Source organism: Arthrobacter sp. CAU 1506, from assembly GCF_005047635.1.
In the GTDB taxonomy this organism is placed as follows: domain Bacteria; phylum Actinomycetota; class Actinomycetes; order Actinomycetales; family Micrococcaceae; genus Crystallibacter.
Genome location: NZ_SUKC01000005.1, coordinates 169,394 through 225,765, shown reverse-complemented (window position 1 = coordinate 225,765; position 56,372 = coordinate 169,394). Strand labels below are relative to the sequence as shown.

The 56,372-nt window shown below is 66.9% G+C and carries 55 protein-coding genes and 3 tRNA genes (2 of these 58 running past the window's edge); 22 read left to right on the top strand and 36 right to left on the bottom strand.

Annotated features, from left to right (window positions below; all coding sequences use genetic code 11):
- Positions 1–635, bottom strand: the 5' portion of a protein-coding gene (gene fbaA / locus E4J89_RS08465; RefSeq protein ID WP_136785677.1) for a class II fructose-bisphosphate aldolase. 388 nt of this gene lie to the left of the window's left edge; only the first 635 of its 1,023 coding nucleotides appear in the window; it begins with the start codon at positions 633–635; its stop codon lies off the left edge, out of view.
- Positions 636–883: 248 nt separating this feature from the next.
- On the opposite strand from fbaA, the gene E4J89_RS08460 reads away from it, so the two are divergent.
- On the top strand, positions 884–1,942 hold the full coding sequence (locus E4J89_RS08460) for an NUDIX hydrolase (RefSeq protein WP_136785676.1): 1,059 nt from the start codon (positions 884–886) through the stop codon (positions 1,940–1,942).
- Between the two features lie 30 nt (positions 1,943–1,972).
- Here E4J89_RS08460 and E4J89_RS08455 read toward each other — a convergent pair whose 3' ends face one another.
- Complete coding sequence (locus tag E4J89_RS08455) at positions 1,973–2,590, bottom strand: TrmH family RNA methyltransferase (protein ID WP_136785713.1); 618 nt, start codon at positions 2,588–2,590, stop codon at positions 1,973–1,975.
- 224 nt (positions 2,591–2,814) lie between these two features.
- On the opposite strand from E4J89_RS08455, the gene E4J89_RS08450 reads away from it, so the two are divergent.
- Positions 2,815–3,621: an HAD-IIA family hydrolase gene (locus tag E4J89_RS08450; RefSeq protein ID WP_136785675.1), complete on the top strand. Its 807-nt coding sequence runs from the start codon at positions 2,815–2,817 to the stop codon at positions 3,619–3,621.
- Positions 3,622–3,723: 102 nt separating this feature from the next.
- Here E4J89_RS08450 and E4J89_RS08445 read toward each other — a convergent pair whose 3' ends face one another.
- Both E4J89_RS08445 and pyrE read right to left on the bottom strand, forming a co-directional pair.
- Positions 3,724–4,734: a thioesterase domain-containing protein gene (locus E4J89_RS08445; RefSeq protein WP_136785674.1), complete on the bottom strand. Its 1,011-nt coding sequence runs from the start codon at positions 4,732–4,734 to the stop codon at positions 3,724–3,726.
- 25 nt (positions 4,735–4,759) lie between these two features.
- Positions 4,760–5,338 carry an orotate phosphoribosyltransferase gene (pyrE, locus tag E4J89_RS08440; protein ID WP_136785673.1) on the bottom strand — a complete coding sequence of 193 codons (579 nt, stop codon included), beginning with the start codon at positions 5,336–5,338 and terminating at the stop codon, positions 4,760–4,762.
- 167 nt (positions 5,339–5,505) lie between these two features.
- On the opposite strand from pyrE, the gene E4J89_RS08435 reads away from it, so the two are divergent.
- On the top strand, positions 5,506–6,186 hold the full coding sequence (locus E4J89_RS08435; protein WP_136785672.1) for an alpha/beta hydrolase: 681 nt from the start codon (positions 5,506–5,508) through the stop codon (positions 6,184–6,186).
- Between the two features lie 4 nt (positions 6,187–6,190).
- Here E4J89_RS08435 and E4J89_RS08430 read toward each other — a convergent pair whose 3' ends face one another.
- Positions 6,191–6,613 carry a hypothetical protein gene (locus E4J89_RS08430; protein ID WP_136785671.1) on the bottom strand — a complete coding sequence of 141 codons (423 nt, stop codon included), beginning with the start codon at positions 6,611–6,613 and terminating at the stop codon, positions 6,191–6,193.
- 115 nt (positions 6,614–6,728) lie between these two features.
- Positions 6,729–7,925, bottom strand: coding sequence for an ROK family transcriptional regulator (locus E4J89_RS08425; RefSeq protein WP_205754442.1), 1,197 nt, complete (start codon positions 7,923–7,925; stop codon positions 6,729–6,731).
- Positions 7,926–8,044: 119 nt separating this feature from the next.
- Here E4J89_RS08425 and E4J89_RS08420 point away from each other — a divergent pair, with 119 nt between their 5' ends.
- The 8 genes from E4J89_RS08420 (at position 8,045) to nadE (ending at position 17,295) form a co-directional block, all read left to right on the top strand.
- Positions 8,045–9,655, top strand: coding sequence for a sugar ABC transporter ATP-binding protein (locus E4J89_RS08420; RefSeq protein ID WP_240691798.1), 1,611 nt, complete (start codon positions 8,045–8,047; stop codon positions 9,653–9,655).
- Positions 9,652–10,701, top strand: a complete 1,050-nt coding sequence (locus tag E4J89_RS08415; protein ID WP_136785670.1) for an ABC transporter permease — start codon at positions 9,652–9,654, stop codon at positions 10,699–10,701. Before E4J89_RS08420 ends, E4J89_RS08415 begins: the two co-directional genes overlap by 4 nt.
- On the top strand, positions 10,698–11,807 hold the full coding sequence (locus tag E4J89_RS08410; protein WP_136785669.1) for an ABC transporter permease: 1,110 nt from the start codon (positions 10,698–10,700) through the stop codon (positions 11,805–11,807). The genes E4J89_RS08415 and E4J89_RS08410 overlap by 4 nt, the downstream gene beginning before the upstream one ends.
- 1 nt (position 11,808) lies before the next feature.
- On the top strand, positions 11,809–13,035 hold the full coding sequence (locus E4J89_RS08405; protein ID WP_136785668.1) for a substrate-binding domain-containing protein: 1,227 nt from the start codon (positions 11,809–11,811) through the stop codon (positions 13,033–13,035).
- Between the two features lie 123 nt (positions 13,036–13,158).
- Positions 13,159–14,007, top strand: coding sequence for a sugar phosphate isomerase/epimerase family protein (locus E4J89_RS08400; RefSeq protein ID WP_136785667.1), 849 nt, complete (start codon positions 13,159–13,161; stop codon positions 14,005–14,007).
- Positions 14,008–14,095: 88 nt separating this feature from the next.
- On the top strand, positions 14,096–15,295 hold the full coding sequence (locus E4J89_RS08395; protein ID WP_136785666.1) for a Gfo/Idh/MocA family oxidoreductase: 1,200 nt from the start codon (positions 14,096–14,098) through the stop codon (positions 15,293–15,295).
- On the top strand, positions 15,285–16,280 hold the full coding sequence (locus E4J89_RS08390; RefSeq protein WP_136785665.1) for a sugar phosphate isomerase/epimerase family protein: 996 nt from the start codon (positions 15,285–15,287) through the stop codon (positions 16,278–16,280). The genes E4J89_RS08395 and E4J89_RS08390 overlap by 11 nt, the downstream gene beginning before the upstream one ends.
- Before the next feature lie 190 nt (positions 16,281–16,470).
- Complete coding sequence (gene nadE / locus E4J89_RS08385; RefSeq protein WP_136785664.1) at positions 16,471–17,295, top strand: ammonia-dependent NAD(+) synthetase; 825 nt, start codon at positions 16,471–16,473, stop codon at positions 17,293–17,295.
- Positions 17,296–17,322: 27 nt separating this feature from the next.
- On the opposite strand, the gene E4J89_RS08380 is transcribed toward nadE, so the two are convergent.
- Entirely contained in the window at positions 17,323–17,925 is a 603-nt protein-coding gene (locus E4J89_RS08380; RefSeq protein ID WP_136785663.1) for a uracil-DNA glycosylase, read from the bottom strand.
- A gap of 112 nt (positions 17,926–18,037) precedes the next feature.
- Between E4J89_RS08380 and E4J89_RS08375 the strand changes: the two genes are divergently transcribed.
- Both E4J89_RS08375 and E4J89_RS08370 read left to right on the top strand, forming a co-directional pair.
- On the top strand, positions 18,038–18,841 hold the full coding sequence (locus E4J89_RS08375) for an exodeoxyribonuclease III (RefSeq protein ID WP_136785662.1): 804 nt from the start codon (positions 18,038–18,040) through the stop codon (positions 18,839–18,841).
- A 1-nt stretch (position 18,842) separates the two neighbouring features.
- Entirely contained in the window at positions 18,843–19,667 is an 825-nt protein-coding gene (locus E4J89_RS08370; protein WP_136785661.1) for a hypothetical protein, read from the top strand.
- Positions 19,668–19,774: 107 nt separating this feature from the next.
- Here E4J89_RS08370 and E4J89_RS08365 read toward each other — a convergent pair whose 3' ends face one another.
- The 5 genes from E4J89_RS08365 to E4J89_RS08345 all read right to left on the bottom strand — a co-directional run bounded on the left by E4J89_RS08365 (position 19,775) and on the right by E4J89_RS08345 (position 27,528).
- Positions 19,775–22,684 (bottom strand): Pls/PosA family non-ribosomal peptide synthetase, encoded by a 2,910-nt coding sequence (locus tag E4J89_RS08365; protein WP_136785660.1) that lies wholly within the window; start codon positions 22,682–22,684, stop codon positions 19,775–19,777.
- A 462-nt stretch (positions 22,685–23,146) separates the two neighbouring features.
- Entirely contained in the window at positions 23,147–24,157 is a 1,011-nt protein-coding gene (locus E4J89_RS08360; protein ID WP_136785659.1) for a LacI family DNA-binding transcriptional regulator, read from the bottom strand.
- Between the two features lie 7 nt (positions 24,158–24,164).
- On the bottom strand, positions 24,165–25,121 hold the full coding sequence (locus tag E4J89_RS08355; protein WP_136785658.1) for a carbohydrate ABC transporter permease: 957 nt from the start codon (positions 25,119–25,121) through the stop codon (positions 24,165–24,167).
- Positions 25,118–26,083: a sugar ABC transporter permease gene (locus E4J89_RS08350; protein ID WP_136785657.1), complete on the bottom strand. Its 966-nt coding sequence runs from the start codon at positions 26,081–26,083 to the stop codon at positions 25,118–25,120. The genes E4J89_RS08355 and E4J89_RS08350 overlap by 4 nt, the downstream gene beginning before the upstream one ends.
- Before the next feature lie 95 nt (positions 26,084–26,178).
- Entirely contained in the window at positions 26,179–27,528 is a 1,350-nt protein-coding gene (locus E4J89_RS08345; RefSeq protein WP_136785656.1) for an ABC transporter substrate-binding protein, read from the bottom strand.
- Between the two features lie 254 nt (positions 27,529–27,782).
- On the opposite strand from E4J89_RS08345, the gene E4J89_RS08340 reads away from it, so the two are divergent.
- A complete protein-coding gene (locus E4J89_RS08340; protein ID WP_240691797.1) occupies positions 27,783–29,651 on the top strand; it encodes an alpha-amylase family glycosyl hydrolase in 1,869 nt (622 codons plus the stop codon).
- Positions 29,652–29,671: 20 nt separating this feature from the next.
- On the opposite strand, the gene E4J89_RS08335 is transcribed toward E4J89_RS08340, so the two are convergent.
- From E4J89_RS08335 to E4J89_RS08300, 8 genes are all read right to left on the bottom strand, one after another.
- The gene (locus E4J89_RS08335; protein WP_136785655.1) at positions 29,672–30,283 is read right to left on the bottom strand and encodes a hypothetical protein; all 612 of its coding nucleotides are present in this window, start codon (positions 30,281–30,283) and stop codon (positions 29,672–29,674) included.
- The gene (locus E4J89_RS08330; RefSeq protein ID WP_136785654.1) at positions 30,280–30,894 is read right to left on the bottom strand and encodes a hypothetical protein; all 615 of its coding nucleotides are present in this window, start codon (positions 30,892–30,894) and stop codon (positions 30,280–30,282) included. The genes E4J89_RS08335 and E4J89_RS08330 overlap by 4 nt, the downstream gene beginning before the upstream one ends.
- Entirely contained in the window at positions 30,891–31,271 is a 381-nt protein-coding gene (locus E4J89_RS08325) for a hypothetical protein (RefSeq protein ID WP_136785709.1), read from the bottom strand. Before E4J89_RS08325 ends, E4J89_RS08330 begins: the two co-directional genes overlap by 4 nt.
- An 80-nt stretch (positions 31,272–31,351) precedes the next feature.
- Positions 31,352–31,543 carry a DUF2273 domain-containing protein gene (locus E4J89_RS08320; protein WP_136785653.1) on the bottom strand — a complete coding sequence of 64 codons (192 nt, stop codon included), beginning with the start codon at positions 31,541–31,543 and terminating at the stop codon, positions 31,352–31,354.
- A 31-nt stretch (positions 31,544–31,574) separates the two neighbouring features.
- On the bottom strand, positions 31,575–32,135 hold the full coding sequence (locus tag E4J89_RS08315; RefSeq protein WP_136785652.1) for an Asp23/Gls24 family envelope stress response protein: 561 nt from the start codon (positions 32,133–32,135) through the stop codon (positions 31,575–31,577).
- Positions 32,136–32,181: 46 nt separating this feature from the next.
- Positions 32,182–32,748, bottom strand: a complete 567-nt coding sequence (locus tag E4J89_RS08310; protein ID WP_136785651.1) for a hypothetical protein — start codon at positions 32,746–32,748, stop codon at positions 32,182–32,184.
- 155 nt (positions 32,749–32,903) lie between these two features.
- Positions 32,904–33,677 (bottom strand): alpha/beta hydrolase, encoded by a 774-nt coding sequence (locus E4J89_RS08305; protein WP_136785650.1) that lies wholly within the window; start codon positions 33,675–33,677, stop codon positions 32,904–32,906.
- A 116-nt stretch (positions 33,678–33,793) separates the two neighbouring features.
- The gene (locus tag E4J89_RS08300; RefSeq protein ID WP_136785649.1) at positions 33,794–34,564 is read right to left on the bottom strand and encodes an MBL fold metallo-hydrolase; all 771 of its coding nucleotides are present in this window, start codon (positions 34,562–34,564) and stop codon (positions 33,794–33,796) included.
- Between the two features lie 224 nt (positions 34,565–34,788).
- On the opposite strand from E4J89_RS08300, the gene E4J89_RS08295 reads away from it, so the two are divergent.
- The gene (locus E4J89_RS08295) at positions 34,789–34,998 is read left to right on the top strand and encodes a hypothetical protein (RefSeq protein ID WP_136785648.1); all 210 of its coding nucleotides are present in this window, start codon (positions 34,789–34,791) and stop codon (positions 34,996–34,998) included.
- A 65-nt stretch (positions 34,999–35,063) separates the two neighbouring features.
- Here the strand turns inward: E4J89_RS08295 and E4J89_RS08290 are convergent.
- The 3 genes from E4J89_RS08290 to E4J89_RS08280 form a co-directional block, all read right to left on the bottom strand.
- Positions 35,064–35,139, bottom strand: a tRNA-Phe gene (locus tag E4J89_RS08290).
- 57 nt (positions 35,140–35,196) lie between these two features.
- Positions 35,197–35,270: transfer RNA gene (locus tag E4J89_RS08285), tRNA-Asp, on the bottom strand.
- Between the two features lie 84 nt (positions 35,271–35,354).
- A tRNA-Glu gene (locus tag E4J89_RS08280) sits at positions 35,355–35,427 on the bottom strand.
- A 143-nt stretch (positions 35,428–35,570) separates the two neighbouring features.
- Here E4J89_RS08280 and E4J89_RS08275 point away from each other — a divergent pair.
- Together E4J89_RS08275 and E4J89_RS08270 are read left to right on the top strand one after the other, a co-directional pair.
- Positions 35,571–35,942, top strand: a complete 372-nt coding sequence (locus tag E4J89_RS08275) for a metallopeptidase family protein (protein ID WP_240691796.1) — start codon at positions 35,571–35,573, stop codon at positions 35,940–35,942.
- Positions 35,943–36,476: 534 nt separating this feature from the next.
- The gene (locus tag E4J89_RS08270; RefSeq protein WP_136785647.1) at positions 36,477–38,024 is read left to right on the top strand and encodes a C40 family peptidase; all 1,548 of its coding nucleotides are present in this window, start codon (positions 36,477–36,479) and stop codon (positions 38,022–38,024) included.
- A gap of 68 nt (positions 38,025–38,092) precedes the next feature.
- Here E4J89_RS08270 and E4J89_RS08265 read toward each other — a convergent pair whose 3' ends face one another.
- Positions 38,093–39,115, bottom strand: coding sequence for a universal stress protein (locus tag E4J89_RS08265; protein WP_136785646.1), 1,023 nt, complete (start codon positions 39,113–39,115; stop codon positions 38,093–38,095).
- A 196-nt stretch (positions 39,116–39,311) separates the two neighbouring features.
- Between E4J89_RS08265 and E4J89_RS08260 the strand changes: the two genes are divergently transcribed.
- Positions 39,312–39,962, top strand: a complete 651-nt coding sequence (locus E4J89_RS08260; protein WP_136785645.1) for an FAD-dependent monooxygenase — start codon at positions 39,312–39,314, stop codon at positions 39,960–39,962.
- A gap of 105 nt (positions 39,963–40,067) precedes the next feature.
- Positions 40,068–41,537 (top strand): NCS2 family permease, encoded by a 1,470-nt coding sequence (locus E4J89_RS08255; RefSeq protein ID WP_136785644.1) that lies wholly within the window; start codon positions 40,068–40,070, stop codon positions 41,535–41,537.
- 126 nt (positions 41,538–41,663) lie between these two features.
- On the opposite strand, the gene E4J89_RS08250 is transcribed toward E4J89_RS08255, so the two are convergent.
- A complete protein-coding gene (locus E4J89_RS08250) occupies positions 41,664–43,055 on the bottom strand; it encodes an MFS transporter (protein WP_136785643.1) in 1,392 nt (463 codons plus the stop codon).
- 160 nt (positions 43,056–43,215) lie between these two features.
- Between E4J89_RS08250 and E4J89_RS08245 the strand changes: the two genes are divergently transcribed.
- Positions 43,216–44,136, top strand: a complete 921-nt coding sequence (locus E4J89_RS08245; RefSeq protein WP_240691795.1) for a LysR family transcriptional regulator — start codon at positions 43,216–43,218, stop codon at positions 44,134–44,136.
- 310 nt (positions 44,137–44,446) lie between these two features.
- Here E4J89_RS08245 and E4J89_RS08240 read toward each other — a convergent pair whose 3' ends face one another.
- Genes E4J89_RS08240 through E4J89_RS08230 form a run of 3 tightly spaced genes read right to left on the bottom strand, consistent with a single transcriptional unit; the run spans position 44,447 to position 46,341 of the window.
- Entirely contained in the window at positions 44,447–45,304 is an 858-nt protein-coding gene (locus E4J89_RS08240; RefSeq protein ID WP_136785641.1) for a fused MFS/spermidine synthase, read from the bottom strand.
- 3 nt (positions 45,305–45,307) lie between these two features.
- Positions 45,308–46,015: an O-methyltransferase gene (locus E4J89_RS08235; RefSeq protein WP_346763378.1), complete on the bottom strand. Its 708-nt coding sequence runs from the start codon at positions 46,013–46,015 to the stop codon at positions 45,308–45,310.
- Complete coding sequence (locus tag E4J89_RS08230) at positions 46,012–46,341, bottom strand: thiamine-binding protein (RefSeq protein ID WP_136785640.1); 330 nt, start codon at positions 46,339–46,341, stop codon at positions 46,012–46,014. The genes E4J89_RS08235 and E4J89_RS08230 overlap by 4 nt, the downstream gene beginning before the upstream one ends.
- Positions 46,342–46,558: 217 nt before the next feature.
- On the opposite strand from E4J89_RS08230, the gene E4J89_RS08225 reads away from it, so the two are divergent.
- Positions 46,559–47,509, top strand: coding sequence for a zinc-binding dehydrogenase (locus E4J89_RS08225; RefSeq protein ID WP_136785639.1), 951 nt, complete (start codon positions 46,559–46,561; stop codon positions 47,507–47,509).
- A 124-nt stretch (positions 47,510–47,633) separates the two neighbouring features.
- Here E4J89_RS08225 and E4J89_RS08220 read toward each other — a convergent pair whose 3' ends face one another.
- From E4J89_RS08220 to E4J89_RS08205, 4 genes are all read right to left on the bottom strand, one after another.
- Positions 47,634–47,945: an AzlD domain-containing protein gene (locus tag E4J89_RS08220; protein ID WP_136785638.1), complete on the bottom strand. Its 312-nt coding sequence runs from the start codon at positions 47,943–47,945 to the stop codon at positions 47,634–47,636.
- A complete protein-coding gene (locus E4J89_RS08215) occupies positions 47,942–48,754 on the bottom strand; it encodes an AzlC family ABC transporter permease (RefSeq protein ID WP_240691794.1) in 813 nt (270 codons plus the stop codon). The genes E4J89_RS08220 and E4J89_RS08215 overlap by 4 nt, the downstream gene beginning before the upstream one ends.
- Positions 48,755–48,846: 92 nt before the next feature.
- Positions 48,847–51,171 (bottom strand): glycoside hydrolase family 15 protein, encoded by a 2,325-nt coding sequence (locus tag E4J89_RS08210; RefSeq protein ID WP_276606339.1) that lies wholly within the window; start codon positions 51,169–51,171, stop codon positions 48,847–48,849.
- A gap of 54 nt (positions 51,172–51,225) precedes the next feature.
- A complete protein-coding gene (locus E4J89_RS08205) occupies positions 51,226–52,092 on the bottom strand; it encodes a glycerophosphodiester phosphodiesterase family protein (RefSeq protein WP_136785637.1) in 867 nt (288 codons plus the stop codon).
- Positions 52,093–52,368: 276 nt separating this feature from the next.
- On the opposite strand from E4J89_RS08205, the gene E4J89_RS08200 reads away from it, so the two are divergent.
- Positions 52,369–53,574 carry a DUF445 family protein gene (locus tag E4J89_RS08200; RefSeq protein ID WP_240691802.1) on the top strand — a complete coding sequence of 402 codons (1,206 nt, stop codon included), beginning with the start codon at positions 52,369–52,371 and terminating at the stop codon, positions 53,572–53,574.
- Positions 53,575–53,698: 124 nt separating this feature from the next.
- Here the strand turns inward: E4J89_RS08200 and E4J89_RS08195 are convergent, their stop codons facing one another.
- The 4 genes in view from E4J89_RS08195 to E4J89_RS08180 are tightly spaced (at most 2 nt apart) and all read right to left on the bottom strand, a layout consistent with a single transcriptional unit that may run on beyond the window.
- Entirely contained in the window at positions 53,699–54,547 is an 849-nt protein-coding gene (locus tag E4J89_RS08195; RefSeq protein WP_169303944.1) for a biotin-dependent carboxyltransferase family protein, read from the bottom strand.
- 2 nt (positions 54,548–54,549) lie between these two features.
- Complete coding sequence (locus E4J89_RS08190; RefSeq protein ID WP_169303943.1) at positions 54,550–55,167, bottom strand: allophanate hydrolase subunit 1; 618 nt, start codon at positions 55,165–55,167, stop codon at positions 54,550–54,552.
- 1 nt (position 55,168) lies between these two features.
- Positions 55,169–55,930, bottom strand: coding sequence for a 5-oxoprolinase subunit PxpA (locus tag E4J89_RS08185; protein WP_136785636.1), 762 nt, complete (start codon positions 55,928–55,930; stop codon positions 55,169–55,171).
- A protein-coding gene (locus tag E4J89_RS08180) for a hypothetical protein (RefSeq protein ID WP_205754439.1) crosses the window boundary here: on the bottom strand, positions 55,917–56,372 show its 3' portion. The gene runs 435 nt beyond the window's last position; 456 of the gene's 891 nt are visible here — the last part of the coding sequence; its start codon lies off the right edge, out of view; it ends in the stop codon at positions 55,917–55,919. The genes E4J89_RS08185 and E4J89_RS08180 overlap by 14 nt, the downstream gene beginning before the upstream one ends.

Here is a 56,372-nt window from a genome sequence, read left to right as displayed (position 1 = left end):
TGCACGTTGCCGAAGGTCAGCGCGGTGATGTAGCGGCCCTTCTCGCCTGCGCCCAGCGCCTCGATGGTCTTCAGCCCGTCGTCCACAGTGGTGTAGAGCTTCTCGTTGATCTCGTTTTCGACGCCGTCTTCCTCGCCGCCGACCGTGCCGATTTCCACTTCCAGGATGATCTTGGCTGCGGCGGTGCGGGCCAGCAGGTCCTCGGCCACCTTCAGGTTCTCTTCCAGCGTCTCGGCTGAACCGTCCCACATGTGCGACTGGAAGATCGGGTCTTCACCGCGCTTCACGGCAGCCTCGGACTCCGCCAGCAGCGGCAGCACAAAACTGTCCAGCTTGTCCTTCGGGCAGTGGTCGGTGTGCAGCGCCACGTTGACCGGGTACTTCTTGGCCACCTCGCGGGCGAACGCGGCGAAGCCCAGCGAACCGGCCACCATGTCCTTGACCCCGGAGCCGGACCAGTACGCGGCGCCGCCGGTGGAAACCTGGATGATGCCGTCGGAGCCGGCGTCGGCAAAGCCCTGCAGCGCTGCATTAAGGGTCTGCGAGGAAGTGACGTTGATCGCCGGGTAGGCGAAGCCGCCTGCTTTGGCGCGGTCAATCATGTCGGCATAGATCTCAGGGGTTGCAACGGGCATGCTGACTCCTTGGCTAGCGATACGGATTCGAAGGCGTTGCCTCTGGCCCCATCCTATCGATTCCCGTCCGGGGAGCGGCTTCGAGTCCCTCGGCGCACAGCTTCGACACGCCCCAAGGCCGCCGCTGTCACTGATCCGAGGCCTCAAGGCTGCCGCCACCGGCAGGATCCGGGCCGGTGTCTGTGAAGCCGGGTTACATCCGCTGCCCCGCTCCCCCGTGGCGCGGACCGCCGTGGCAAGCTGGGACCATGACTGAATTCCCGCCGCCGTTCCACGGTCCGCGCGATCCCGGCGACGCCTGGGTGGAAGGACCGGACGGTACCCGGATGTGGGGCCGCTTCGGCTCGGCAGGGCTGCTGGCGGTGGACCGCGAGCGCGGCATCCTGCTCCAGCACCGGGCGCAGTGGAGCCACTACGGCGGCACGTGGGGAATCCCGGGCGGCGCACGCCACCAGGACGAACTGGCAGTCGATGCCGCCCTGCGCGAGGCGAACGAAGAGGCCGACGTCCCGATCGACGCACTGGCGCCGCTGTTCACGTCGGTGCTGGATCTGGGCTTTTGGACCTACACCACCGCCGCGGCCAGAACCGTGCGGCCGTTCGAACCGGCCATTACCGACGCCGAGAGCCTTGCCCTCGCTTGGGTGCCGCTGCATGAGGTCGATGAACTGCCGCTGCACCCACACTTCGGGGACGCCTGGCCCCGGCTGCGCACCTTGCTGGAACACCCGCCGTTGCTGCTCGTCGACGCGGCGAACGTGGTGGGCTCCCGGCCGGACGGCTGGTGGAAGGACCGCGCCGGTGCCACCCGCCGGCTGCTGGCCGCGCTCCGCACTGCGCTGGAGCCGGGGCTCCCGGCCGACCTCCTGGCGGTGCCGGCCGGCACTGTCTGGCCGCGCACCGTCGTCGTGCTGGAGGGTGCCGCGAAGGAAGCCGCCGCGGAAGGGCCCTATAAGCACGACGGCGGGGCGGTACCTGCCCGAGGCGACGGCACCGTGGGTCCGGTGCCGGAGGACGACGGCGAAGACGCGCCCGCCCCCAATGGCGGCACCTCGCGTCCGGTGCCAGAGGACGACGGCGGGGCCGGCCATACGTCGGCAGCGCACCGCCGCGGCGTGCAACTGGAGGTGGCGCACGCAGCCGGGTCGGGCGACGACGAACTTGTGGCCCAGGTGGAGAAGGTGTTCGGCGCCGACTCCGAGGCGTCGGTGACCGTGGTGACGTCGGACCGCGAGCTGCGCGAACGAATCGAGTCGCTCGGCGCCCGGGCAGTCGGCGCGGGAACCCTGCTGGAACTGCTCGGCTGACCGCGGCGGTCGCGCCGGCCCCGCCCCACCCTACGGCCCGGGCGTTCCCACCGGCTGGGCGAAGACGTGGCGGCGGATCCACGCGTGCATCGCGATGGCCGCGGCGGCGGAGGCGTTGATCGAGCGGGTGGAGCCAAACTGCGCAATGGACAGCGTGGCATCGGCGGCTGCGTGCACCTCCGGCGTCAGCCCGGGCCCTTCCTGCCCGAACACCAGCACGGCGTTCTCGGGCAGGTCATAGGTTTCCAACGGCACCGAATCGGGGAAGTTATCGATCCCGATGATCCGCAGCCCCTCGCCCTGCGCCCAGGCCACGAAGTCCTCCACGGTGGGGTGGTGCCGCACGTGTTGGTAGCGGTCGGTGACCATCGCCCCGCGCCGGTTCCACCGCCGTCGTCCGATGATGTGCACTTCCTTGGCCAGAAAGGCATTGGCACAGCGTACGACAGAGCCGATGTTCAGGTCATGCTGCCAGTTCTCGATGGCCACGTGAAAATTGTGCCGGCGCGAGTCCAGGTCCGCGACGATCGCGTCGTGCTTCCAGTAGCGGTACTGATCCGTCACGTTGCGGCGGTCGCCGTCGGCCAGCAGTTGCGGATCCCAATGGTCGCCCTCCGGCAGAGGGCCTTCCCACGGCCCGACGCCGATGCTCGCCTCAGCGGCGCCGGTTCCGGGAGCGTCGCGGTCGGCCCCGGAAACTCCCGATCCGAGTTCCCGGCCGTCGGTCAGCGGCCGTTCGGCCTCGGCTTCACCTGCGTTTTTTTCCACCCCACAAGCCTAGGTGACAGACTGGGGCCGGAAGCGCCCGCTCACGCCACCGCAACCCCTCACGCCACCGCATCCGCATCCGCATCCACGCACGAAAGGGAACCATGCACCAGCAGAAGACCCGCACGCCCGCCGACATCGAGTGCTGGCTCACCGACATGGACGGCGTGCTGGTGCATGAGAGCACCGCTATCCCGGGCGCCGCTGAACTGATCCAGCGCTGGGTGGACACCTCTAAACGGTTCCTCGTGCTGACCAACAACTCCATCTACACGCCCCGGGACATGGCCGCACGGCTTCATCAGGCCGGACTGGAGGTGCCCGAGGAGAACATCTGGACGTCGGCGCTGGCCACCGCCCAGTTCCTTCGCAACCAGACTCCCTTGTCGGAGGGGCACGGCCGCGCATACGTGATCGGCGAGGCCGGGCTGACGACGGCTCTGCACGAGGCCGGCTTCATCCTGACCGACCGGGACCCGCAGTACGTGGTGCTGGGCGAAACGAGGACCTACTCGTTCGAAGCCATCACCAAGGCCATCCGGCTCATCCTGGCCGGTTCGCGCTTCATCGCCACCAATCCGGATGCCACCGGCCCGTCCACGGAGGGCGTGCTGCCGGCGACCGGAGCCATCGCGGCGCTGATCAGCAAGGCCACCAACCGCACGCCGTACATCGTGGGCAAGCCCAATCCGATGATGTTCCGCTCGGCCATGAACCAGATCGATGCGCACTCCGAGACCACGGCAATGATCGGCGACCGGATGGACACGGACATCGTCGCGGGCATGGAAGCCGGGCTGCACACCGTGCTGGTCTACACCGGCATCACCCAGCCCGACGACGTCTCCCGCTTCCCCTTCCGGCCGAACCAATCCTTCGACTCGGTGGCAGACCTGATTCCGCACCTCTAGGCGGCGGCCTGGTCCTGAGCGGAAGCCCGCCCTGATCGGCGGCAGTCCGACGGTGGTGGCCTCACCGAAGCGGCGGCCCTCCCCTCAGCCGCCACTCCGGAACTAGAAGAACTGCGCCCGGAAGCCGCCTACCGGCAGCGGGAGGAATGTGTCCTCGACCTGCTGGATGATCGGCACGTAGATCGCCGAATTCCACTGCGGACTGGCGTGGGCCGGCCGGGCGCCCTCGGTGACCAGGTTGTTGGTCAGGAAGTTCGCCTCGTAATTCACCAGCCAGCTGCGCCGGGCGGTGGTGTAGTTGATCGTTTGATCCCCCGGATTTCCCATCCACACCATCTTGGTCTCGCCGATGCTGTGGCTGAACCGATGCGCGTCGAAGTGGTAAATGTACGAGGACTGCGACTGGATCAGCGTGCTGGAGACAGCCAGCGGGGACAACTGCTCCATGGTCTGCTCCACGATTTGCCGCCAGCTGCGTTCGTTTTTGTGCACAATGCGTTCACCCAGCTCGTAGCCTCCGCGCAGATAGCTCGGGACCCGGTAGCCGGCCTCATACAGGAACACCACGCCTTCGAACATGGTCTTGTCCAGCACGTCGAACCGGCTGTACGGGGACGAATCCATCAGGATCAGTTCCACCGGGAAGCCCTTGGCGCGCAGCCGCGCGGTCATCTCCACCGCCACCATGCCGCCGAAGCTGTGCCCGTAGAAGTAGAGCCTCTCCAGCCGGTTGTCCTGGATGTGCTTTTGCAGCACCTCGGTCAGTTCAGCCAGATCCAGTCCGCGGTTCGAGTAGCCCGCCACCGCCAGCCGTCCGCGCTCCGCCAAGCCGGGACGCAGCGAGTTCAGGATCCACAGCCCTTCCTCCCAGCTGGTCTTGTATCCCGGGAACAGCACCCAACTGGAGCGCGGGAAGCGCCGGTCGGCGTGCTCGTCCGCCAGCGTGAGGATCTGAGGTTCGTTGCGCATCTCCTGGATGGACCGGGTGGCCGCCAGATCCGCGGCGGTGCCCAGGCCGAAGGCCGCAGCGATCAGGAACGAGCGCCGCGAGACCCGGTGCAGGTCGCTGGCCAGGCGCAGTTGGCGGGCGGCCTTGTTCCTGCGTACATCCATGAGTTTGGTGGGCTGCCTGCCGCGGCTAGTCCAGTCCCAGCTCGTCCTTGCCGAAGGCGAACAGATACGGCACGCCGGCTTCGGCCTCGATGCGCTCTTTGGCACCGGTGTCGCGATCGACGATGACGGCCACGGCCTTGATCAGGCCACCGGCGTTGCGCACGCCTTCCACCGCGGTCAGGGCGGAGCCGCCGGTCGTGGAGGTGTCCTCCAGTACGATGACGGAGCGATCCTTGACGTCGGGACCCTCCACTTGGCGGCCCATTCCGTAGGACTTCTGCGCCTTGCGCACCACGAAAGCGTCCACGGCACGGCCGGCGTCTGCAGACGCGTGCATCAGCGCGGTGCCCACCGGGTCGGCACCCATCGTCAGGCCTCCGGCCGACTGGAACTCGATACCGGCCTCGTCCAGCATGGCCAGCATGACCCTGCCGACCAAACGGGAGGCCTCATGGTGCAGGGTGACCCGGCGCAGGTCAATGTAGTAGTCAGCCTCGGCACCGCTGGACAGCGTGACCTTGCCGCGCACCACGGCCATTTCTTTAATCAGTTCGAGCAGGCGGGCGCGGTCGGCCGCTGGATCGGCCGCAGAAGTCTGGGTCATAATCCCCAGTCTAAGTGGTTGCTCGATTGTCCTTCCCCATCGGTGACGCGGGAACGCCCAGCGCAGAGTTTCCGGACTTCCGCGCCCCCTCCGCCTCCGGACCAGTGACCATCCAGCCCGGGGCTGTCATACTCAGGGCCACGCGAGCTAGGGGAGGTTTGCACACAATGGCCACCTTTGTGTTGATTCACGGGGCCGGGGATGTCGGGTGGTACTGGCATTTGGTGGAGGCCCAACTGCGGGCCCGAGGGCATGACGTGGTCGCCCCCGATCTGCCCAGCGAGGACGAGGCCAAAGGGCTGGACGAGACGGCAGACGCGGTAGTCCGTGAGATCGGCGACCGGCAGGATTTGGTGGTCGTTGGCCAATCCTTTGGTGGCTTCACCGCCCCGCTGATCGCCGCCCGGCTGCCGGTCAAGGTGCTGGTCTACCTTGCCGGAATGGTCCCGGCGCCCGGTGAGTGTCCTGCGGACTGGTGGGCCAACACCGGGTACAGCGAAGCCGCCGAGGCGCAGGCGGCGGTGGACGGCGGATTGACCGGCAATCCGGATCCGTTCATCTGCTTCTACAACGGCGTCCCGCAGGAGCTGGCCGAGGAAGCACTGAGTTACGAGCGAGGCCAGTCAGAAGCGTCCCAGGCAGAGTCCTGGCCGCTGGACGCGCACCCGGACGTACCGACGAAGTTCATCCTGTGCAAGGACGACCGCTTCTTCCCCGCCGATTTGTTCCGCCGCATTGTGCCCGAGCGGTTGGGCATCGTCCCGGATGAGATCCCCGGCTGCCACTGCGTGGCGCTCAGCCACCCCCAGGAGTTGGCAGACCAGCTGGAGAGTTACTTGGGCGAATAACCGCCTAAAGCCCCCAGACCAACAGGTTCGGGTGCAACTGCTCCCACTCGGCTGCAAGTTCTTTGCTCGCGTCGTATCTGTCCTGAATCAGTTTGGCCTTCACCCCGGAGACGCCAAGTTCAAGCGGTTCCGGCCCGACTTGGCCGCACCCGGCCGATGCCTCATCAGCTTCCAGGTCCACGATGACCAAACAGACGCCATGCTTGGCAAAGTTGTCGGCGAGGGCAACGTAGAAGGCGCGATCTTCCTTTTCCATCAACAGCCGCGTGCTGTCTGGCAAGACGTTCACGTTCCCCAGTCCGGCGTCCAGCTTGTCACCTGGGCGGGCCGGGGTTTCCAGTGCCCCGATCCCGGTCGGTGATCCGCTACAGCCGGCCAGAGCCAGCAGCAGGGCAGCACCGGCTGCCCCCTTGACCAGTGCGCGCATGGCTCCCCTTCCGCCATTGGACGACTATTTGTCTCACGCTAGCCGCGTAACAGGAGGCATGGGAGCTCGACGAGGTTGCGAAACGATAACTTCAGGACTATTCGGAGCGCGGCAGTCAGGCTGATGCCGCGGCCTCGATCGACTCGGGCGACAGCACGTGCCCGATCGCCAGCGATACTGCACCCAGCACTCCCGCCCGCTGACCGGCCACGGACGGAGCGATCAGCAGGTGCTCGGTTGCCAGCGGCAGCGAGCGCCGGTAGACCACTTCCCGGATACCGGCTAGCAGGTGCTCACCCGCCTGGGCCAGTCGGCCGCCGATCACGATCACCGACGGGTTGACCAGGTTCACGCAGGTGGCCAGCACGTCGCCGATGTCCCGGCCGGCCTGCCGCACGGCCTGGATCGCCTGCAAATCGCCCGAGCGCACCAGGTCAATCACATCCTGGCTGCTGTTGGCCTGCTTCCCCTCGGCGGACAACACCGCAGCCAGCGCCGGCCCGCCTGCCAGCGCCTCCAGGCAGCCGGTGTTCCCGCAGCGGCATGCCACGCCGTCGCCGCGCGGCACCCGGACGTGCCCCAGGTCCCCAGCTGTGCCTTGCGCCCCGCGTTGCAGCTGACCGGAGGAAATGATGCCGGCACCAATTCCGGTGGCCACCTTGATCAACATCAGGTCAGCGGTGTCCGGCCAGGCCGTGGCCTGCTCGCCCAGCGCCATGATGTTGACGTCGTTGTCCACCAAGACCGGCACGTCGAAGTGTTGCTGCACCAGCGCGGGAACGTCCACGCGGTCCCAGCCCGGCATGATCGGCGGATTGATCGGCCGACCGGTGTCATGCTCCACCGGGCCGGGCAGCCCGATGCCGATCGCGCCAAGGTCCGCGGCGCTCCGGCCGGCTTCCTTCAGCAGCCTCGCCACCGCCTCGCACAGCCAGCCCAGCACGCTGTCGGGGCCGCTGGCGATGCTCAGCTCGGCGCGCTCTTCGGCCAGCACCGTGCCGGAAAGGTCGGCCACGACCACCAGCGCGTGGGTGGCACCGAGGTCCGCCCCAACCACCAACCGCGCGGCCGGATTGAGCGCAAACAACGACGGCGGCCTGCCGCCGGTCGAGGTCGCCCCGCCGACCGGGGCAATCAGCCCCACCCGCATCAGTGCATCCACGCGGGCGGTCACCGTGGACCGGGCCAGGCCGGTCAGCTGCGCCAACTCCGCGCGGGTGCGCGGCTGGCCATCCCGGAGCAGCTGGAATACCTCACTGGCTCCTGCGGCTGGCTGCGCGGCCAGCCGCTGCTGGGCGACATCGGAGTTCAACACACTTTCAGTAGAGCATGCCGCGCTTCTGTTTGTCTCTACGACTACTATGAAAAGACTTCAAACAACTTTTGTTTGCCTATCGACAAAAGTATGTGAGGCATGCCACAGTAGGGTGCGTGGAGGGTATTGTCAGCAGCGATGCGGCCGAAAACGGCCAAAAACGGGATCAACCTGTGCTCGAAGTGCGCGGGCTGACGAAGAGTTTCTTTGGCAACCCGGTGCTGCAGGATGCGTCGCTGACGCTGCACCCGGGCGAGGTCCACGGCGTCGTCGGGGAGAACGGCGCCGGAAAGTCCACCTTGATGAAAATCCTGGCCGGGGTGTACCAGCGGGACTCCGGAACCGTGCTGCTGCGGGGGCAGAGCGTGCAGTTCAGCCACCCCACCCAGGCCCATGAGGCAGGCCTGTCCACCGTGTTCCAGGAGTTCAACCTGCTGCCGGACCGCACGGTGGCCGAGAACATCTATCTGGGCCGCGAGCCGCGCAAGGGTCTGCTGGTCAGCCGGGCAAAGATGAACGCCGCCACCGCGGACCTGCTGGAATCCCTCGGCATCGGATCCATCCGTCCCACAGCGCTGGCACGGTCGTTGTCCGTGGCCGAGCAACAAATCGTGGAGATCGCCAAGGCCGTCAGCTACGACGCCCGGATCATCTCCATGGACGAGCCGACCGCCGCTTTGTCCGGTCCGGAAGTCTCCCTGCTGTACGGCATCGTGCAGCGGCTGTCAGAGCGAGGCACCGGAATCCTTTACGTCTCGCACCGGCTGCGCGAAATCTTCGACCTCTGCCAGACCATCACCGTGCTCAAGGACGGGCGGATCGTGGGCACCAAACCGGCCGCCGAACTCGACGACGCATCCCTGGTGCGGATGATGGTGGGCCGCCCCATCTCCGCCTACTTCCCGGACAAGCTCCCGGCCGCGACTGCGGCGGAAAGCCCGGCGGCAGCGGCCGGCGAAACCGCTGCACCCACCCCATTGCTGGAACTGGAGGGTGCCGGCAACGATCAACTGGACGGCATCGGCCTGCGGCTGATGCCCGGCGAGATCGTCGGCGTCGCCGGACTCCAGGGCTCCGGCCGGACAGAATTGCTGCACGCCGTCTTCGGCGCCGCGCCGTTCAATCGGGGCAGCATGCAGATGGACGGCAGGTCGGCCCGGCCACATTCTCCGCGGCAGGCAGTGCGGCAGGGCATCGCGCTGATCACCGAAGACCGCAAGGCGCAGGGCCTGAGCCTGAACCAGTCGCTGCTGGACAACGCGCTGGGCGTGGTCCGCGCCGTGTTCCCCGGCCGCACCTCATCCGTCCGTCGCGAGGTCGCCGGTTCGTTCAGCAGCTTGGAGGTCGTCGCCAGGGACCTGGACCAAGAGGTGCAGTACCTCTCCGGCGGCAACCAGCAGAAGATCGTGCTGGCCAAGTGGCTGGCAGTCTCCCCGCGCGTGGTGCTGCTGGACGAACCAACCCGGGGCATCGACGTCGGCGCCAAGGTGGCGGTGTACCGGCTGATGCGCCAGCTGGCCGCCGAGGGGAAGGGCGTACTGATGGTTTCGAGTGAACTGCCGGAGGTGATCGGCATGTCCGACCGGATCCTGGTGATGCGCGACGGGCGACTCGCCGGGGAACTCCCCGCGGGATCCACCGAAGAGGAAATCCTGCGACTGGCCACCGGCGCCAGGGTGCCCGGCGCGGCGCCGGAGGACGGCAGCACGACCGGAGGGACGGCATGACGACGACGCGCTCGGCAGCCCGGGCCACGCCAACGGCACAGGCCGGCGGGTTTTTCGCCAGGCTGAGCTCAACCCAGATCGTCTATCTGGTGGCCCTGCTGGTCATGATCGCCGGCAGCATCCTGGTGGCCACCACCGGCCGCAACTTTTTCAGTCCGGGCAATATCTCTGCCATCCTGACCGGCACCAGCGTCCTGGGCTTCATCGCCATTGGCCAGACACTGGTGATCCTGGTCGGCAGCCTCGACCTCTCGGTCTCCTATGTGACCAGCCTGGCCAGCCTGATCGGCGCCGGCGTGATGGCCAACCGGAGCGAGAACGTGCTGTCCGCCGTGGCCTTGGCCCTGGGGATCTCGGCGGTGATCGGCCTGGCCAACGGCCTGATAGTCGCAGGCCTCAAAGTGCACGGCTTCATCGCCACGCTGGGCATGGGATTGATCATCAGCGGCTACCTGGCCACCAACTACAAGGGCAGTTTCGGCCAGACACCGTTTTCCTTCCGGCTGATCGGAGCCACCGGGCTCGGGCCGGTACCGATCTCCACCCTGATCATGCTCGGCTGCGCCACACTGGTGATCCTGATGCTGCACCGAACCCGGATCGGCCACCACATCTATGCCGTGGGCGGCGACCGGGACGTGGCCCGCATGTCCGGCGTCCGCGTCCCAGGGGCGGTGATCACCGCACACGTGATCTGCTCGGTTCTCGCGGGCATGGCGGGCCTGCTGCTGGCCAGCCGGCTGGGCGTCGGCAGCCCAACGGTCGGTTCGCAGGGCGGCTACGACCTGCTCTCGATCGCCGCCGTCGTGCTGGGCGGAACGCTGCTGGCGGGCGGCAAGGGCTCGGTGGTCGGCACGCTCGGCGGCGTGCTGATCTTCGCGATGCTGGACAACATCATGTCCGTGCTGCAGATCAACCCGTTCCTGAAGGACGTGGTGCGCGGCGTGGTGATCGTGGTCGCCGTGGCCGTCTATGCCCGCCGCACCGTCATCACCCGCCCACCGCGCTTCGGGCACGGCGGACACCAGCAGGAGCTACAGCCATGAGCACCATCCTGGACCCAGCAGCCGGCCGCGAGGTCCTGCAGCACAACCGTGCAGGCCGCGGCGAGCGCTTCCTGCGCGGCCTGCGGACTCCGGGCGGCGGAGTCTTCATCCTGCTGCTCGCCCTGCTGGTTGCCATCATCGTCATTAACCCCTCGTTCGGCGAGCCCGAATCCCTGATCCGCTTCATTGGCCGCACCGCCCCGATCGCCATCGCCGCCATCGGCCAGTACTTCGTGATTGTCTCCGGCGAATTCGATCTGTCCATGGGGTCGGTCGTCGCCATGCAAGTGATCGTGGCCGGCAACCTGATCGGCGACGACGACTCCAAGGTCATTCCGGTGCTGGCGCTGATGTTCGTCCTCGGCGCCGTGATCGGCCTGATCAACGGCCTGATCACCACCTTGCTGAAGGTGCCCAGCTTCATCGTCACGCTGGGCATGATGCTGGCGCTGCTGGGCCTGGTGCTCTTCTGGACCGGAGGCGCCGCCCAAGGCAACCCGGCGGACAGCTTCCGGCAGATCGGCCGCGGCGGCATCGAGGACGTACCGGTGCTCGGGATCATCCCCTACCCGGTGATCATCCTGACCGCGGTGGCAGTGCTGGCCTTCTGGCTGATGCGCCGCCCGTACGGACGCACGCTGATGGCCGTGGGCGACAACGACGTCGCCGCCGCACTGACCGGCGCCCGCGTCTGGTGGGTGCGCACCCGCGCCTTCATGCTCTCCTCGCTCGCCGCCACCGTCGCGGGAATTCTGCTGGTCGGCTACGCCGGAGTCCACCCCTCGGTAGGTCGAGGGTACGAGTTCACGGCGATCACCGCCGTCGTGCTCGGAGGGGTGGTGCTGGGCGGCGGACGCGGCTGGGTGCTTTCCGCCGCCGCCGGGGCCTTCGCCCTGGAAGCGCTGTTCACGCTGCTGAACTTCATGGGCGTGGCGTCCACTTGGCGCCCCACTGTGCAGGGCGTCATCATCATCGTCGCCGTGGCTGCCGCCGCGCAGTCTTGGCAACGCAAGCGCCGCGGAGGCTCTGCGGCCGCGCAATCCGAACAACAACGCATCACTGCGGCACCAGAGCCCACTGAGGGCACCGACAAGGGAGGGAACTGACATGACGAGGAAACGTCTAAGTACCGCGGTCGCGCTCACAGCGGCCGGCTCGTTACTGGCCATGACGGCATGCACCACCGATCAGTCGATTTCGGAGGACGGCGGCAGCCCCGCCGCGTCCGCTCCGGCGCAGACCGAGGAGGCCACCACGGAGTGGTTCGACCAGGCGCTCTATGACGAACAGTTCGAACAGCGCACCGCCGACTTCGAGGGCGATCCGGAACAGCCGTGGCTGCAGTACATTGCCGGCGACATGACCGACACCGCTGACTTCGCCGCCGAAGGCGCCAAGAAGGTCTGCTTCGCCAATGCGTCCATCTCCAACCCGTGGCGCCAGACCGGCTGGATCACCATGAACCAGCAGCTCAAGGTGCTGCAGGACGAAGGCGTGATCTCCGAGATGGAGACCCGCGACGCGCAGGACGATTCCAATACCCAGATTGCCGACATCGACTACTTCATCAGCGAAGGAAACTGCGATGCCTTTGTGATCTCGCCGAACGCGACGGCGGCGCTGACGCCGGCCGTGGAGCGTGCCTGCGAGACCGGCAAGCCGGTGGTGGTCTTCGACCGCGGCGTGGAAACCGACTGCGCCACCACCTTCATCCACCCGATCGGCGGATTCGCCTGGGGCATCGACACCGCCAACTTCCTCTCCGAACGGCTGCAGCAGGGCGACAAGGTAGTGGCGCTGCGCATCCTGCCCGGCGTGGACGTGCTGGAGCAGCGCTGGGCCGCGGCAGAGAAGATCTTCGAGGAAAAGGGCATCGAAGCCACCGACTACTTCACCGGCGCCGACCCGACCGAAATCAAGAAGATCATCTCCGACGAGCTGGCCACCGGCGATGTACAGGGTGTCTGGATGGATGCCGGCGACGGCGCCGTCGCAGCGATCGAGGCGTTCGAAGACGCCGGCAAGGACCTCCCGGTGATGACCGGCGAGGACGAGCTGAGCTTCCTGCGCAAGTGGAAGGACACCGGCATCGACGCTCTGGCCCCGGTCTACTCCAACTTCCAGTGGCGCACCCCGCTGCTGGCGGTTCAGAAGATCTTCGCCGGCGAAGAAATTCCGGCCGAGTGGGTGCTGCCGCAGACGCCGATCCCGGCCGAGGAGCTGGACGACTGGCTGAAGCGCAATGAAGGCATGCCGGACGGCCACTACGCGAAGTTCGGCGGCGAGGACCTGCCGGGCTACCCGGAGGTCTGGCAGCAGCGCCAGATTCCGTAAAGCAGGCGTGTCCGGCCGGGTGTGGGGGCCCGGCCGGACACGTTCTTCCCGTCCGGACGCGTGGTCGGACGGATCACGCACGGCACCGTGCACGGTAGCAGCGGCAGTTGAGGGAGGTACACGATGGAACGGCTGATCGGGATCAACACCTGGGTGTGGCAGTCCCCGCTGACCGACGCCGTGCTGCCGCAACTGCTGGCGAAAATCGCCGGGATGGGGTTCGACGCGGTGGAACTGCCGCTGGAAAACTCCGGCGACTTTACCGCCGGCATTGCCCGGGACGTCCTCGCGGCTACCGGCCTGAAGCCCTATCTGGTGGGCGCCATGGCACCGGGCCGCGAATTGGTCCTGGCCGACGCCGGGTCGGTGCGGGCCACCCAGGACTATCTGGCGGCCTGCATCGATCTGGCGCACGACCTCGGCGCCTCCGCCGTGTGTGGGCCGTTCTACTCGGGCACCGGCCGGGTCTGGCGGATCGACGCCGAGGACCGGAATGAGGCGTACCGCCAGTTGCGCGCCAATTTGGCGCCGCTGGCCGCCCGAGCCGAAGCGGCCGGCGTCGTGCTGGGAATTGAACCGCTCAACCGGTACGAGACTTCGCTGATCAACACCGTGGAGCAGGCGCTCGAAGCGCTGGAACCGCTGCTCGGCCACGGTGTAGGGCTGGCGTTGGACAGCTACCACCTGAACATCGAAGAACGTTCCAGCTCGGCGGCCATCCGCGCCGCCGGCGAACACCTGGTCCACCTGCAGGTCTGCGGCAACGACCGCGGAGCCCCGGGCGGCGACCAGACCGACTGGCCGGCGCTGCTGAAAGCGCTGGACGACGTGGGCTATGCCGGTCCGCTGAACATTGAGAGCTTCACTGCGGACAACGCCGCAATCGCCACGGCCGCCTCCATCTGGCGGCCACTGGCACCGAGCCAAGACCGGCTGGCCGAGGACGGGCTGGCGTTCCTGCGCAGCCTCTGACCCCGGCCGCTGGCTTCCAGCCGCCGATGGTTCGAGCGCACCACAGGCCGAGCGACAGCACAGACAGACGAGCACCAAGGAGAAGACGATGACCGCCAATCCGGACGGGCCGCCGCTGGGCGTGGCGGTATTGGGGCACGCCTTCATGGGCAAGGCGCACTCCAATGCCTGGCGCAATGTCTCCGCCTTCTATCCCGGCGGACCGGCGGTGGCGCAGCGGGTCCTGGCCGGCCGCGATCCGCACAGCGTGGCCGTTGATGCCGGCCGGTATGGCTGGGCCGAGGGCTCCACGGATTGGCGCGCTGTCCTGGAGCGCGACGACGTGCAGATCGTGGACATCTGCACCCCCGGCCACCTGCACGCCGAACTGGCGGTGGCCGCGCTGGAGGCCGGCAAGCACGTGATCGTGGAGAAGCCGCTGGCCAATTCGGTGGCCGAGGCCGAGATGATGGCGGCCGCGGCCCGAACCGCCCGCGCCTCCGGCGTGCAGGCCATGGTCGGCTTCAACTACCGCCGGGTTCCCGCCCTGGCCTTGGCCCGGCAACTGATCGCCGAGGGCAGGATCGGCACCGTCCGGCAGGTGCGGATCGCCTACCTGCAGGACTGGCTGGCCGACGATGCCGCACCGATGACCTGGCGGCTGCGCCAAGAGACCGCGGGCTCCGGGGCGCTCGGCGATTTGGCCTCACACGCGGTGGACCAGATCCACTTCCTGCTCGGCGCGCGCGTCACCTCTGTGTCCGCCACGCTCAACACGTTCGTGGACACCCGGCAGGGCCCGGACGGGCCGGAACCGGTGACCGTGGACGACGCCGCGTGGGCCACGCTGCGGCTGGACTCCGGCGCGGTGGCCAGCCTGGAGGTCACCCGGATGGCCACCGGCCGCAAGAACGCGCTGCGGATAGAGGTGTACGGATCGGGCGGGAACCTCAGCTTCGACCTGGAGCGGTTGAATGAGCTCCACTATTACGACGCCGGTGCCCCGCCAGGGCTGGCAGGTGCGGCGAGGATCCTGGTCACCGAGCAGTCGCACCCGTACCTGCAGGCCTGGTGGCCGCCCGGGCATGTGCTCGGCTGGGACCACACCTTCACCAGCCAGGCCGCGGATTTCCTGGCCGCGGTGGCTGCCGGCTCGGCGCCCAGTCCCGGTTTTGAGGACGGCCTGGCGGTGCAAAAGGTGCTGGACGCGATGGTGCGCAGCGCCGCCCAGGAGGGCACCGCCGTCGTCCTCGCCGGAGCCGACACCCGGCACGACCTTTCAGCGACAGGAGCAACCGATGCCTCGTAACTTCACTCTGTTCACCGGCCAGTGGGCTGACCTGCCCTTCGAGAAGGTGGCGGAACTCGCTGCCGGCTGGGGCTACGACGGCCTGGAAATCGCGGTGTCCGGCGACCATCTGGACGCGTGGCGCTGGGACGACGACGACTACATCGCCGGCCGGCTGGACATCCTGGAGCGCCACGGGCTGAAGGTATGGGCCATCTCCAACCACTTGAAGGGCCAGGCGGTCTGCGACGACCCGATCGACTTCCGGCACCAGTCGATCGTCGGCGAGCGCGTGTGGGGCGACGGCGATCCGGAAGGCGTCCGGACGCGGGCGGCCGAAGAGATGATGCACACGGCGCGGCTGGCGCAGCGGCTCGGGGTGAAGACTGTGGTGGGGTTCACCGGGTCATCGATCTGGCAGTACGTGGCGATGTTCCCGCCGGTGCCGGCCCACGTGATCGACGACGGCTACCGGGACTTCGCCGACCGGTGGAACCCCATCCTGGACGTGTTCGACGAATGCGGCGTGCGGTTCGCGCACGAGATCCACCCGTCCGAGATCGCCTACGACTACTGGTCCACGGTGCGGGCACTGGAGGCCGTGGGGCACCGCGAGGCGTTCGGGATCAACTGGGATCCCAGCCACATGATGTGGCAGGACATCGACCCGGTCTCGCTGATCTGGGACTTCAAGGACCGGATCTACCATGTGGACTGCAAGGACACGAAGCTGCGGATCACCGGACGCAACACCCGGCTGGGATCGCATCTGCCCTGGGGCGACCCGCGGCGCGGCTGGGACTTCGTCTCCACCGGACGCGGAGACGTGCCGTGGGAGGCCAGCTTCCGGGCACTGGCAGCGATCGGGTACGACGGGCCGATCTCGGTGGAGTGGGAGGACGCCGGGATGGACCGGCTGCAGGGGGCGCCGGAAGCGCTGGAGTTCCTGAAGCGGTTCGACTTCGACCCGCCGGAGACCTCGTTCGACGCCGCGTTCCAGCAGTAGCGGGACGGGGTCGCGCGGTTCGCACCGGGGTCCGCGGCCGGGCCACCGGCGGGTTCCCCCGCCAGAACTGTCCAGGTTCAGCCATAACTGTCCACACTTTTGACGCGGCGTGAGCCTCTGACCTGCGGCGATGCTCAGGTGCCCGCCAAAACTTGGACACCCGGCCGGAGTCCTCCAGTAGGCTGAGGTCATGCGTGAACTCCAAGCCACGATCATTGACGAAATGGGCGTCCAGCCCTCCATCGACCCCGCGCAGGAAGTCGCACGGCGCGTCGGATTCCTCAAGGACTACCTCAAGGCCACCGGCACCAAGGGCTTTGTGCTGGGCATCAGCGGTGGCGTCGACTCCAGCCTTGCCGGCAAGCTCGCGCAACTGGCAGTGGACGAGCTCAAGGCCGAGGGCGTAGAAGCCACCTTCGTGGCCGTGCGCCTGCCTTACGGGGTTCAGCATGACGAAGACGACGCCCAGGCAGCGATGGACTTCATCAAGCCGACGGCGTCATGGACGTTCAACATCAAGTCAGCGGTTGACGGTTTCCAGTCCGAGTTCACGGAGACCACCGGCGAAGAGATCACGGACTTCAACAAGGGCAACATCAAAGCCCGCGCTCGAATGATGGCCCAGTACGCGCTGGCCGGACAGCACAACTACCTGGTGCTGGGCACGGATCACGGCGCAGAGTCGGTGACCGGTTTCTTCACCAAGTTCGGCGACGGTGCGGCCGACGTGCTCCCCCTCTTTGGGCTGAACAAGCGGCAGAACCGCCAGCTCCTGGAACACCTCGGTGCCAGTGACCAAGTGGCGCACAAGGTTCCGACGGCGGACCTGCTGGACAACAAGCCGGGCCGCACCGACGAAGACGAACTGGGCATCAGCTACGACCACATCGACGAGTACCTCGAGGGCGGCGCGGTTCCGGATGAGGTCGCCGAGAAGATCGAGCAGCGCTACCTGATGACCAGGCACAAGCGCGCCACCCCGGTGTCCATCCTGGACAAGTGGTGGCGCAGCTAGCTGTACTGAGCCCGGACCAGCTGGCGCTCAGCCGACCAGGCGCTTAGCCCGCCGCACGGCCTGACGGAAGTCTTCCTGGTTCTTCTTGCTGATCATCCCGCGGCTGCCGGGACTGGGCGCCTTGATGACGGTCGGCCTGCTGAACGCACCCATGTGCTTCGCCCACTGGTTCTTGGTGAAGGTCCCGCACAGCACGACCACTTCCAGGCGAGGCAGCAGCCCCAGCACCGACTTGAGCGCTTTGACTCCGGCGATGGTCTGAACCGGTGTGGGCTCGGCACCGTCCAGGAAAAAGGGCACCGTGTTCCACAGCAGGATTCCATCATGGAGCTCCGCATCGTTGCGTTCGGTCCAGCACCGCTCGGCGGCCTGGTCCGGGTTGTCTACGGAGACGAATCCCGGCCCCTCGGCCGAGACTGTCTCGGCTCCGGGGCTGTCGAGCAAGAAAAGCACCCGCGCTGCGGAACCGGCATCCGCCGGGTCGAAATGCGGCACGGGCTCTGTTCGTGTCTTGGCGAATTCTTCCCGCCATTCTTCAAGTTCTTGAATGGCCGGCGCGCTGTGCAGCATGGCTTTCCTCTGCTGCTGTTCGTTCGGATCTGCAAGTGACTGCGGCTTATCGGCGAACATGTCCCCAACATACCCTTGGACCAACGGAGTCGTCAGGGTCATTCGCCGCCGCGCGGTCCGATTAGCCGAAGACGGGAAGCGCAGCCTGTGCCGTTTGGGTAACGTAGCTGTTGTGAAGATTGCTACCTGGAATGTGAACTCGATCCGTGCCCGCGCCGACCGTGTTGAGGCCTGGCTGCAGCGCTCCGACGTGGATGTCCTGGCCATCCAGGAGACCAAGGCTAAGGATGAGAACTTCCCGTGGGACCTGTTCGAGAAGAACGGCTACGAGGTGGCGCACTTCGGCCTGAACCAGTGGAACGGCGTCGCCATCGCCTCCCGGGTTGGCCTGGATGACGTGGAACGGACCTTTCCCGGCCAGCCGCATTTCGGCAAGACCGAGGAGATCACCGCGGCCGAGGCCCGCGCCATCGGGGCAACCTGTGGTGGCGTGCGGGTGTGGAGCCTGTACGTTCCCAACGGCCGCGCGGTCAACGACCCCCACATGCCCTACAAGCTGAACTGGCTGAAGGTCCTCAAGGAAGAAGCCGCCAGCTGGGTCCAGGCCGACCCCACCCTGAACCTTGCCCTGATGGGTGACTGGAACATCGCCCCCACCGACGACGACGTCTGGGACATCGAATGGTTCCGCGCCCAGAACGCCACGCACATCACCGAGCCGGAGCGCGCTGCCTTCCGCGCCTTCGAAGAGGCCGGATTCGTGGACGTGGTCCGGCCGCACACCCCCGGCCCCGGCGTCTACACCTACTGGGACTACACCCAGCTGCGCTTCCCCAAGAAGGAAGGCATGCGCATCGACTTCATTCTTGCCTCCCCGGCGCTGGCCGCCCGCGTCAGCGGCGCGCGGATTGACCGTGAGGAGCGCAAGGGCAAGGGCGCCTCGGACCACGCACCGGTTATAGCGGAGCTGGACTGAGATGAAGTTTCCGTACGTCTCCTACCTGCGGGTCTTCGAACCACTGGATGTGTTCGACGACGAGCAGCAGCTGCTCATCATGAGCCAGCGCGGCCGCGGTCGGGACGTGACGGAGAACCTGGACCGCGGTGACTCGCTGCGCCGGATCACCCGCACGGTGTCCGATCCGTTCCCGCATTCCAGCGAGGACCTGATCCGCGTATTGCATTACCCGACGTCGGATGGCATCACCGCCCCGAGGTATTGCCCCAACCAGCTGGCCGTCCGCAGCACCCTGGCCGCCGAATCGCTCTCCAGCAGCCTGCGCGACCCGCTGCTGGGCCTGCTGGTGCCGGAAGCTGCGCGCGACGCCCAGCAGTCGCGGCTGGATCCGGACAATTTTGTGGAATCGCTGGCCAAGCTGCACACACGCAGCTCCACGTGGGGGATCCCGTTCGGCTGGTTCGTGCTGTTCCGCGAGGACGACCACACCGAAAGGGTGGAGACGGACCACACGCTGCAGACCGTCCGGTTGGCCGCCCCGGTTCCACAGTGCATTGACCGGGCCCGTTATGCGGCGGCATCGCTGGCCGTGGCCGCCCCGGGACTGGATCTGCTGGAAGAGCTGACCGAGCTGATCGAGTGGTTGGAGACCTTCACGGCCGATGCCATTGTGGAGCTGGATTACGGTCGCGTGGCCGAGCTCGTCTACCCGGACGAATCGCCGTCGGACGTGCACGCCGGCATTGAATCGCTGGCCGACGGCGACATGACCGGCGCCGCTGCCGCCTACCGTCGCCTGGCCGGTCGCTGGATCAAGATCCGCCAACTGGCCCGCGCCTCCTGACCGCCTTACCCGGCGCTGCGGCGCCCGCGCCTCGCGGTTTCGTCGAACGTCCCGGCTCCCTTACCGGTCCTTCGCCGGCGACAGTGCAGCCAACTGCTTCAAGGACCTCAGGCAAAAGGCCTTTCGAGAGCGGCGGTGGTGGATCCGGTGGCGGCACGTGCCTCTTGAGCCGGGTTGCCAGCCCACAGGGATCCTTGGGAAAGCGTTGATCCCTTCATCACGAAGGAGTCGGCGGCGGCGACGACGCGGTCTTCGATGGTTACCCCGTAATGGACCAGAGCGCCGACGCCGAGCGTGACGTCTTGGCCAATGACGTCGTAGTCGGATTTGAACATCCCGTCCTCTTGGGAGTGGGACTGGATCATGGTGCCGTTGTTCAGTGTGCAGCGGGAGCCGATGGTCACCAGTGTCCGCTCGGGGATCGCACAGCCGTCGTCGAACACCCGGGATCCAATCCGCACGCCCAACAGACGCCAGACCAGCGGCTTGAAGGGGGTCCCGTTGAGGATCGACATGTATCGGCTGTTGGCCTGCAGCTTCCAGTACCGCTCGTGCCACCAAAAGTAGGGGTGGTAGATAGAGCAGAGCTGAGGCTTCAGCCGCCGGGTCCCGAGCACGAGGTGCTGGATGCCGATGGGGGCCAGCAAGCCAACGACGAGCATTACGACGAAGGATCCGCTGAGGGCCAGGAAACCAAACTGATCCGACAGTTCGAGGCCGGCAAACGACACCAGTACTCCAAGCGACGCGAGAACCCAGCGGACAAGCATCAAGAGGGCCATCGAACGCAGGTTGTGTCTGTTTTTGGCCGCGAGGTCCCGACGGAATGTGGCCCGGTCCGCATGCTCCACCGCGTCCCGCAGGACCGAGCGTGGGATCTCGAACGGTGGTGAACCGAGCAGGCCCACGTCGTGGCGGACCGGTCCGTCGATGGGAACCATGACCTTGGTCGCCAGCAGGCAGTTCTCCCCGGTCCTGGCTTCGGCCGGGTAGAGCACGAAGTTGCCCAGAAAGTTGCGCGCGCCGACCGACGTCCGGCTGAGCTGGAAAGAAGTCGCGGAATAGTCGGTGTTCATGAACGACAATCCATCGGCGATCATGGTTCCGGTGCCGATCTCCGACAGGAAAGGATTGTCGTGTTTGAACATCGTGCCCAGATTCGATCCGGTCTGCTGGACCGTTCCCTGCTTGTAGCCGAGGGCCCGCACGTAGTTCACGACGTATGAGCTATCGCCGAACAACGACGGAAACAAGCGACTGTTGGTCATCCTCGCCACCGCCCGCTCGGCGGCATAGCGCGGCCCGAACATCGGATACACCGTGTCCGGCTTCAATCCGAGTTGGAGCACCCGCGGCACGGTCGTGATGAGGACCAGCCCTACGAGCGTCCCGCCAAAGACGGCCAGGCCGGCGTAGAAAAGAGCGTCGCCGTAGAAGATCCAACTGGTGAACGCCAGAGCCTGCGTCTCCAACAGCGCCGCCACATTCGGATCCGCCAGAACGAAGAGGATGACCGCCTGCCCGACCAGTATGCGGCCCAGTCCGAGCGCGGCGATGAGCTGGGTGGTGGCAAACAATCCACGGCGCCACGGGCGGTAAGGTGTCCGTTCGACCCTGCTGTAGTCCACGTTTGTAGGCCTGCCCGGGGAACCGTGCCAATGCTCCCCCTCGGGCACGGCTTGGCCGGTGTAGAGAGTGGACCGGTGGCCCAGTTGCGAGCGGTCGCCCATCGACGTGTTGATGTCCAGGACACTGCCCTCGCTGACGGTCACGTCCCTTCCCAGCGTGACCCCGCCCACCTGGATGACGCCGCCGTGGGCACGGTACCCATTGAGCATCACGTCCTTGCGGATCACCGTCCCCTCGCCGATCGTCAGCAGGTCAGTGCAGACCGGGAGCCGATTGGTCAGCATCGTGACGTTGCGGCCGACCTTCGCTCCCATGGCCCGCAGGTAAAAGGACGTCAGCGGGGTACCGGTCATCAGCGCGAGGGGCGAGGTGCGCATCAAGGTCTTTACCAGCCAGAAGCGGAAGTAGGCGAGGCTCCAAATGCGGAACTCCTGGGGACGGAAGCGCCCAACGATGATCCACTTCGCCGCAACGGGCAGGATGCACAGGGCCACGAACACCACCGCTGTGTAGGCTGTTGACCGCAGGTAGATTTCCAGGAAGCTCATTCCCTGCTCCGGCCATTGGTAGTTGCCAGGCCCTGCGCCCGGGAACACCCACTGGTACCACACGACCGTCATAAGGCCGGCAGCCAAGCAGTAGCCGAGATAGACGAGCGTCTGCAAAGCGCCGCACGTTATGTACTCCCACGTCCGCGCGCCCATCGGCGGCGCTGTCTCCGGGACGGACGCCACGGCAGGCGAAGGCTCCTCCTGCTTGTCCTGCTGCGGGGGAACTTGCAGGGCCGCGACCAGTGCCGAGACGTTCGGGTTGCTGTAGATCTCCTTCATGGACATCTGGGGTAGATCCGGCTGCTTGCGCACCCTGGCGCAGAACTTCGCCATCACCATCGAGTCCGCACCCAGGTCCTGGAAGAAGTCATCGCCCACCGCGACCTGCTCGACGCCGAGCACGCCGGCGAGCACCTCGGCCAGCTGGTCCTGCACATGCGCCGGGGCCTCTTGCGCCGGCACCAAGGCAGCTGCCAACGCCGAGAGCGTGGGGTGCTGGTAAATGTCCTTGATCGCCACCGACGGCAGGTCCGGCTGCTTGCGCACACGGGCGCAGAACTGCGCCATCACCAGCGAGTCCGCACCCAGGTCCTGGAAAAAGTCGGCGGAAGCAGGAACGTCGTCCTTTTTCACCACCGATGCGAGAATGCCCGACAGGCGGTGCTCCAGGTCAGCGACACCCGTGGCCGGAATGCTTGGTGAGCCGCTCCCCGCCGGAAACGCCGTAACCGCCGGAGCCGCGGGTGCAGCGGGTGCAGCGGGTGCAGCGGGAACCGGAGAATTCGTCGCAGTTGTGGAACGGGGAACGTCCCTCAGGGCGTCGACGTGCTTTTTCACTGCACAAACTCCTCAGTGAGGCCAGATTATTGAGCAACGCTTCTTTCCCCAATGAACCCCAGAAGCTGCGAGTTTGGGTGCAGATCGTGAGGATCAGAGGTCAGCAGAAGGGCGAGAATGATCCAAGACCGTCGAACGGCCCGAGTTTCTGCCTGTTCGTCCATTGGGGTTGTGGCGGAGGAATGAGTTGGGGAGGGCTCGGCCGACCTAACAGCGGCGGAATGCGCCGAGGGTCCGGCTGCCGGTGTTGCCGCTTCACGATGGCGGAACGGCGCGCTTTTTAAAGTCTACTCGTCATAGCTTAACCGTCTAGCCCAGCCATAAGCCCGTACTGTGGCGGAACTGTGAAGGTGCTGTGGAGGCATGCTCGTTTTAGCCCTCGTCGTCCCAGCCCCGCGGAGGTGCTCAAGAACTCGTCCAGTTCGGGAAGCTTCGCCCGTATGCCGCTCACAGTGCTGTGAGTTACGACGGCGGTGGGCCGGTTGACGCTCTGACCACCAGTTCGTGCGGCTGAATCCGCGGCACGTCCAAGCGCGCTTTGCCCTGCAGTTCGGCCAGCAGCAGCTCCGCGGCGTAGGCGCCCTGCTCGTCGGGCCGCTGCCGGATGGTGGTCAGGCCCATCGGCTCGGCGAACTCGTGGTCGTCAATGCCCACCACGGACAGGTCCTCGGGCACCCGAAGCCCCCGTTCGTGCGCGGCCTGCAGGGCACCGAAGGCCATCTCGTCCGCGGAGGCGAAGATCGCCGTCGGCCGCTCCCCCGGAGCATCCAGCAGCCGGCCAGCGGCTGCCTTGCCGCCGGCGAACCGGAAGTCCCCCATGGCCTGCCATTCCGGGCGGACCGGCAGACCGTGCCGGGCCATGGTGTCCCGGAAGGCCTGCTCGCGCCGGCGCGGCACGTCGAAGTCGATGCCGTAGGCGCCGCCGCCCTGCAGGTGGGCAATCCGGGTGTGGCCGAGCGAAATCAGGTATTCCACCGCTTCGGTAGCCGCGGCGGTGTCGTCCACGCTGACGCTGCGCAGCCCGTCGACGTGGCCGCCGACAATCACGTTGGGATACTCCAGCGTCTGCAGGGCTGCCAGTTCGTCCGGGGTCAACTGCATGCACATCACCAGCAGCGCGTCGATCCGTTTGCGCAGCATCGACCGGTGGAAAACCCGGTCTCGGTTGGTGCCGGTGCCGCCCAGGCTGAACACGATCAGGTCGTAGCCTGCAGCACGCAGGGCACGGTCCACGCCTTCCAGCGCGGACGCAAAGTACCAGCGCTCGATCAGCGGCAGCAGCACGCCCATTGCCATGGTGCGGCCGGAGGCCAGATGCGCTGCCGACGACGACGGCTCGTAACCCAGCGAGTCCGCTGTCTGTAGCACCCGGTCACGGGTGGCCGCGGAGACCCCGGACAGCCCGCGGAGGGCACGCGAAACCGTCGCCGTCGAGACGCCGGCGGCCCGCGCGACGTCGTCGATCCCGGTCACGGTGCCATCACCCCTTGAGGCCACCTGCCATCAGGCCGCGGACAAAGTAGCGTTGCAGGCCGAAGAACACAGCCAGCGGCACGATCATGGAGACGAACGCGCCTGCCGTCAGGCGGTGCCACTCGTCGCCTCGGGTACCGGTCAGTTCCGCCAGCCGTTGCGTAATCGGTGCGACGTCTGCGGTGCCGCCGGAGAACACCAATGCCACCAGCAGGTCGTTCCAGACCCAGAGGAACTGGAAGATGCCGAAGGCGGCGATGGCCGGCATGGACAGCGGCAGGACGATCCGCCAGAAGATGGTGGCGTGTCCGGCGCCGTCCACCCGTGCCGCCTCAATGACTTCGCCCGGGATCTCGGAGATGAAGTTATGCAGCAGGAAGATGGCCAGCGGCAGCGCGAAGATGCTGTGCGCAATCCACAACTGCGCGTAGGTTCCCGAGGGCAGCAACTGGAACTCGCCGATCTTGAGGTTGATGAACAGCGAGAGCAGCGGGATCAGCGCCATCTGCAGCGGCACGATCTGCAGCGCGAAAATGAAGATGAACAGCGTGTCCTTGCCGCGGAACCGGCCCCAGGCGAAGACGTAGGCCGCCATGGAGGCGATCACCAACGGAATGATGGTGGCGGGGATGACGATCGCCAGCGAGTTGATGAAGTACTGGCCCAGGTTGGACGCGGAGCCGCCCGCGGACGCCAGCACGTCGGTGTAGTTCTTGGTGGTGAACTCCAGGTCGCCGAGGATGTTCCACCAGCCGTTGGCTTGGATGTTGTCTTCCGGCCGCAGTGAGGAGATGAACAGTCCGAAGGTCGGCACGGTCCAGATGACGGCAATGATGATCGCGGCGGCGGTGGCCCCGCGCGAGGTGAGGCGCTTTTTGACCCGCCGGGCAATCGGGACCTGGGCTTCGGGGGCTTGGGCCACGGCTGCCTCGGGAGCGGCCGGGATGGCTGGCGTTGCGCTCATCGGATTTCCCTCTGCTTCTTGAGCTGCCGGGCGTTGTAGAGCACGATCGGGAGCACCATCAGGAACAGGACCAGCGCCAGCGCGGCACCGCGTCCCGGTTCGCCGGCGCGGAACGCCTGGGTGTACATCTCGTTGGCCACCACCGAGGTTTCAAAGTTGCCCGCGGTCATGGTGCGCACAATGTCGAAGACCTTCAGCGTGCCGATGGTGATCGTCGTGACCACCACGATCAGTGCCCCGCGGATCGAGGGGATGGTGATGGAGAAGAACTGCTGCCAGGCGCTCGCGCCGTCCAGCCGGGCCGCCTCCACGATTTCGGTGGGAATGCCCTTGATCGCCGCGGAGAGGATGACCATGGCGAAACCGGTCTGGATCCAGACCATCACGGCGATCAGGAAGAAGGTGTTCTCCGGCGCATCCAGCAGGAACTGTTTGGATTCGCCGCCGAGCCACACCAGGATCTGGTTCAGCAGGCCGATTTGCTCGCGTTCGGCCCCGCGGTAGGTGTACATGAACTTCCAGATCACGCCGGCACCCACCATGGAAATGGCCATCGGCATGAAGACAAGCGCCTTCAGTGCCTTCTCGCCGCGCGCCCGGTCGATGAACACCGCATAGGCCAGGCCGATGCCCGTGGACATCAACGGCACCAGGACAACCCACAGCAGCGTGTTCCGCAGCGTGACCAGTGCCTCGGGCTGGGTGAACATCCAGACGAAGTTGTCCACCCCGTTCGGCGCGCCATTGCGGTCGGTGAAGGCCAGGTAAGTGGTCTGAATGGCCGGCCAAATCAGCCCAATGGCCAACAGCACGACGGCGGGAGCCAGGAATCCGATGATCGTCGCCTTATCGCGGAACGTCTTCGGGGCCCGGTCCACCAGCAGCATGATCAGGGCAATGATCGCGGCAAAGATGGCCAGCGCGATCACTACCTGCACAAGCTTGTCGCCAACGTCTTCCATGGCACGTGCCTCCTTGCGGCGTGGAAGGGAAGGGTCGCGCCGGCCGTGCCGCCTGCAGTGGTGACAGGCGGCACGGCCGGGCTACGGGGACCGGCCTAGTCCGAAGGCCAGCTGGCTTCGATCGAGTCGACCACTTCCTTGGTCGACTTGCCGTTGATCCATTCCACGACGCCGCTCCAGAAGGAGTTGGCGCCCACTGCACCGGGCATCAGGTCCGAACCGTCGAAGCGGAACGTGGTGTCCTCCGACTGCAGCAGTTCGATGGACTGGCGGTCCAGTTCGCTGGTGGCGAGGGCCGGGTCCAGGCCCTTGTTGGCACTGATCGCGGCGCCCTGCTCCACCCGCTTGTTGGCGAACTCGGGCGAGGCCATGAACTGCAGGTAGGCCGAGACCTCTTCGCTTTCGGTGTAGGCAGCCACGAACTCGCCGCCGCCGGTAATGGCGCTGGCGCCGGCTTCCTGTCCCGGAGTGATGAAGGCCCAGACGTCGCCGTCCTCGGCTACGTTGGTGCCCTCGGGCCAGTTGGCCGCCTGGAAGGTGGCCTGGTGGTGCATGGCGCAGCTGCCGTCGATCACCGGCAGGCCGCCGTCGTCCACCGAGGTGGAGATGATGGAGCGGACGTCCCCGATGCCGCCGTTGACGTAGTCCTCGTTCTTGAGGATGTCGCCCACCGCGTCGAAGGCGTCGGCCACCTGCGGGTCATTGAACGGGATGTCGTGGTTGACCCACTGGTCGTAGACGTCAGGACCGGCCTGGCGCAGCAAGGCATCCTCGATCCAGTCGGTGCCGGCCCAGCCGGTCGCGTCGCCGGACTCAAAACCGGCGCACCACGGCTTCATGGTGCCCTCGTCCGCGATGGTCTTGGTCAGCGCCATCATCTCGTCCCACGTCTGCGGGACTTCCCAGCCCTTATCCTTGAAGGCGGTCGGCGAATACCAGACGTAGCCCTTGACGCTGGCCAGCATCGGAGCGGCGTAGAAGGTGCCGTCGATCGTGCCGTAGGCCTTCCAGTCCGCGGACCAGTTCTCGTCCACCAGGTCCGAGACTTCCTGCGGTGCCGGCTTGAGGTTTCCGGCGCGTGCCTGGGCTGCCAGCAGGCCCGGCTGCGGAATGATCGCCACGTCCGGCGGGTTGCCGGCCTGGGCGCGGACCTGGAGCTGGGTCTCGAATTCGTTGGAGCCCTCGTACACCACGTCGATCCCGGTGCACTCCTCGAAGGGCACCCAGGACTGCTCGAGCTTGTCCTGCTCGGTATCCGTAATGGTTGAGTAGACGCTGACCTCGGCGCCGTCGAAGGTGCCGTAGGACTCATAGGCAGAACAGTCGGCGGCGGCTGCCGACCCACTGGGCTCTTCCGAGTTTCCCCCGCAGGCGGAGAGTGTCAGGGCCATGGCGCTGAGCGCGGCCAACGGCAGGACGGCCTTTCTGGAGCGTGCAGTGTGCATGATGTGACTCCTTTGTCTGGTGGCCGCGCAGACGCTGATAGGTCAGGAAGAAGCCACCCCAAGTACCAATCTGGTAAGTGGTAACGTAAACGCTTACTAAGTGTGCTGCAAGACACATATTTGGGCTGGTGGCCCTTCGATATCGAATCGTGATCTATGCCGCATTCACGGTCAGTGGGCGATCGCGCCTGCCCGCTCCGCGGGGATGATCATTAGGCTGGAAGTGGTCCTGACCCGCGAGCCGAGGAGTATTTATGGCTGCAGCATCCGTACCGTGGTGGCGCGACGCCGTCATCTACCAGATCTACCCGCGCTCATTTGCGGACAACAATGGCGACGGCATGGGCGATTTGGCCGGCATCAGCGCCAAGATCCCCTACCTGAAGAACCTCGGTGTGGACGCCATCTGGCTCTCGCCTTTCTACGTCTCCCCGCAGAACGATGCGGGCTACGATGTGGCCGACTACCGCGACGTCGATCCGCTTTTCGGCACTTTGGACGACTTCGACTCCCTGCTGGCCCGCACGCACGAACTCGGCATGCGGGTGATCGTCGATCTGGTCCCCAACCACACCTCCGACCGGCACGAGTGGTTCGTCAGCGCGCTGGCCGCCGACCCGGACTCTCCCGAGCGGGCCCGCTACATCTTCCGCGACGGCAAAGGCCCGAACGGCACCGAGCCGCCCAACAACTGGCAGTCCGTGTTCGGCGGCAACGCTTGGACCCGGACCACCGGACCCGACGGCACGCCGGGCCAGTGGTATCTGCATTTGTTCGACTCCACGCAGCCAGACCTGAACTGGGAGAACCCGGAGGTCCAGGCGGAGATGGTCTCCGTTTTGCGGTTCTGGCTGGACCGCGGTGTGGACGGCTTCCGGATCGACGTGGCCCACGGCCTGGTCAAGGCCGACGGCCTGCCGGACTGGGCGGCGAAGACCTCCATGGTGGCCGGCAACGAGCGACTGCCCGGCGAAGACGCCTTGCTTGACGACGACGACGCCCCGGTTGGCCGGCCTGCCGGCGCATCGCCAGCGCCCGATGCCCGACCGGCCCGCGAACAAGTGCTGGAACCGACCGGCGGGAGCGCCCAGGGCACGGCCGCCCACTCGGCGGCCGGCACGGACGCCGCCGTGCAGCAGGCGGCCGGCCTGGCGGACCCAGCCGTCCACCCGGACACCCCGCCCTATTTCGATCAGGACGGCGTGCACGAGATCTACCGGGAATGGCACAAGGTCTTGGCGGAATACGACGGCGACCGCATGCTGGTGGCGGAGGCCTGGGTGGAGCCGGCCGAGCGGCTCTTTGCCTACGTCCGGCCGGACGAAATGCAGCAGGCTTTCAACTTCGACTTCCTGCTGGCCGGCTGGGACGCCGAGCGCATGACCCGCAGCATTGACGATTCGCTGGCGGCGGCAGCCTCGGTGGGCGCGCCGAGCACCTGGGTGCTGTCCAACCACGACACGGTCCGGCACAGCTCCCGCTACGGGCTCACCGACCCCACCACGTTCCCCAAGGGCATTGGCCCGGAGGACGCACAGCCGGACGAGGAACTCGGGTACGCCCGCGGCCGTGCCGCGACGCTGGTGATGCTGGCGCTGCCCGGCTCCGCTTACATCTACCAAGGTGAAGAACTGGGCCTGCCGGAGCACACCACCCTGCCGGCCGAGGTGCGCCAGGATCCGGCATTCTTCCGCACCGGCGGCGAAGAGCGCGGCCGCGACGGCTGCCGCGTTCCGATCCCCTGGCGGGCGGAAGCACATGGCTTCGGCTGGGGCTCAACCCAGCATGAACCGTGGTTGCCGCAGCCGGAAGGGTTCGCCCGGTACGCCGTGGACCGGCAGCTGGGTGTGCCCGGTTCCAGCTACGAACTGTATCGCGCAGCACTGGCCATGCGCGCCGAGCGGAAGCTGGGCCAAGGCAGCTTCGAGTGGGCGCCGGAACATGACCCGGCGTCCGGCATCCTGAGCTACCGGAACGGAACGCTGCAGGTGCTGGCCAACTTGGGCAGCTCGGCGATCCGATTGCCCGCGGGCGCTTCGGTGCTCCTTGCATCGACAGAACGAACCGCCGACAGCGGATCGCTGGCACCAAATACCGCCGTCTGGATGACTACAGGACGCTAGCCCCCGCAGACTCCGGTCGCTCAGCGGACGCGGTCGGCGCGGACCAGGCGGGAGCGGGCGCCGGCGACCAGGTGGATCACCACCGGGAAGCTCATGCCGAGGGCAAGGTCCAGCGCTTCCACCAGATCGGAGACTTCGTCGGCCACCGCTTGCGGGGACACGCCAAGTCGGGGAACCACCCGGATGCGCAGGGCTCCGCCGCCGTCGTAGTCGTAGGCGGTGACGGTTGCATGCAGGATGCTGTCTCGTTCCTGCAGTGCGGCCCGCAGCGCCTGCTCGGCCACGCCTGAACTGAGCTGGACGGCACCGGGCGCGCCGTCGCCGTCAAAATCAGCAGCAATGGTTCCGGTGCGGCCCTTGCCCTGTTGCGCGATCCACGCGATCATCAGCAGCACCAACAGGAGCAGCACCAAGGACACCACAATCCAGAGCCAACTGTCCCGCTGGCCAGGCACAGTGGTGGAGTCCAGCAGCGCCTGCAGGTTGGCACCGGCCTGTGCCGTAACGGCATGCCACCAGCCCGCGAGCGCCGGAACCAGCGCCAGCGCGAGGGCGATGCCGCCGGCCAGCATCAGCTTCAGCCCGAGGATGGTGATCAGGATGCGGTTCAGGGTCCGCGGCGTCTGGTTCACTGTCCCACCACCCCGGAGCTGGATACGAAGACGCGCACCTGCGGGACCGGGCTGATCCGTGCCCGGCGGACTTCGTCCTCAACCGCCAACTGGATGGCATCGGCGTTCACCGGAGTGCCGGAAGTGGGCCGCAGCCGGACCTCCACCAGGGCCCGGGACACCACCACCAGCACCTGCTCGCGCGTCACTTGCGCCTCGGTGCGGGCGCGGCGCGCCAGCGAGGCGGCGAGAACTTCATCGTCCACCACCACTACGCCCCGCCGGCCGGGAATGCGGTGCCGGTGCAGATGCCCCGGCAGCACGCCCTGCAGGAAAAAGAACAGCCCCAGCAGCAAGATGAGCGCGCCGCACGCCGCCAAAATGACCGGCGAGGTGTTGCCCGGAAGTTGGTGTAGCCAGCTGGCTATCTGCTCCGGCAAGGCCAGCCAAGGCTGTTGCCCGAGGGCCTTCAAGGCTGCTTCGAGCAGCAGATACAGGCTGACCAGAGACACCAGGACGGCGGCAATGACCGCCGCCGTAGCCCGGGAACTGCGCAGTTCCCGGTTGGCCAGGCGCTCATCGGCCAGCCGTTCGTGAGCCGGCCGGTCGCTGTCGACGTCGAGATGGCTCACCGGACTCGGCCTCCATCCTGCACCCGGATTCCGGTGACCCTGATGTCCACCCGACTCAACTGCGAGCCGCTGATCCGCGAGACCTCGGCCAGGATCGCGCCCTTGGCCGCATGGGCCCGGTCCCAGACGGTGCCGCCGAAGCCGGACACCAACTGGGGGTCGCGCAGCACCCGGTTCAGCGACGGGATGCCGATGGGAAGTGCCAAGGACAGGGCGAGGGAACCGGCGTCGTCAGCCCAGGTGGCGCGGACCACCCCCGGTGAGATTCCCAACACCTTCGCCGCGGCACCCTGGGCGGTGCTGGTCAAGGCCTGCGTGCTGACCCGGGTGTGTCCGACGTAGCGCTCGGCGAGGGCCCCGGCGGGGTGTGACGCCAACGGCTCGCCGTCCGGGCTGCTGCCCGGCGCTGCCCGGACCGGGCGCGGAGGTAGTTTCTCGGCATTCACGGCGCGGTCCGTCATGAAGACGAGCGGCGTCCGGTCAATGCATCGCGGATGCTGCGCCAGTCAAGCTTGCCTTCCGCGGCGCGGCCCAGCAGCGCCCCCACCAGCAGGAACACCGCCATCAGCAGGAAACCCCAGAAGTGGAATACCAGCGCGGCCCACGCCAGCACCGCTCCGACGGCCATGCCGACCACCGTATAGCTCATCCTTACTCCTCCCACTGTCCCGCGCATCCTGTTACTGGGCCACTTGCCGGACCGGCTTCTCCGCCGGCGCCTTGGGGTCCAGCCCGGGGACGTGCACGTCGTTGATTTCCACGTTCACTTCAACCACATCCAGCCCCACCAATTGCTCGACGGCGGTGTACACCGCCGCGCGTACGCTCGCCGCCAGCTCGTGCAAGGGCTTGCCGTAGACGGCCACCAGGTTGATGTCCACGGCCACCTGGGTCTGGCCGACTTCCACATGCACACCCTGGCCAGCATCGCTGCCGCCCACCACGTCGCGCAGCGCGCTCAACGCGCGCGCCGTGCCGCTGCCCAGTGTGTAGACCCCGGGAACCGAGCGGGCTGCTACGGCCGCGACCTTGGCTACCGCGGCTTCGGAAATGGTGGTGCGGCCGGGAGCGGCCGGGACGGCCCCGGCCGCGTCGGGAAGCAGCGCCGGATCAACGCCGGCGGCCAAGGGCACCTGCCGGTCCGGCACTTCGGTGCTGCCTGCAGCGGCAGCTGCGGAGACCGGGACTTCCCCAGCGGCATCTCCGGCGGACGGGGCAGCCGGCCGATCCTCGTTGTGCATCTGTTCTCCCTGACGCTGTGCTGACTCTCAGGGCAAGCCTAACGCGTCAATCCCCGCAGTGTTCGGACAGCCATTCCTGTACCGGCTCAAGTGCTTCGGCAAAGGCTGTGACGTCGACGTCGTGGTCGGGTGCTGCCTGCTCCAGCAGCTGCTCCACCCGGTCCAGGTCATCGGTGAGCTGAGCCGGGACGTCGCGGCTGAAATCGTCCAGTTCCTCCTGCAGGGACTCCAGGTCGGAGTCCTCCACGCCGGTCATGAAGCCGAGCGGGACCAGCAGCAGGGAGGCCACGTTCGCGGCCACCGCTGCACAGGCGTCGGCCTGGTCGCCGTAACGGCCCCACTGGTCGGCGCTTTTGTTTGCTTCGCTGCCTTCCTTGGCGTCGGCGGAGGCCGACGGCGGTGTTGGGCTGGGCGCTGCCGTGGCGCCTTGTCCATCGGCCGGGTCAGGCGCGGCGGGTACTTCTGCAGGCGCGTTCGGCACGTGGGAGGCGGCCGGGGAAGAGGCGGCGGGCACCGGCGTCGTTGGATGGCTTGCCGGGCTTGCGCTGCTGCATGATGTCAGCGTGACGGCCATGACCAAGCCGCCGGCTGCAATCTTCAGAAGGGCCTGCACTACTCTCCTCGCTCCCATCGTCCCCGGTTGGTGCCTCATCAGGTGCAGGCGGCACTCGGAATACCCACCCATGGTAGGCCGGTTTTCCTGAATGGAGGCTGGGAATGAACTGTGTCCGAGGCGTGCGGCGGCGCATTGGCCGCGAAGGCGAGGGGTCAGGCCGGAAGCAATGTGTCCGGCAACACCGCCTGGTCCCGCAACCACTGCTCGAGCGTGCGGTTGAAGAGCTCGGGACGGTTCATCGGCCACTCGTGCGGGGACTTCGGCGCCAGCCCGCCCCGGGCGTTCGGCATCAGCCCGGCCAGCATCGCTGCCGATTCCCTGGCCTGCCGCGGTTCCCGTTCTCCCGCCGCGATCAGCACCGGGCAGCCGGCTTGGTCGAGGCCCTCGACGTTGGTGCCGACGAAGATCTCGGAAATGATCGCACGGTATTGCTGCGGATCCAGCGGCCGGTTTGTCGCCAGGTATTCGGCCATCTGCTCGGGCCCCAGCCGAAGGTACTTGGCCGACGCCCGCCACAACATCCGGTTCTTGGTCAAGCCCGAGAGGGCAAGCTGCGCCTTCAGCATCCACCGTGGAACGGGAAGCACCAGGACCCCGGTCAGCAGGGCGGTCTGCACCAGCTCCGGGCGTTGGGCCAGCAGCCGCAGGCCAACGTCCCCGCCCATCGACAGGCCGACCAGGTGGACCGGTTGGTCCGCAACGGATTCGATGAGGTCGGCAACCAGTTTTGCGGTCGCATCCAGGCTCTGCCAGCCGATGCCGCTGCTGGCGCCATGGCCCGGCAGGTCCGCGGCAAGGCAGCGGTAGGACTCGGAGAAATGCTTCATTTGCTGGTGCCAGGTGATCCCGGGCCAGCCCGCACCGTGCAGGAAGAGGATGGTTTCAGCGGACTCTGGTCCAGACGCTTCGAAGGCAAGGTGCGGCATCAGTCCACTCTAGCGGCGGGGGAATCGCCGCCGTGAAGACCGGGTGAACGAATGCTGAACGGCGGGTTGGATCCGCCGTGTCGCGCGGGACGTCCCCTGCCTACAGCGTCCCCTGCCTAGAGGGACTGCTTCTCTCCCGGCGTGGGGATTCGGAGCCGGTCCTGGAGACCGGCAGCGGCAAACTCTGTGCGCAGTTCGCTGTGCCCCTCGCTGAAGTGCTGCCAGCCTTCGGCATGGACCGGCACCACGGCGGCTGTTTCCAGGATGCGCGCGGCTTCGGCCGCGTCGGTGGCGGTCAGCGTCAGGGCTGCATTGTCAAAGAGGCCAACCCGGGCAGCGCCGGCGAAGAGTACCGCCAGGCCAATCGGCGCAAACCGTTTGGCGACGTCCCCTACTACCTCCAGCGAGGCGTTGTCGCCGCTGACATAAACGGTGGGAAGGTCGGCCGCCGTGAGCACGAAGCCGGTCACTGTACCGGTCACGGATTCGCACCCGGCCGGCCCGTGCTGGGCCGGAACGGCGGTAACGGTGACCGTCGTCCGGTCGGGGGCCTCAAGCACTGTCCGTTCCCAGGGAGCCACGCCGGTAACCGTCGCCATCCTGTCCGCGGCTTCCAACGTGCCGAGAACCTTGGTTCCGCCGGTTTCCACCAGGCTCCGACCGGATGTATCAAGGTTGTCGGCGTGTTGGTCATGCGAGAGCAGGATGACGTCCACTGCCGGCAGGTTTTCGGCCCGAATGGCCGGCCCGGATGTCTTGACCAAGGTCCCGGCGGCTCCTGGGTACTCCCCAGGCTCGTCAAAGGTGGGATCGGTCAGGAAGGTCCAACCAGCGAACTCCAGCAGGCCTGTGGGACCGCCAACAAGGGTGAATGCGGTTTCGCTCATGTGCCTATGTTGCCGCACTGCGCCCGCCGTGGACAGAGGCGCGATGCTACAAAAGCCCCGCATCCTGAATCAGCGCGGCGGGCTTCGTTGTGCCGGCAGCTCCGACCGACGTCGATCCGCTGGCCTTTTGAGGGAGGAGGGACGCTTCCTGACGGACCCAGCAGGCACAATCGAAGCAAGGGACGGCGATGGTCCCGCCCCTGACGGAATATCGGGAGGTAGCCATGAAAACACTTGGGCAGTTCATCCTGGCCCTGGCGGCTGGCTGTGCGCTGGCCGCGATCTGGGTTGCCGAGTTCCGCTGGCAGTGGGCTTTCACTGCCGTGTTGGTCTTCTTCATCGGCAGGGCACTGGCTAAACGGCCGGAGCGGGAAAAACGGCTCAGGTACACCCGGGCGAACATCGACGCGGTAAACCGGCTCCTGAGGGACTAGCAGCGTCCCGGACAAAGAAATACCCCGGAACTCACCGAGCCCCGGGGTATTCGATTCAGTTTTGCTGGTGGCTCCGACCGGCGTCGATCCGGTGACCTTTCGATTTTCAGTCGAACGCTCTACCAACTGAGCTACAGAGCCTGGCAACATCTCTCGATGATCACCGATGGCGTTCCGAAATCGCTCCGGAAACCAAAGCGACCCTGACGGGACTTGAACCCGCGACCTCCGCCGTGACAGGGCGGCGCGCTAACCAACTGCGCTACAGGGCCTTGCATTTTTTACGAGACTCAATCCTACCAGCCTTTTGAAGCGGTTTTGACCACTTCTGCGGCTGCCATTCATGACGTCTCGCGTACCCCCAACGGGATTCGAACCCGTGCCGCCGCCGTGAAAGGGCGGTGTCCTAGGCCGCTAGACGATGGGGGCCAGGACCACTTGGGATTCGTTTCCCCGCTGTGGACCTATAAAACTATAGGGCCTGCTTCGGGAAAAACCAAAACGGACCATGCTGCCTTGCTCTGGCAGCCCCGGAACCCCCTGCCTCACCCGCCGCAGGTAGAGTCGATTGCATGCCGATGGAGATGTCCCTGCCGGAATTCGAGGACGCGGTCAACGACGCGATTGACCAGATTCCGGAGGACATCATGCGCGAAATGACGAACGTGGGCATTTTCGTCGAAGAGGAATACACACCCCATCCTTGGGAGGATCCGAAGACGGAACTGCTGGGCATTTACGAAGGCACGCCGCTCACCGAGCGGGACCACTGGTGGGGCGCCGGATCCATGCCCGACCGGATCGTGATCTTCCGCGGCCCCACCCTCCGCATGTGCTCCTCCCGGGAAGAGATAGTCCACGAAGTCCTGGTCACGGTGATCCACGAGGTCGCCCACCATTTCGGCATCGACGACGAGCGTCTGCACGAACTGGGCTGGGGCTAAGACCGCCGCTTCCCCCGCCTCCCCCGCCTTCGGACGCCCAAAGGCGAGAGCACGGCATGGCCACTGCCGGTACCGGCACCTGATGCTGCGCTCCCCCAAATAGCCGCCACGGCGCGAACCGGCGCGCCATCCCCCGGCCGCAGCGGCCGCAGCGAACACTTCGGAAATCCACCATCAAGACGGAGCCGGCACCTTGCAACCGGCCCGTCTTCGCAGCGCGGGCCGATACGGCGCCGCGACCGGGGGAAACGCTGCGTCCCCACGTCTTCGATGTCCCGCCGAGCACCCCCAGAGCCGGAGGCGACACGCCGCACCCTCACCAAAACCGGCGAAATGACACCAATGTTGTTTATGTTACTCGTGAGGCAAATGTTGCCAAAGTGACCGAAGGTGCATATTCTCAACGTGCTGTGTGAATGCAGTTCGGTCTAGTTGGGGTGCCACCCGTTCGCACAATGACCGCTCTCGGCCCCAAGGCCGGCCGTCCCGAAAGGGCGCGTGCATTTACTGCGCTCGTATTAAGGACCCGTTCGGATGAGGCTGCTTCCCTCGGGGCGTCCTGCCCCGCATCGATCGACGACGCCGGCGCGCGCCGTTGCGCTCTTCTCTGCTACCGCCCTGCTCGTCTGCGTACCGGCTCTGGCGCCGGCCGTCGCAGCCCCGGCCGGACAGTTGCCCCAGGTGACATCAGTCCGGATCACCCTTCCGGCGGCGCCCTCGCTCCCGTCCGGCGATGAGATCGACGACGCCAAGGGCGATGCAGCCGCCACTCAAGCGCTGGTGGACCGGATCGAAGAACAACTGAAGACGGCCTCAGGGAACCTGGCCAACGCCCAGTTCGATTCAATGCGTTTGCAGAACACCTACAGCGAGTCGCTGCTGAAGCAGCAGGAGCGGACTGCGGAGCTCGAGGACGCCAAGGCGAAGTCGTCGCAGGCCGCCGAATACTTCGACTCTGTCAAGAACCAGGTGGGCCAGCTGGCCGGCGAGCTGTACCGGAACGGGGGAGTCAACCCGGCGCTGAGCGCGCTGCTGGACAGCAAGAACTCCGGCGACGTGCTGTACAAGGCCTCCACTCTGGATGCACTGACCGCGAACCGCTCGCAGACGCTGACCGAGTCCCAGCAGGCCGCCCAGCTCTGGGCCGCCTGGGAGCTCTATGTCACGCAGGCCGAAGAAGCGGCCAAGGACGCCGCCGTCGCGGCGGAAGCGGCCGAGACCGACGCCAAGGCCGCCAGCGCAGCCCAGGAACAGCTGGTGATCCGCTACGAAGAACAGCGGCAGGCGCTCCTGGTGCATCTCGCCGAACTCAGGGGGACCAGCACCAGCGAGGAAGACGCCCGCATCGCCGCCTTGGAGAAGGCCGAACAGGACCGCCAGCTCCAGGCTCTGGTTGAGCAGTCGGCGCAAGAGGCGGCCGCGGCGCAGCGGCCCTCCAGCAGCAACTCGTCGGCACAAGGCTCCACCGTGGCCCCGGCCAGCGATGAAATCACGGCGCCGCCGACCTCGAGCCCGTCGACGCCCCGGCCTTCCACTCCGCGGCCATCTACGCCGAGGCCCTCAACGCCCGCTCCGTCCGCTCCCTCGACGCCCACGACGCCCACGACGCCCCGACCGACTCCGCCGCCGGCCCAGCCCGAACCAGAGCAGGAGCCGGAGGTGGTCACGCCGCCTCCGGTGGTGAATGCCCCCGCGGCAAACGGCGGCATCGCCGGCGCCGCCATCAGCTTTGCCATGGCCAAGGAAGCCAACAAGAAGTCTTTCTATGCCTGGGGTGGCAACGGCCCGTTGGGGTACGACTGCTCGGGCCTGACACAGGCGGCGTTCAGCAACGCCGGGCGCTATCTCCCCCGCGTAGCCCAGGCCCAGCTGGATCAAGCGCCCTACAAGGTTCCGCTCTCGCAGCTGCAGCCCGGCGACTTGGTGTTCTGGGGCGAACCGAATGCCATCTGGCACGTGGCGATTTACATCGGCAACTGGCAGGTGGTCCACGCCCTGAATCCCGAGGTCGGACTGACCGTGACGAACATCAGCCACATGTACGGCAAGCTGCACACCGTCGGGGCGCGCTGGGCCGTCTAGACGGAGCAAACTGCTAAGGGCTGGGCCCGGAACCTCGCAGGTTCCGGGCCCAGCCCTTAGTACATGGGTTACTGGCCTTCGGCGTCCGGCAGCGGGCCGAAGTTCCGGCGGTCATCGAGCCGCGGGTCGTGCTTGTCCGGGACCACCATGACCGGCCCCTTGGCGTGGTGCAGCACGCCTTGGCTGGTGGAGCCGAGCAGCATTCCGGCGAAGCCGCCGCGGCCGCGCGTACCGACCACCAACAGTTCCGCCGTGCGGGTAGCCTCGATCAGGAGTTCCACCGGCGAACCGTCCTGCACCTCGCCGATGACGTGCAGGTTCGGGAAGTGGCTCTTGATCCAGGCCACGCCGGCGTCGAGCTGCTCGCGGATGTCTGAGTACAGCGCCTCCCGGTCCAGCGGCGCGGGCACCCAGGCCAGCGAGCCGGTGAAGGGCGGCAGCGCGCAGACCATCTTGAGCGGGTAGCCAAGCCGTTCCGCCTGCTCCGCGGCCACCAGGGTGGCATTGCGGGCCTGCTCGGACCCGTCGACGCCGACGACGACGACCCTCTCGATGTCCTCCGGCCGCACGGCCTGTTCCTTGGATCGCGGGACTTCGATGTCCAGGTCGCCAAGCCGGGGCGCGCAGGCCAGCGGGATGGTCACGGTGGGGCACTCGGCGTGGGCCGGGACGGCGCTGCTGACCGAGCCGAGCAACCTGCCCATGAAGCCGCCGCGTCCGCGGGTGCCGACCACGATGAGTTCGGCCTGTTCGGAGAGCTCCAGCAGGACCCCCGCAGCATCGCCGGTTTCCACGCGGGAGTCCACATCGAGGTTGTAGCCGTCGATTTTCGCCACGGCCTGCTCAAGCACGGCTTCGGCACCTTCGCGGATGACCGAATCATCCAGGGTGGCATAGCCGGCATCCATGCTCGATGCGGCAAAGACCGGAACGGTGTAGGCGGTCACGACATGCAGGGGGGTCCGGCGCCGCTGCGCCTCCTCAGCAGCCCAAACCAACGCGCAGATGCTCTGGTCGGAGCCATCGACTCCGACCACGATGCCGCGCGGTGCGGCACCCTGTCCGGCGCTTCCGGCAGTGGCTTCTGTCATTCGTTCCGCCTCCCTCTACGTAGCACTGGCTCCCTCGCCAGCTACCCTCAGCTTACTCTGCAACAAAGCCCTTCTCAGTGGCCGGAAAGTTATGTAGGCTTCGATGAAATTACTTGTTGAACAACAGTTTCACAACGCGTTGCGGGCGGTCCGTTCGCCGTCCGAGGTTCTCCCTATCGTTCAAGGAGTCCGTGCATTGAGTGGCACTTCTACCCCAGAGGTTCCGACCGAGTACACCACCACGGTGGTCATCGGCTCCGGCCTGCCCGGATTGGCGGTGGCCAGTGAACTGAGCCGCCGGGGCGTGTCCTCAATCGTCGTGGAAGGCCTGCTCTCGCAGCCGTCCGACCCCAGCCGCCGATCCCCGTTGCCAGACTCGTCGGACCGCGGCGAACGCAATGACCTACTGCGGCTGCTGCAGGGCTACGCCGCGAGCCATGAGCTCGACATTCGGCGCAGCACCTTTGCCTGCGGAGTCAGCCGGACCTCCGGGAAAAGCGCTCCCGCCCTGCAGTTGGACCCGCACTCTGGGGCGCTGGAGGCACGCACGGCCCGCGTTCCTTCGATCAGCAGGGACAGCGCCCAGCGCTGGGTCATCCGCACCGAACGCGGGCTGCTGGTCGCCGATACCGTGGTCCTGACGGGCTGCGCACAGAACCAGATGCGGCGGCTGCTGCGTAGCCTGGGCATCGCGGCAGGGCAAAACGCAGTGGCCATCCTGAACGCCATCGGCCTGTACCTGGTGGGCGTCGCAGACCTGCTGGCACCGAGCACCAGGGAGATCATTCGCCAGGCAAAAGTGGCCGGAAACGCCATCGCTTCATCCGGCCGCACGGCCGTCGCCTGACCTTCGGAAGCCAAGCGCCGCCGTCGTACGCCCCTGCACGCTGCAGGAGCGTAGAATTTTGGGGAAACTTCCAACTATGCCACTCACCTGTGGAGGACATTCCCCATGCCCGCAAAGGCAGCAGTAGCCGACAAGACTTCGGTGCTCGACCGATACTTCGAGATCACCAAGCGCGGCTCCAACTATTCACGTGAAATCCGCGGCGGTCTGGCCACGTTCTTCGCGATGAGCTACATCGTGGTGCTGAACCCGCTGATCCTGGGCGGCGCCGATTCAACCGGAGCCATGCTTGGCGCCGAACGCGTCGCGGCGGTGACGGCCCTGGTGGCCGGCGTGCTGACGATTGCCATGGGCGCGTGGGCCAAGTACCCGTTCGCCCTGGCGACCGGCTTGGGCGTCAACGCCTTCGTCGCCATCACGGTTGCTACGAATCCGGGCCTGACTTGGCCGGACGTCATGGGCCTGGTAGTGCTCTCCGGTATCACCATGCTGATCCTGGTGCTCACCGGGTTCCGGACCGCGGTGTTCAACGCCGTGCCGCAAAGCCTCAAGACCGCCATTGTGGTGGGCATCGGCATGTTCATCGCCCTGATCGGCCTGGTCAACGCCGGCTTCATCCGCCGCATTCCGGACGCGGCGGGCACCACTGTTCCGGTGGGCCTCGGGTTCGACGGCGTGCTGCTGGGCTGGCCAACCCTGGTCTTCATTTTCGGCCTGATCCTGACCATCGCCCTGGTAGTGCGCAAGGTCAAGGGCGGCATCCTGATCGGCGTGCTGTCCGCTACGGTGCTCGCAGTGATCATCGAAGCCGTGGCCAACGTCGGACCTTCGGTGGGCCCCGACGGCTTCAACCCGCAGGGCTGGTCCCTGGTGGTGCCCGAGCTGCCGACCGGCAGCTGGGTAGGGCTGCCAGACCTGAGCCTGGTTGGCCAGGTCAGCATTTTCGGCTCCTTCGGCACGCTGGGCTTCACGGCCGCTTCCCTGCTGGCCTTCGCGATCCTGCTGAGCATCTTCTTCGATGCCATGGGCACCATGGTGGGCCTGGCCAATGAGGCCGGCCTGACCGACAAGCAGGGCAACATTCCGCACGTGGACCGGGTGCTGATCGTCGACGCCGTGGGTGCCGTTGCCGGCGGCGCCGCTTCGGTCTCCTCCAACCAGATCTACGTGGAATCCGGCGCAGGCATCGGCGAAGGCGCGCGCACCGGCCTGGCCAACGTCGTGACCGGCCTGCTGTTCCTGCTGGCCATGTTCTTCACGCCGCTGATCTCGCTGGTGCCCTTCGAGGCAGTGGCGCCGGCGCTCGTCGTCGTCGGGTTCATGATGGTGTCCCAGGTGGGCAAGATCGACTGGTCCGACTGGGGCGTGGCCATCCCGGCCTTCCTGACCTTCACCCTGATGCCGTTCACCTATTCCATTGCGAACGGCCTGGGCGCGGGCTTCATCGCCTACGTGCTGGTGCGCACCTTCCAGGGCCGGGCCCGGGAGATCCACCCGCTGATGTGGATCGTGGCCGCCGCCTTCGTGCTCTTCTTCGGCATCGGGCCGGTGGAACAGCTGATCGGCTTCCGCTGATCAACCGCTGCTCCCTGAACGGCTAAGGGACCGGTGCCGCCCCCCAACGGACGGCACCGGCCCCTTTTGCTTGCCTGGTGAAGTTTTGCCTTGGGCCTGGCCTGGGCGGCCAGGCCCAGCGTCTGCCTAGGCCTGGGCCCGCACCTCGGATCCGGTCTGGGCCGCAATGTCGGCCCGGTCCAGATCGCGCAGCGAGGCACCCTTGGTCTCCCGTGCGAAGTACACCGCCACGATGGTGATGACGGAAGCGATCACCAGATACAGCGCAATCGGCAGCCAGTGCTGGAAGTCCTTCAGCAACGTGGCGGCGATGATCGGGGCCAGCGAGCCGGCGAAGATCGACGTGACCTGGTAACCCAGCGAGACACCGGAGTAGCGCATCCGGGTGGGGAACATCTCCGCCATGATGGCCGGCTGTCCGGCATACATCAGGCCGTGCACGGCAAGGCCCAGGAAGATCGCGGCCAGGATGATGAACGGGTTCTGCGTGTCGAACATCGGGAAGGCGACGAAGGCCCAGACGCCCGACAGCACGGCTCCTGCCATGTACACCGGCCGGCGGCCGATGGTGTCCGACAGCCGCCCGTAGAACGGAATCACCACAAAGTGGAAGGCGTGGGCCAGGATCAGCAGGCCCAGCACGGTGGTGACGTCGAAGTCGTGCACGGTCTTCAGGTAGGTGATGGAGAACGCCACCACGATGTAGTAGATGATGTTCTCGGCGACGCGCAGGCCCATGGCGGTGAAGACACCGCGCGGGTACCGCTTCATCACTTCCACAACGCCGTAGGAGGTGGACTTCACCTTGGCGGCCTCTGCCTGGGCTTCCAGGAAGATCGGCGCTTCGGTGACCTTGGTGCGGATGTAGTAGCCCACGATCACAATGACGGCGGAGAGCCAGAAGGCAACGCGCCAGCCCCAGGCCAGGAACTCGGCGTCGGACAGCACAGTGGACATGATCCACAGCACTACGGTGGCCAGCATGTTCCCCATCGGCACGCCGGCCTGGGGCCAGGATGCCCAGAACCCGCGCTTGGCTGCCGGGCTGTGCTCGGCGACCAGCAGCACTGCGCCGCCCCATTCGCCGCCGATGGCAAAGCCCTGGATGAACCGCAGGGCCACGAGCAGGCCCGGAGCCCAGTAACCGATCTGGTCGAATCCCGGCAGGCAGCCCATCAGGAAGGTGGCTGCGCCGATCAGGATGATGCTCAGCTGCAGCAGTTTCTTCCGGCCCACCTTGTCACCAAAGTGACCGAACACAATGCCACCGAGCGGCCGGGCGATGAAGCCAACGGCGAAGGTGACGAAGGCTGCGATGATCGCATCCAGTTCGGTGCCGGCGTCCGGGAAGAATAGGGCGCCGAAGACCAGGGTGGCCGCCGTTGCGTAGAGGAAGAACTCGTACCATTCAACGACCGTGCCGGCCATGGAAGCCGTAACAACCTTGCGCAGGACCGACGGCGGCGACTCGTGTGAGGTGCCGGATCCGGGTCCGGTGGGGGTAGCGTGGGCGCTCATCTTTCTCCTTGCGTGGCGTGCGGATACTGCAGGTGCGGGGCCGCCGGAGTGTCCCGGCAGGCCTGTGAGTGAGGTCACAATGCGACCACCCTGAGTATTCCTTCTCAGCGCGTGTGCATCAATGGCAAAGTTTGCAGAGCGGGTCTGCGAAAATGCAGATATGACCTCCGCGCCCCTGCCCGCCAACCCGGACGACCTGATCATCCTGCTAGCCGTTGCCCGCACCGGGCGGTATACCTCCGCGGCCGAACACCTGGGCCTGAACCACACCACGGTCTCCCGCCGGATCGCTGCCTTGGAGAATTCCTTGGGCGGCCGCGCATTCTCCCGGGCGCCGGGTGGCTGGGAACTGACCGACCTTGGCCGCAAGGCGGCGGCAGTGGCAGAACGGATCGAGGAGTCGCTGGCCGGGCTAAACCGCGCACCGGATGAGGCAGACCAACTGACCGGCGTGGTGCGCATGTCCGCGACCGACGGCTTCAGTGCGTTCGTCGCCGCGCCGGCGATTGCCCGGCTGCAGCAGGACCATCCCAAGCTCAGTGTGGAGATCGTGACCGCCGCCCGGCGGGCTTCACAGCACCGGCCGGGTCTGGATTTCGAAGTGGTGGTCGGACGGCCGCAGGTCAACCGGGCCCGGTCCATCCGGCTGGGCAGCTATGTCTTGGGTCTGTACGGTTCCCGCGACTACCTGGCCAAACACGGCACACCGGACACGGTCCGGGCGGCGATGAACCACCCGCTGGTGTATTTCATCGACTCGATGCTGCAGGTGGACGACCTGGACGCCCCGCGCCGGCTGCTGCCCGCCATGGCTACCGCCCTCGGCTCCACCAATGTGTTCGTCCATGTGGAGGCCACCCGCGCCGGCGCCGGCCTGGGCCTGCTGCCGTGTTTCATGGCCAACCAGCATCCGGACCTGGTCCGGATCCTGCCGGAGGAATTGGAGGAGCGCCTCGGCTACTGGCTCGTGGCTCGCCCGGACTCGCTGCGGCAACCAGCCGTCGCCGCCGTCGTCGATGTGCTCAGACGAGAGGCCCGCAGCCGGGAGGCAGAACTCCTGGGACGAACGGCGCACGGCTGAGGGGACCCGGCCAACCGCCGGTGAAAAACTTTGGTGAAAGGATTCAAGAGACCGAGATGCCGGGCACTGGACCTAACTTGGGGGGATTAGGTTGTCAGCACCCGGCATCCGGCGCCGGACCAAGTCCGGCTGAGCAGACATAGCGCTCCAGCCACCATCCATAGTGTCGAAGCCGTTTTTTCTATGCCTGCCTCCGGAGAGCCAACCGCAAGCGGCTCGCTCCCGGGCCTAGTACGGCCGACGATCGGCCGTTCGCTCTCCATCTTACAAACAATTTCAAGCCGAAGTCATAACGTTCCAGGAAAGGCAGCTAATTGACCGGCGGGTCTTGCCTGATCGCCGATCCTCTGCAAAACTGCGCTATTTTTGCCCTATCCCACAGCTGGGCCGGGACCGCGCCGTGCAGCAGTTCACGGATCAACGCCGGGCCGGTCTCCAATGGCTCATCGCTGGCGGCGATCACCACGTTGCCGTGCCGTCGACCCTTGAGCATCGGCGGATCGGCGATCATCACCAGGTGTTCGAAAACCTCGCCGATGGTCGCCGCCTCCTCGCGCGCCCCGGCCAGCCGGGGTGTATCGCCGCAGTTCACCAGGTAGACCCCTCCGGGCGAGAGCACGCGCCGCACCGCCCGGGTGAATTCCAGCGTGGTCAACCCCTCCGGTGTCGTGCTGCCGGCAAAAACATCCCGGATCAGCAGGTCCCTGCTGTCTTCACTCAGCGATTCGGTCACTGCCCGAGCTTCGCCCACCCTGATCCGCACCAGCGGCGCCCGCGGAATGTCGAACCAGCGCCGCACCAGGTCGGCCAGCTTCGCGTCGATCTCGACAACCACCTGCCGGGCCTGCGGATAGGCAGCCGCCAGGTAGCGCGCCATGGAGCAGGCCCCGCCACCCAGATGCAGGACGCGCAGCTTTGCCTCGGTCCCCCAGCGGGATCCGATCAGCGCCGCCATCCAGCGCATGTACTCAAAGTCCAGGCGCAGCGGATCACCGACCACCACATGGGAGGACTGGACGCCGTTGATCTTGAGCAGCCAACTGTCCGCGGATTCCGGTTCCCTGATCAGCTCGGCCATCCCGGAGGAAATCTCGTAGCGCCCTTCGGCCGGCCCGCGGGACGCCTCCGGATCCCGGGCCTCGTCGGCCCGGGTGCTTCTCCGCCCCATCGGTTACTTGACCAGAGCCAGCGCGAAACCGTCCCAGCCCTTGCCGCCCACGGTCTGGATCGCGGTGGCATCCAGACGTTCATCGGAGCCCAGCAGCGCCAGCGCATCGCGGGTCCCGCGGATGTCGCGGTCCTGCGTGCTGCCGCCGGACCCGTCGGCCAGCACCTGTCCGGAGCGGACCACGTTGTCCACCACGATCAGGCTGCCCGGACGCGTCAACTTCAGCGCCCACTCGACATAATTCCGGTTGTTTTCCTTGTCCGCGTCAATGAACACCAGATCGAAGGGCCCGGCATTCTCGGCGGCCAGTGCGGGCAGCGTTTCCAGCGCCGCACCAACGCGGATGCTGACCTTCTCCCCAACTCCGGCTGCGTCCAGGTTCCGCCGGGCGACTTCGGCGTGATGCGGTTCGTACTCGCAGCTGACCACTTCGCCGCCATCCAGCACCCCGCGGGCCAACCAGATGGTGCTGTACCCGCCGAGCGTGCCAATCTCCAGCACCTTGCGTGCACCGGTCAGCTTGGCCAACAGCATCAGCAGTTTTCCCTGCGGCGCACTGACCTCGATGGCCGGCAAGCCCTCCCGGTCCGCACTCTCCCGAGCCGACACCTGCGCCGGATCCTCGCCCACCAAGGTGACCGTCAGATAGTCTTCGACCGCCATCCAGGCTTCGGCCCGATCGGCGTCCTGCATGCCGCGCTCGTGGCTCACTTCTGCTCCTGCTCGGTGACGGCTGCTTCCAGCCGCTCCACCTTGCCGGAGAGCTCTCCGTAGTAGCCCGGCCGGATATCCGCCTTGAGCACCAGCGATACCCGTGAGCCGTACAGGCCGACTGCCTCGGTGGCTCGCTTGACGACGTCCATGACCTCGTCCCATTCGCCCTCGATGGTGGTGAACATGGCGTCGGTCTTGTTCGGCAGACCCGATTCCCGGACCACCCGGACGGCCGCGGCAACGGCGTCGTGCACCGAAGCGTCGTGGGGCGCGGGACCGGCCGTGGGAACGCCGGAGGGTGCAACAGAGAAGGCTACAAGCATGGCTTCAGTCTTCCACAGGGCCACAGCCAAGGACAGGTCCGCCGTCACCTGCCGCAATCGGCAGGAAACCGGGATATCACCGAAGGGTGACGGACGATACATGCATATACATGGAAATTGCGGGTGGGCCGGGCTACGGTGGCACTAGGGCCACGAGCCCTGCCGCTCCGGCGGACCCTCCGGAGCGGAACGCTAGAAACGCGCTACAGGAGAACCCATGAAGGCCTGGCAGTTCACCAACACCCACGAGCCCCTCGTGCTGACCGACGTCGACGAGCCCACAGCCGCCCCCGGTGGTGTGGTCGTTGATATCAAGTCCGCGGGCTTGTGCCACTCCGACGTCGGCATGCTGGAGGACGAGGGGTGGCTCTCCACGCTGGCCAAACGCCCCATCACCCTGGGCCACGAAGTCGCCGGGGTCATCACCGAGGTTGGCGACGGCGTGACCGAGTGGAAGATCGGTGACCGGGTTGGCTTCTGCCCCACCACGTCCGCGGGCGCTCCCGGCTACGCGTTCGACGGCGGCTTCTCTTTCAAGGCTGCGATTGACCAGGAAGCACTGGTCCGCATTCCGGACAACGTGAGCTTCTCGCAGGGCGCGGCCGGCACCGATGCCGGCATGACCAGCCACCACGCTGTGATCGCCAACGGTCAGGTCAAGGCCGGCGACAAGGTCGGCATCATCGGCTTCGGCGGCCTCGGCTCCATCGGCGCGCGCGTGGCGGTGCTGGCCGGCGCGGAGGTCTACATCGCCGAGGTCAACGAGAAGGTCTGGGACCAGGCCCGCGAGGTCGGCGCCAAGGACGTGGCCAAGTCCATTGCGGAGTTCAAGGAGATCGGCCTGGACGTCGTCGTGGACTTCGCCGGTTTCGGCACCACCACCGCCGAGGCCATCGAGACAGTCCGCCGCGGCGGCCGCGTTGTCCAGGTGGGCATGGGCCGGCTGGAATCCACCATCAGCACCAAGACCCTGATTCTGTCCGAGGTCACCCTGGTTGGCTCGCAGGGCGGCACCAAGGAGGATGTGCAAGGGGTCTACGACTACTTCGCCACCGGCAAGCTCAACCCCACAATCACCGAGATCACCTTCGACGAGATCCCGGAGGGCCTGCAGAAACTCAAGAAGGGTGAAGTCGTCGGCCGGCTGGCCGCCAAGATCGCTGACTGACTGCGGACCGATTAATTGACGACGGCGGTGCGCACCGCCGTCGTCAATCCGCCTTAACGCCCCCTAAAGGCCGACGGCTCCTTGAGTGTGGGACCTGCCGGCCCCGGCGGGGCAGGCCGCGGGGCTAGCCCCAGCCGGCCAGTCGGAGGAGGGCGGCCGCGGCGGCTCCCGCAATCACCACCACCAGGAAAGGCGCGCGCAACAACAGGGCGACGGCGGCGGCCAGCAGGGCGCCGAGCCGGGCGTCGAACACCAACTGCTGGCCGGTGGAGAAGGTGTTGACCACGGTCAGCGAGGCGAGCAGCCCGATGGTCATGGTGGCGGCGATGCGCGACATCCGCTGGTTCTTCATCCACTTGGCCGGCACCAAATAGCCCGCCAGCTTGGTCAGGTAGGAGATGGCGCAGGCGAGCAGAATCCAGATCCACAGGCTCACGGTGCGTCCTTTCCGTCTGAGCTGTCCGCGGTGCCGCCGTCCTGCCCGGTGCTGCGGCGCTCGGACTCGGCGAGCGTGTGGGCTCCGTCGTGCTCGGTGTACGGTTCGGCGTAGGGCTCGATGTCCGGAGCCATTCCGGCGGGCACTGGTTTGTGGGTAAACCAGCCGATGGCAGCCGCGACGGCTGCGGCCACCAGGATGGGCACGCCGCTGGGGACGAACGGCACGGCCAGCAGCGTGGCCAGCGCGCAGACCACGGCGATGGCCGCCGGTTCTTTGCCTTTCAGCCGCGGCCAGAGCAGGGCCAGGAAGGCGGCGACGGCGGCCCCGTCCAGGCCCCATTGCTTCGGGTCGCCCAGCGCGTTGCCGGCCAGCGCACCCACCAGGGTAAACAGATTCCAGAGCAGGAATATACCCACCCCGGCGGTCCAGAAACCGCGTCGGCGCTCGTCCGGGTCCTCTTGGCCGGACGCCGTGGCGGTGGACTCGTCGATGGTCACCTGGGCGGCCAACGGACGCCGCCAACTGCGAGGGGAGACCAGCGCATTCATCTGCATGCCGTAAATGCCGTTGCGGATGCCCAGCAAGGCAGAAGCCGTCATCGCGGCCAGTCCGGTGCCGCCGCCGCCAATCACGCCAATGAAGGCAAACTGTGAGCCGCCGCTGAACAGCAGCAGGCTCAGCGCCATGGTCTGCCAGAGATCCAATCCGGACGTCACGGACAGCGCACCGAAGGAAACCCCGTACAGTCCGGTGGCGATGGAGATGGACAGCCCCACTTTGACGGCAGGGGACTGGAAAAACTTCACCCACCTACAGTAGCCGGGCAGCAGGGTGCGATGCCCCGCGGACGGGCAGCGCCGTCGTCGTACAAGTTAACGCAGCGGGAGGAGCAGCTGGCCTACACCACGTCCTGCGCGTGGCCGTTAATGGCGTCAGCCGCCCGGATCAGGGCCAGGTGCGAGAACGCCTGCGGGAAGTTGCCGGTCATCCGCTTGTTCACCGTGTCGTACTCTTCGGCCATCAGCCCCAGGTCGTTTGCGTAACCCACCAGCCGGTCCATCAAGTCGCGCGCATCGCCGATCCGGCCGGAGCGGGCATACTGCTCCACCAGCCAGAAGCAGCAGGCCAGGAACGGGTGTTCCCCCGGCGCCAGCCCGTCCATCCCGGAGGCGGTCCGGTAGCGCAGGATCAGCCCGTCCGCCTCCACCAGCTCCTGCTCCAGCCGGGCCACGGTACCGAGCATCAGGTCGTCGTCGTACTTCACAAAGCCCACCTGCGGCAGCACCAGCAGCGACGCATCCACTTCGGTGCTGTCGTAGCTCTGCGTGAAGGAGTTGATCTCCCGGTTGAAGCCGTGCTCCATGACCTCCTCGCGCAGCCGGTCCCGCAGCTCCGTCCACCGCACGGCCTTGCCGTCCAGTCCGTGCTCCCGGACGGCCCGAACGCCGCGGTCAAAGGCGGCCCACATCATCACCCGGGAGTGCGTGAAGTACCGCCGGGGCCCGCGCATCTCCCAGATGCCCTGGTCCTTCTCGTCGAAGTGTTTCTCGATGTAGTGCAGCATGGCCTTCTGCAGCGGCCAGGAGAAGTGGTCCTCGGTGCCGCCAAGGTTGCGCAGTTTTTCCAGCGCCACCATGACCTCACCGATCACGTCCGCCTGGTACTGGCACACCGCCCCGTTGCCCACCCGGACCGGCACGGAGCCTTCGTAGCCCGGCAGGTGCTCGATGATGCGCTCCTGGAGATCACGTTCACCGGCCACGCCGTACATGATCTGCAGGTCTTCCGGATCGCCGGCCACCGCGCGCAGCAGCCAGTTGCGCCATTGCAGCGCCTCGTTTTCATAGCCGTGCGTCATCATCGACTCCAGCGTCAGCGCCGCGTCCCGCAGCCAGACGTACCGGTAGTCCCAGTTCCGCTCCCCGCCGAAGGACTCCGGCAGCGAGGTGGTCGGCGCGGCAACGATTCCGCCGGTGGTCTCGTGCGTCATGGCGCGCAGCACCAACAGCGAACGCTTGACCATGTGGTGGTAGTCCCCCTGCGGCGGGAACTGCGAGCACCAGTTCTGCCAGAAATTCACCGTCTCAGCCAATGCGGCGTCGACGTCGATCATCGGTGGGACGGCCTGGTGGGAGGGAAACCAGCACAGCTCGTAGTCGATCTTCTCCCCGGCTTTGATGATGAATTCGCCCTGGTGCCGGCGCTCCGAGGCGCGCGGCAGGTCGTCCCCGTGCAGCACCAGCGCATCCGGTCCGGCGATCGCGACGATCGATTCCTTCCCGCTCTCTTCGTCCTTGACCCGGTTCACCCAGGGAACCACGTCCCCGTAGTGGAACCGCATGATCAGCTCTTGCCGGATCTTCATCTCGCCGGACATGCCCTCGATCCGGCGCACCAGCGATGCCCTGCGGTCGCCCACCGGCATGAACTCGGTGATCAGGGCTTCGCCCGTGCTGCTCTTCCACCGGGTCTGGAGCACGAAGGTGGACACAATATAGGTCCGCTTAACAACGACGGCGTGCGGCTCGCCCACTGCCGCGGTGCCGCTGGGCTGGCGGTGATGCCGTGCGGGCCGCGGGTGGACCGGCGCCGAGATTGCCGCGTTGCGGGGCAAGGCGTCCGCCGTGGCGGACTGCCCGGAACCCGAACCGGCCGGCGTCTCGGCCGTGGAACTGGTGGCACCTCCGGAAGCCTCGGCGGTGCCGGCAGCGTCCTCGGATGGTCCGGCATCCGCCCCGGGCTGTCCGGCTTCACCGGCCGCGCCGGGCCCTCCGCCTTCACCAATCGCGTCAGGCTGCCCGGCTTCACCGGCTGCCCCGGGTTGCCCGGCTTCACGGGCTGCTCCGCCCGTCCCGGCAGCCTTTTCGGCCTGCCCGGTGGCCGAGGATGAGTGGGTTGCCGGATCCGAGGAGACGGCTTGGTTTTGTTCCTGCGTGGAAACCGGGTGCTGGCGCTGCTGGGCGTCCAGCGGGTCGTTGCCCTGTTCCGCCTCCGGGCCCGTGCCTATTGGTTCACCGGCTTGGGGCCGCGCGCCGTCCGGGGCCAGCAGCCAGCGGCCGTGTCCGGGGCCGCCTAACAGCGCGGAGAAGACGGAGGGCGAGTCGAAGCGGGGCAGGCAGAGCCAGTCCATGCTCCCGGACCGCGACACCAATACTCCGGTGTGCAGATCCGAAATCAGTGCATATTCCTCAATGGGAGATGCCATGCACCAAATAAACCACAAAGGCCCTGGTTGCGGCAGTGGCCTTCGACCGGCTCTTTGCCCGCGGGGCGGTGTCTAGACGCGGGCTGTCTCGAGTTGCCGGCGGACCTCGGCCGGGCGGTTGGTGGTGATCTCGCCGAAGCCCAGGTCCCGGCAGAGCTTCACGTCCTGCGGATCGTCCACCGTCCAGACGCGGAATTGCATGCCGGCCTCCAACCAGCGGCGGATCAGCGGCAGATGCGAGCGCACGTAGTCCACACCGGGTCCGGCCAGGCCCACGCGGTGTTCTTCGATCAGGCCTTCGCCTTCGGACAGCGCCCGCCGCAGCAGTCCCGCCACCGCGCCGACGGTCAGCTCGCCCATCATCAGGCTGGCTTTGAGTTCCTCGGCGTCGATGTCATCCAGCAGTTGGCAGAGATACTCGCCGGGCATGTTGTCGGCCAGGTACTTCACCGCGTCCGGGTGGAAGCTCATGAAGCTCATCTGGATGTTGTCCAGCCGGGAGGTGTCCGGGTCCCAGCCCTCTGCCATCAGGTACTTGAGCAGTTCGTCCTCCAGCTCCTGCCCGTACGGACTGGGGTGCTTGAGCTCCACCGCCAGGCCCAGCGGCCGTCCGGCTGCACGCATCAGGTCCACCAGGTCGTCGAGCGTGACCAGTTGGTCCGCGGTGCCGCCGTATTCGGGCGGGATCGGGACGCCTTTCCAGGAACTGACATCCAGCTGCAGCAGCTCATCCAGCGTGTGGTCGGAAACGTTGCCGGTGCCGTTGGAGGTGCGGTCCAGCGTGAAGTCGTGGAAGCAGACCAACCGGCGGTCCTTGGTCAGGTGGACGTCGCACTCGATCCCGTCGGCGCCGTCGGCTATTGCCTGCAGATAAGCGGCGCGGGTGTTCTCCGCATACTGCTCGCTGGAACCGCGGTGAGCGTAGATCCTGTGGGCCATGAATTCACCGTACGCGATGACCGGACAACCGGGACCGCCGTAGGGTTGACTGAAGGGTGAACGATCGATGATCGTTCGGCGATTCGGTTCGGAGGCAACATGGGCACTCAGACGGGCGGCGGCGTCGCACCCGACACGGCGGACGGGCGGACGGACGGGCCGAGGGACGAACCGATGAGCGGACGCGCGGCGGGGAGCGCGCCAGGACGCGGGCCATACGGCGGCGGCCGCAGCGCTGGCCTGACGGACAGCGACCGCGCCGCCGCACTGCGCCGGATGAAGCTGCTGGCCACCGGCCTGCTGGTGGTCCTGGCCCTGGTCTTCATGGTCTCCTTCGCCCTGCAGGAAAGCTATCCGTGGCTGGGCTACGTCCGGGCCGCGGCCGAAGGCGGCATGGTGGGTGCGCTGGCCGACTGGTTCGCGGTGACCGCTCTCTTCAAGCACCCGATGGGGCTGAAGATCCCCCACACGGCCATCATTCCGCGCCGCAAGGACCAGATCGGGGCGAGCCTGGGCCAGTTCGTGGAGGAGAACTTCCTGGCCGAGGACGTGGTGAAGGCCAAGATCGGCTCGCTTGGCATCACCGCCAAGGCCGGGCTCTGGTTGGAACGGCCGGAAAACACCGAACGGGTTGCCCGCGAGGGAGCCACGGCCATCCGCGGGGCCCTGCAGGTGCTCAACGACGAGGACGTCCAGGAACTCATCGAGTCGTTGGCCCGCCGGCACCTGCTGGACCCGCCGTGGGGTCCGCCGCTGGGTCGACTGGCCGAGCATGTGCTGCGCGACGGCCACCATCTGAAGCTGGTCGATCTGCTGCTGGACCGCGCCGCCGACTGGGTACTGGACAACCAGGAGACAGTGGCGCGGCTGGTCTCCGACCGCTCGCCGACCTGGGTGCCGCAGTTCGTGGATTCGTTGGTCGGCGACAAGGTCCATCTGGAGCTCTACAAGTTCATCCTTGCCGTGCAGGCCGACCCGGAGCATCCGATGCGCCGGCAGCTGGACACCTACCTCAACTCCCTGGCGCAGGATCTGCAGCACGACCCGGAAATGATGGCGCGGGTCGAGGCGATCAAGCACAATGCGCTGGGCGATCCCGAACTGCGGGCACTGGCAACCCGCACGTGGGAGACGCTGAAATCCTCGCTGCTGGAGGCGGTGGACGATCCGAAGAGCGAGTTGAGCCTGGCGTTCAAGCGGGCGGTTGCGGATTTCGGCCACCGGTTGGCGACCGACGCCGAACTGGCGGCCAAAATCGACGGCTGGATCGAGGAAGCGGCCGGGTATCTGGTCCGGACCTACCGTTCACAAATCGCCAGCGTCATTACCGAGACGGTCGAGCGCTGGGACGCGCAGGAGACGTCGCGCAAGATCGAACTCCAAGTGGGCCGGGACCTGCAGTTCATCCGGATCAACGGCACCGTGGTCGGTTCGCTGGCCGGGCTGACGATCTTCACCGTGGCTACCGCCATCTTCGGCTAACGGCTGCCCGCCGCACAACGGGGAGCGCTCCCATTTGAGCGGTCTGCTCCCCCTCGAACGGGAGCAGACGATCCAACGGGAGCGAACGGTCCAAACGGGAGCGCCTCGCAAACGGCTGTGCTGCTCAACCGGCCCAGTGGAAGCGGATGCGCTGGCCAGGCCGGGCTTGGGCAAGCAGCGGCAGGTCAGCAGGCGTCACCACGGCCGGCACCGGATAGCCGCCGGTCACCGGATGGTCGGCCAGAAACACGGTGGGCAACCCCGACGGCGGAACCTGCACCGCGCCGGTGACCATGCCCTCGCTGGGCAATTCGCGTTCGACGACCCGTTGCAAGGGTCGGCCCAGCAGCCGCAACCCCACGCGGTTGCTGTCGGCGCTCACCGACCAATCGCCCAGCGCCAATCGTTGCCGGGTGTCCGCGGCGAACCAGTCCAGCCGCGGTCCGGGCTGCAACCGCACCGCCACGGTGCCGGCGGGCGGATGCGGAACCGGTACCCACGGGGCCTCGCTGGCTGGCACGGACGGGCCGACCCGCAGCACGTCGCCGTCCTGCAAGCGTGCCGGCCCCATGCCGGAAAGCACGTCGGTGGCGGCCGACCCCATCAGCGGCTCGGCCATAATGCCTCCGGCAACTGCCAGGTAATACCGCAGCCCGGAGGTGGCCACGCCGATCTCCAGCCGCTGGCCAGCCTCAACCCGGAACGGACGGTAGCGCTCTTTGCGACGCCCGGCGACCGCCAGTTCGCCGACGGCGCCGGTCAGCGCAACCACCGCGTCGTCGAACTGCAGAACCGCCCCGCCCAACAGCAATTCCAGACCGGCGGCGGATTCCGGGTTGCCCACCAACCGGTTGGCCGCGCGCAGTGCCCGGGTGTCCAGCGCACCGGACGGGCTTACCCCTACGGAGGCATGGCCGGGCCGGCCGAGGTCCTGCACCAGCAGTTCCGGCCCCGTCTTGACCACCGTCATCATGACTACACCGCCCTGAACCGGACGCGTGTTCCCGGCGTTATCAGTGCCGGCTGCTCCCGCGTGGCGTCCCAGAGCCGTACGTCGGTCCTGCCGATCAGCTGCCAGCCGCCCGGCGACTCGGACGGGTAGACGCCGCTGAACTCCCCGGCCAGGCCCACGGATCCGGCGGGCACCCGGGTCCGCGGTTCGGCCAGCCGCGGCACCTGCAGCGGATTCTCCGGCGTCACCAGATAGGCGAAGCCGGGCGCGAAGCCGGTGAACGCGGCAGTCCACTCGCAGTGCTGATGCTGCCGGACCACGTCGGCCTCGCTTACCCCCAGCAACCGCGCGACCTCCGGCAGGTCCTGGCCGGAGTAGTCCACCTCAAGCGTGACGATGTCCCCGAGGTCCTCCGCGGTGCCTGCTTCGGCGTCGTGCGGTGCCGTGTCTTCCAGCCATTGGCGGACGACGGCGCGGCTCGCCGGGGCGGCGAACGTCACCAGAATGGTGCGGGCAGCAGGAACCAGTTCAGTGACCCCTGGCGGCAGCGAGGCCGAGAGCGCACGGTAGTGCGCCATGACGTCGTCGAGGGTGCTGAATTCGGCCAGCAGTGCAGCGTCGCCGAAGGGCAGGACCCGCACCCTACCGCCCAGTGGCCCGGGCGGCGTCGGTGAACGGACGGAGGCTGATTCCCGCCGCAGCCAGCCGCTGCCGGACCAGCCGCGCCATCGCCACGGCCCCGGGGGTATCGCCGTGCACGCAGAGCGAATCAGCCGCACCCTGCAGGGCGAATTCCACCGCGCGATCGGCTATCTGCTCCAGGTCCTCCAGCAGGTCACCCGGCTCGCCGCGCGGAATCAACGTGCCGTCGCTGCGGTAGCCGCGGTCCACAAAGGCCTCCCGGAATACCGGCAGCCCGGCGCCGGCGGCCAGTTCGAGCACCGCGGAGCCGGGCAGGCCCAGGATGGGAAGCTGCGGATCGAAAGCGCCGACGGCCTCCACCACAGCAGCTGCCTGGGTGCGGTCGTGGACTATCCGGTTGTAGAGCGCGCCGTGCGGCTTCACGTAGGCAATGGGCGTTCCGGCGCTCCGGGCGATCCGGTCGAGGGCAGCCAGTTGGGACGTCACGTCGGCCACCAAGTCGGCCGGCGGAACGTCCATGGACCGCCGGCCAAACCCGGCCCGGTCCTGATACGAAACATGCGCACCTACCGCCACCCTGTTCTCGGCGGCGCGGCGGCAGCTGGCCAGCATGGTCTCGTCGTCGCCGGCATGGTAGCCGCAGGCGATGTTGGCGCTGGTGATCAGCGGAAACATCGCAGCGTCGTCGCCCAGCAGTCGGCCGTCGACCGATTCGCCGAGGTCGCTGTTCAGGTCGATGCCGGGCCGGTCACTCGCCGTCATGGTCCGCGGACTCCGTAATGGCCTTCTGGCCCCGGCGCTTGATCACCGGCAGCTTCTCCAACATTTTGGCGGTCAACCGTCCGGGCGCGGCTGGGAGCGTCCCCAACCGGTACCGGTTCTCCACCAGATCCTCCACCAGGGACATCGGCAGGACCAGCGGCGGTTCGCCGAAGGCCGTGCGGGTGGCGGCAACAACACGCCGGCCCATCACGTGGTTGCCTACACCACCCACCGCCGCGCCAATGCCGAACGGAATGACCCGGCCCAGCATTGCCGCACCCTGCTTGGCCACCACTTTGGCCAAAAAACGCTTCTTCAGGCTGTCCACCAGGGAACTCACCATGCCCGTGGACATGGTGCTGCCCACGGCGCTTCCCCAGGCGCGGGCTGGATTTCCGCCGCGCCCGCCGGCCTGACCGGCAAACTCCTTGATCAGCGAGCG

Coding starts and splice junctions, on each gene's coding strand:
- E4J89_RS08225 (WP_136785639.1), top strand. CDS start 46,559: ATGAAGGCCTGGCAGTTCACCAACACCCACGAGCCCCTCGTGCTGACC.
- E4J89_RS08405 (WP_136785668.1), top strand. CDS start 11,809: ATGACGAGGAAACGTCTAAGTACCGCGGTCGCGCTCACAGCGGCCGGC.
- E4J89_RS08240 (WP_136785641.1), bottom strand. CDS start 45,304: ATGGGGCGGAGAAGCACCCGGGCCGACGAGGCCCGGGATCCGGAGGCG.
- E4J89_RS08355 (WP_136785658.1), bottom strand. CDS start 25,121: ATGAGCGCAACGCCAGCCATCCCGGCCGCTCCCGAGGCAGCCGTGGCC.
- E4J89_RS08275 (WP_240691796.1), top strand. CDS start 35,571: ATGCCGATGGAGATGTCCCTGCCGGAATTCGAGGACGCGGTCAACGAC.
- pyrE (WP_136785673.1), bottom strand. CDS start 5,338: ATGACCCAGACTTCTGCGGCCGATCCAGCGGCCGACCGCGCCCGCCTG.
- E4J89_RS08295 (WP_136785648.1), top strand. CDS start 34,789: ATGAAAACACTTGGGCAGTTCATCCTGGCCCTGGCGGCTGGCTGTGCG.
- E4J89_RS08195 (WP_169303944.1), bottom strand. CDS start 54,547: ATGATGACGGTGGTCAAGACGGGGCCGGAACTGCTGGTGCAGGACCTC.
- E4J89_RS08185 (WP_136785636.1), bottom strand. CDS start 55,930: ATGACGGCGAGTGACCGGCCCGGCATCGACCTGAACAGCGACCTCGGC.
- E4J89_RS08445 (WP_136785674.1), bottom strand. CDS start 4,734: ATGGATGTACGCAGGAACAAGGCCGCCCGCCAACTGCGCCTGGCCAGC.
- E4J89_RS08200 (WP_240691802.1), top strand. CDS start 52,369: ATGAAGCTGCTGGCCACCGGCCTGCTGGTGGTCCTGGCCCTGGTCTTC.
- E4J89_RS08205 (WP_136785637.1), bottom strand. CDS start 52,092: ATGGCCCACAGGATCTACGCTCACCGCGGTTCCAGCGAGCAGTATGCG.
- E4J89_RS08265 (WP_136785646.1), bottom strand. CDS start 39,115: ATGACAGAAGCCACTGCCGGAAGCGCCGGACAGGGTGCCGCACCGCGC.
- E4J89_RS08450 (WP_136785675.1), top strand. CDS start 2,815: ATGCACCAGCAGAAGACCCGCACGCCCGCCGACATCGAGTGCTGGCTC.
- E4J89_RS08300 (WP_136785649.1), bottom strand. CDS start 34,564: ATGAGCGAAACCGCATTCACCCTTGTTGGCGGTCCCACAGGCCTGCTG.
- E4J89_RS08435 (WP_136785672.1), top strand. CDS start 5,506: ATGGCCACCTTTGTGTTGATTCACGGGGCCGGGGATGTCGGGTGGTAC.
- E4J89_RS08400 (WP_136785667.1), top strand. CDS start 13,159: ATGGAACGGCTGATCGGGATCAACACCTGGGTGTGGCAGTCCCCGCTG.
- E4J89_RS08350 (WP_136785657.1), bottom strand. CDS start 26,083: ATGGAAGACGTTGGCGACAAGCTTGTGCAGGTAGTGATCGCGCTGGCC.
- nadE (WP_136785664.1), top strand. CDS start 16,471: ATGCGTGAACTCCAAGCCACGATCATTGACGAAATGGGCGTCCAGCCC.
- E4J89_RS08230 (WP_136785640.1), bottom strand. CDS start 46,341: ATGCTTGTAGCCTTCTCTGTTGCACCCTCCGGCGTTCCCACGGCCGGT.
- E4J89_RS08320 (WP_136785653.1), bottom strand. CDS start 31,543: ATGAGCTATACGGTGGTCGGCATGGCCGTCGGAGCGGTGCTGGCGTGG.
- E4J89_RS08410 (WP_136785669.1), top strand. CDS start 10,698: ATGAGCACCATCCTGGACCCAGCAGCCGGCCGCGAGGTCCTGCAGCAC.
- E4J89_RS08395 (WP_136785666.1), top strand. CDS start 14,096: ATGACCGCCAATCCGGACGGGCCGCCGCTGGGCGTGGCGGTATTGGGG.
- E4J89_RS08460 (WP_136785676.1), top strand. CDS start 884: ATGACTGAATTCCCGCCGCCGTTCCACGGTCCGCGCGATCCCGGCGAC.
- E4J89_RS08245 (WP_240691795.1), top strand. CDS start 43,216: ATGACCTCCGCGCCCCTGCCCGCCAACCCGGACGACCTGATCATCCTG.
- E4J89_RS08340 (WP_240691797.1), top strand. CDS start 27,783: ATGGCTGCAGCATCCGTACCGTGGTGGCGCGACGCCGTCATCTACCAG.
- E4J89_RS08415 (WP_136785670.1), top strand. CDS start 9,652: ATGACGACGACGCGCTCGGCAGCCCGGGCCACGCCAACGGCACAGGCC.
- E4J89_RS08370 (WP_136785661.1), top strand. CDS start 18,843: ATGAAGTTTCCGTACGTCTCCTACCTGCGGGTCTTCGAACCACTGGAT.
- E4J89_RS08255 (WP_136785644.1), top strand. CDS start 40,068: ATGCCCGCAAAGGCAGCAGTAGCCGACAAGACTTCGGTGCTCGACCGA.
- E4J89_RS08250 (WP_136785643.1), bottom strand. CDS start 43,055: ATGAGCGCCCACGCTACCCCCACCGGACCCGGATCCGGCACCTCACAC.
- E4J89_RS08345 (WP_136785656.1), bottom strand. CDS start 27,528: ATGCACACTGCACGCTCCAGAAAGGCCGTCCTGCCGTTGGCCGCGCTC.
- E4J89_RS08380 (WP_136785663.1), bottom strand. CDS start 17,925: ATGTTCGCCGATAAGCCGCAGTCACTTGCAGATCCGAACGAACAGCAG.
- E4J89_RS08270 (WP_136785647.1), top strand. CDS start 36,477: ATGAGGCTGCTTCCCTCGGGGCGTCCTGCCCCGCATCGATCGACGACG.
- E4J89_RS08305 (WP_136785650.1), bottom strand. CDS start 33,677: ATGCCGCACCTTGCCTTCGAAGCGTCTGGACCAGAGTCCGCTGAAACC.
- E4J89_RS08430 (WP_136785671.1), bottom strand. CDS start 6,613: ATGCGCGCACTGGTCAAGGGGGCAGCCGGTGCTGCCCTGCTGCTGGCT.
- E4J89_RS08390 (WP_136785665.1), top strand. CDS start 15,285: ATGCCTCGTAACTTCACTCTGTTCACCGGCCAGTGGGCTGACCTGCCC.
- E4J89_RS08315 (WP_136785652.1), bottom strand. CDS start 32,135: ATGCACAACGAGGATCGGCCGGCTGCCCCGTCCGCCGGAGATGCCGCT.